The following is a 56,640-nucleotide window of genomic DNA, read 5'->3' as shown; positions in this document are numbered from 1 at the left end:
CGCGATACCGAACCGGGCAGCATGTCGCTGGCCCTGATTGACCGCCGGCAGCAGCCCGCCCAGGTGGTGTGGAGCAACAGCGACGGCCTCGACGTCGGCGCAGTGTCCACCTGGACCGCCCAGGCCAACATCAGTCTCGGTGACGGCCAGGAACTGCAGTTGGTCGGAGAGCCCACCCCGGCGCTGGTCGCCGCACAGGGCTCCTGGCGGCCGTGGCTGGCACTGGCCGCCGGGTTGATCGCCACACTGCTGCTGTGCACCGCTGTGTGGAAGTGGCTGGACGCACGCCGGATCCAGCGCACCGCCGACGACCTGCAGCAAGCCACCAACCGGCTGCGCTTCCTGGCCGAGCGCGACCCGCTCACCGGCCTGCCGCACCGGGACGGCCTGCGCAGCTGGATGGACGAGTGGGCGGTCCGCAACCCGCAGCGGTCGCTGGCCGTGCTGTTCATGGACCTCGACGGGTTCAAGGAGGTCAACACGACCTGGGGTCACCCCACCGGCGACCTGGTGCTGCGTCAGATCGGGCAGCGCCTGACGGTGCTGGCCGGCGACCCGGACTCCACCGTGGCCCGGCTCGGCGGCGACGAGTTCGTCGTCACCCGCGCGATGGACCGCGGATCGGTCGACGGGCTGAGCACGATGGTGCAGACACTTATCAGCGAGCCGATCCCCATCGGGGACCGCGACGTGCAGTTGACCAGCTCCATCGGGATCGCGATCTACCCGGAGGACGGCAGTACCCTCGACACGCTGTTGACCAACGCGGATATCGCCGTACGCAGCGCCAAGGAACGGCCGTCTGCGGCGGTGGTGCGATTCGACCCCGTCATGGCCGCCCAGGGGGCGGTACAGCGACAACGGGCCCGCGCCCTGCGCGTGGCCATCCGCCGCCCCGACGACAACTTCTTCCTGGAGTACCAGCCGCAGATCGACATGCGCACCGGATCGCTGGTCGCCGCTGAGGCCCTCGTGCGGTGGCGCGACGCCAGCGGCCGGCTGGTACCCCCTCACCGAAGCCGCAGCGATGGACGAGCACGCGCAGCGCGAACTCGACCGCATCCGGGCGTTGGGTGTCGACATCTCGATCGACGATTTCGGCACCGGCTTCTCGTCGCTGTCCCGGCTGGCCGACCTGCCCACCCACCAACTCAAGATCGACCGCGCGTTCGTTCACGGACTGGGGCAGTCCGCGGAGTCCCTGGAGATCGTTCGCACCATCGTGGCACTGGCACGAGCCCTGGACCTGGAGGTGCTCGCCGAGGGGGTGGAAACCCCGTTGCAGGCGTTGACGCTGCTCGACGAGGGTGTGCACATCGCGCAGGGCTTCCTGTTCGCACGGCCGCTCGCGCCCGACCTGTGCCTGCAGATGTGGCACACCGGCGTGGCCATGCCACAGGTGCTCGCCCGGCGGTGAACCTCAGGTCGCCGAGATGCAGTAGTTGATCGCCTTGCCCGGCTTGTACCCACCCGAGTACTTCATGAACGTGGTCCAGTTGACCCGCGACCAGGCTCTTGATCCGGCCGTTGACCCACGGCCGGGTCCAGGTTCCGTTCGGGTTGCCGAACTCGTCCCACTTCTGCACCGAGAACACGCCGCCACCGGCCGTGCCGCGCAGGCAGAAGTACTCGCTGTAGAAGGCCCCCCGAGCCCCTACGACCTGCGTGCCGCTCTTGCGCAGGATCACGAACTCCCCCACGTACATGCCGTCGCCGGTGGCCTGCACATGCTTGACCATGTAGATGTCCTTGACCGGTGCCGCCTGGACTGCAGGCGCGCCCAGTGCCAGCACCGCCGCAGCCCCCGCGACCGCCGCCATCATCCGCTTCATGACGACCTCCCCTCCACTCCCACCGTACGCCTGCGACAATCGGTTGTATCCCCCGATCTGAGGACTCCCCATGGCCCTGCGCAGCGACCTGCGAAACGTCGCGATCATCGCCCACGTCGATCACGGCAAGACCACGCTCGTCGACGCCATGCTGTGGCAGTCCGGAGCCTTCCGCGAGAACGCCGACATCGCTGATCGCGTGATGGACTCCATGGACCTGGAGCGTGAGAAAGGCATCACCATCCTCGCCAAGCAGACGGCGGTGACCCACGGGAACGTGACGATCAACATCATCGACACCCCAGGGCACGCCGACTTCGGCGGCGAGGTGGAACGTGGCCTGGAGATGGTCGACGGTGTGCTGCTGCTGGTCGACGCCTCCGAAGGCCCGTTGCCGCAGACCCGGTTCGTGCTGCGCAAGGCACTGACCAAGCAACTGCCGGTGGTGCTGGTGGTGAACAAGGTCGACCGGTCCGACGCCCGGATCGCCGAGGTGGTCGACGAGGTCTACGAACTGTTCTTCGACCTCGACGCCACGGAGGAGCAGATCGACTTCCCGATCCTCTACGCCAGCGCGAGGGCAGGCCGAGCCAGTACGCAGCGGCCCGCGGACGGCGCGATGCCGGACTCCGACGACCTCGAGCCGCTGTTCACCGCGCTGGTCGAGACCGTTCCCCCACCCCGGTACGACGCTGACGCCCCCCTGCAGGCCCACGTGACGAACCTCGACGCGTCGGCCTATCTGGGACGCCTGGCGATCTGCCGCATCCATGGCGGCACGATCCGCAAAGGGCAGCAGGTCGCCTGGTGCCGCGCGGACGGCAGCATGACCACGGCCAAGGTCAGCGAGTTGCTGATGACCGATGCCCTGGAGCGGGTGCCGGTGGAACAGGCCGGGCCCGGGGACATCATCGCGGTGGCGGGCATGCCGGACATCACGATCGGCGAAACGCTGGCCGACCCGGCCGACCCCCGGCCACTGCCGGTCATCACCGTCGACGAGCCCAGCATCTCGGTGACCATCGGTACGAACACCTCGCCCCTGGCCGGCAAGGACGGCGCGAAGATGACCGCGCGGCTGATCAAGAACCGCCTGGATGCGGAGTTGATCGGCAACGTATCGCTGCGCGTGGCCGAGACCGACCGCCCCGACGCCTGGGAGGTCCAGGGCCGTGGGGAACTGCAGCTGGCGGTGCTCGTGGAGATGATGCGGCGGGAGGGCTTCGAGCTGACCGTCGGCAAACCCCTGGTCGTCACCCGGGAGATCGACGGGACCCTGCACGAGCCGATGGAGAACCTCACCGTCGACATCCCCGAAGACTACGTCGGCGTGGTTTCGCAGTTGATGGGCCTGCGCCGGGGCCGCATGGACGACATGACCAATCACGGCACCGGGTGGGTGCGTATGGAGTTCACGGTGCCCGCTCGCGCGCTCATCGGGTTCCGCACCGAGTTCCTCACCGAGACCCGCGGCACGGGCCTGATGCACCACGTATTCGGCGGTTACGAGCCATGGCACGGCGACCTGCGCACCCGGCCCACCGGTTCGCTGGTGGCCGACCGCCGCGGCACCGTGACCAGCTTCGCGTGCTTCAACCTCCAGGAGCGGGGAACCCTGTTCGTGGAGCCCGGGGCCGAGGTCTACGAGGGCATGATCGTCGGCGAGAACGCCCGCGCCGACGACATGGACGTCAACCCCACGAAGGAGAAGAAGCTCACCAACATCCGCTCGTCGACCGGCGAGGAGTTGGAGCGTTTGATCCCGCCGCGGGTGCTGTCGCTGGAGCAGGCTCTGGAGTTCTGTCGCGAGGACGAGTGTGTCGAGGTCACCCCTCGGACCGTGCGACTGCGCAAGGTCGAACTTAACGCCGCGCTCCGGGCGAGGGCGACCGCGCGGCGCAAGGCCCGGGGGTAGGGTCCGGGGGCGGCGCTACCCGGGAGTGACCCAACCCCGCAGAACCCCTCCCCGATGCAGAAACCGCGCACAACGCCGGCCGCACCGGCGAACCCGGGAGTGAAACCGCTACCCGGGAGCGATCCAACCCCGCAGAACCTCTCCCCGACGACCGAACCACTCCCCGATGCAGAAACCGCGCACAACCCCGCCGCCCCGCGGGAACCCAGGAGGGACCCGACCGTACAGAACCTCCCCCCGGCGCACAAAGCGCGCCAACCCGTAAGCCTGCAGCCACGAACCACCCACGCGACCGCCTCCATCTAGCCTTGACCCATGAGCCATGACACGCCGCAGGCAGGCTGGTACCCCAACCCCGACGGAACCGGTGGCTTGCGCTGGTGGAGCGGGGTGGGTTGGACCGAGTACACCCGGCCCAACCCCGAAGGCGAGCACGCGGCCGAGCAGCCGACAGCGGTCCTGCCGGAACCCACGACCCCGTTGCCGCCGGAACCGACCGCACCCGTGCCGGCCGCAGCCTGGGGTCAGCCCGGCGGTGGGCAGCCCGCCCCCCCGCCACAGACCCCGTCGTACGCCGCGTACACCCCGCCGCCGGGCAGGCCCCTGACCGCCAGCGGGATGCGCCCGCTCGGCGGCATGTTCAGCGATATCGGCCGTATCACGCGCCGGGCATGGTGGCCGATCCTGGCGATCTCGGTGGCGATCTGGGTGGGGGTCTCCGCGGTTCTGGCGGTGATCACCTTCGCAGTGGTCGACACCGGCGCCCTGCGGGCGGGCCTGGACACGCTGGGGGCGGCCCTGGAAGCCAACCCCGAGGGCGACTTCAGCCAGGCCGAGGTCGATGCCATGACATCGGAGTTCTCCCGGGCCTTCTCGGCGCTGCCACTGGGCGGCTGGGTGGTCCTCGGTGCGCTGCTCAGCGTGCTGTTGCTGATCGCGTCCACGGTTCAGATCGGCGCTGTGAACCGGCTGGGAATGGACGCCGCTGCGACGAACCGCGTTTCCTGGGCAGCGGCCTGGCGCAGTGGTTTCGTCGCCGGGTTCCGGCTGTTCGGGTACTACGTGTTGCTGGTGATGGTGATGACCGCGGCGGTCGTGGCAGTCACGGTGGTCATCGTGCTCACTGCCCAGTTCGCCCCCGCCCTGGCCATCGGACTGGGCATCCTTGCGTTCTTCGGCTTCTTCGCCGTGTCGTTCTGGCTCACCGGACGGCTGATCCCGGCGGTGGCGCAAGCCGTGGTCGGACGGCGGGCGCTGAGTTGGTCCTGGCGCGCCACCCGCGGCAAGTTCTGGGGCGTCCTCGGCCGGTACCTGCTGTGGTCGCTGGCCGCCTCCGTGATCGTCAATGTGATCACGACGGTGGTGAGCATCCCGATCAGCTTGCTGTTCCTCGGGCAGGCGACCAGCACGGCCGACCCCTCGGCGTCGCTAGGGCTGGCCCTGACACTCAACCTCGTCCTGCTGCCGCTGTCCATGGCGCTGGCAGCGATCACCGTCATGGGCATCGTGCCGATCTGGCGCGATCTCACCGACGACCCGGTGTACCGGTCGATCGATGCCCAAGGGGTTCCGGTGACGCCCCCCGGCGACTAGGGTGCACGCATGCCGAGGCCCGTGCATCTCGAGATCCACGCCAGCGACCCCGCCGCCCTCATCGCGTTCTACCAGGCCGTCTTCGGCTGGTCGTTCGAGCAGTGGGGCGACGTCGAGTACTGGGTGATCACCACCGGGGACGAAGCCATGGGGATCAACGGCGGGCTGCTGCCCCGGCAAGGTTCCCGACCGGATCCCGGCGCCCCCGTCAGCGGCGCGGTGCCGGTGATCGGCGTGGGGGACTGCGCCGAGTACCACCGGAGGGCCCTGCAGGCAGGTGCGACGGAAACGATGCCCGTCTCGCAGATGCCAGGAGTCGGCACCCTCGCGTACTTCCAGGACCCCGACGGCAACCATTTCGGCATCATCGAGCCGACGATGCCGCCGGCCGGGAACTGACAGGACTCAGGTGGGCGGCAGCGAACCGGTGGTGACCGTCACCGTCACACTGTCACGCTCGATCTCGCGCTGCGCCAAGAGCGCTTCCACCTTCGCCACGTCGGCACCACGACCCACCACTGCGGCCAGGATCGGGCCGAGATCGGCACGGTAGTCGTGGCCGACGGACCGGAACACTCCCGACTGCTGCTGCGCGGCGAAGATGAGGTCGAAGATCACCTGCCACCACGTGAGCACCGGCAGCCACTGCATGTCGGCCGGCACGTTGCGCCCACGCGGCCCGCGCAGCCAGGCCGGGCGGCGCCACGCCAGCCGGCCATCCCAGCGGGTCACCGGGTCCGCGTCATGATCGATGAACCACAGTTGGGCGCGTTCGGCACCGGTCATCTGCTGCCAGCGGTCGAGGTGCACGACGTCGCCGCTGTGCAGGAGGTCGTTGCGCAATGACGGACCACCCGGGGTTCCGACGGACACCAGGGCATCCACACCCACGACGCGGCCGGTGGCGTCGACCCGCGACGGCGAGCGCTGTAGCGCCTCCTGAGCCACCCGGGCCCCCAGGCTCTCCCCGTACATGATCACGCGCGGCCGATGCGCCTGCCGCGCCACGCGGTCGTCGATGCGATCCAGCAACAGCCGCACAGTCAGCGATCCCAGGCCCACCCGAGGCAACGACAGCATCGACGGCAGCACCCCGTACTGGACGACAACACTCGCGCAGTCCCCGCGCGTGAAGCACTCGACGGCCTCGGCCGCGACGTAGTCGGCGTAGCCCGACCCGGCGGGACTCATGATCAGCACGGTGCCCCGGTCGAACGCGCCGAGCCGCTCGAGTTCCCGCATCGCAAGATCGACCCGCTGCTCAGGGGTGTTAGCCGACTCCAGACCCACGTACACGCGCACCGGCTCGCGGGCCCGACCGTCCACCGAGCCTATCTGCCCGGCGGGGGTGCGGAACCACACGAAGCGCCGGCCGTCGCGGGCGAGGGTGTCGTACGCGATCTGCGACCCGGGCCCACCGGTGACGTAGGGGCTGTCCGGCGGTTCCTGCAAGGCCGGGTCGGCACGGGTACCGACCTCTCGCAGGTTCTCCAGCGCCATGCGGGCGCCGACCGTTCCGGCGGCAGTGACGACCGCACCCGCCGCCGCGGCCACTCCCCCCGTCCACACCGCGGCGGACCCGCCGCGCCGGTGTGCGATCGCCGCACCCGCGGCACGAGCCAGCCCGGCAGCCACCCCCGGCGCACAGGCCACCGCGCAGCCGCCGAGCCCGCCGATGCCGACTGCGATGGCCGGGTTCTGGGGCCGCGGGTCCCAGTCGGGGTGTGATTCGCGCTGGGCGCGGACATGGTGCACGGCGCGCGCGGCGGCAGTCGCCAGCCCGCCGACGAGCACCGCGACGGGAATTCGCCGGGACGCCATCGGGGCCACCGCCAGACCTGCGGTCGCCGCGCAGGCCGCTGTCACCATGGCCTGGTGCTGGGTCTTGCGGGGAACCAAAGAGGGACGCAACGACTCGACGACCGCGAACGACATGGCGAGCATGCGCGCGGTGTCCATCGGGCCATTCTGGCGCGAGCCGGCGGTTGCGCGGACTTGCCACGCCCGCCCCCGGCAGGCCACGCTCGATCCCGTGAGCCGACCTTTGACGCCCGAGGAGATCCAGCGGCACCTGCGGGACCTGCCCGGTTGGGCCGGGGACACCACCGCGTTGCGCCGAACCGTCGAGTTCGGGGACTTCGCCACCGCTATCCGGGCCGTGACCGAGGTGGCGCAGGCCGCCGAGGACATGGACCACCACCCCGACATGGACATCCGATGGCGCACCATCGTGTTCGCCGTGTCCACACACTCCGCCGGCGGGGTGACCCAGCTCGATGTCGAATTGGCCCACCAGATCTCGGCCATCACGGCATCCTTGGACTCATGAGTCAGGCCAAGGCCTACCAGCGCCTCCTCGACCTGGCGCTGACGTTGACCTCCGCGGGCAGGGTCGGTGTGCGCAGCCCCGATCTCATGACCCGGCTCGGCTATGAGGATTCCGACGCCGGCAAGCGGGCTTTCATGCGCGACCTCGACGACCTGCGGGAAACCGGCCTGGAGATCGAGAACGCCTCGGCCCTCGGCGAGGAGGCCCGCTACGTGGTCCGGCCCGGGGACGTGCGCTGGCGGGTGGAGTTCACCCCGGCCCAGCGCACCGCCCTGCAAGCCGCCCTGGCCGCCGCTTCCGCCACGGGCATGGTGACCGTGCACCGCAGAGACCTGCCCGTGGACCTTGACCGGGTGCGCGAGGCCGTCCGCCGGCGTTGCGTCATGTACTTCGACTACAACGGCCGTTCCCGGGTGGTCGATCCCCAGAGCTGGGAATGGTCAGGCCACGATCTCGTGGTGACCGGGTGGGAGGCGGCCGCCCGGATGATCAAGAGTTTCGCCGTGGCCCGCATGGAGAACCTCGAGATCGGCGCGCCCGGCTCGGCCCAACCGCCCACTGACATCGTGCGGCCGGGGCTCGACCCGATCACCTGGCAGGTCGACCCGCCCGTCATCGCCGTGCTGTCCTGCCCAGGGTTCGCCGACGACGTGATCTCGCTGGTCGGCGGCACGCAGGTCGGCGACGAGGTCCACGTCGAGGTGACGAACCGGTTGATCTTCCTGGCCCGGGTCATAGAACTCGGCTCGCGCGCGCGACTGGTCGCACCGGAGGTCCTCCGCGACGCCCTGCGCGAGTTGCTGGAGGCGGCACTGTGAACGCGGCCAAGCAGACCAGAGCCAGCGAGTCCTTCGGTCGGCTGTCCACAGTCCTCAACCTGCTGCACGCACATCCCCGCGGCTTGAGTCTGGCCTACCTGGCCGACGAGGTGGGCATCCCGGAGGTGCGGCTACGCCAGGAGATCCTGGACTTCTACACCGCGGACACCCTCGGTGTGCGCCCCGACACGATCGTGTTCGTGTCGTCCGACGGTCAGGAGGAGGACCCGGCGCAGGCCGAGGTGGTGCGGGTCACGTGTGACCAGCCGAGCGCCGAACTCGGGGTGCAACTGCTCTCGCCCCAGCAGTGGTTCGAGGTCTACGAGAAGGCCAGCCGGCTGGCCCAGATGAACCCCGGCGACGCCGATCTCGCCAGTGCCGTCGAGGTCATCCGCGGACGCATCCTCGGCGAATTGCCGGCACGGCCCGAGAGCGACACGGGACGCACACTGTCCGAGGCGATCACCGGGCACCGGTGGGTGGCGCTGGAATACTCCCGGGCGTGGAAGCCCGGACTGGTCGAGGCCACCGTCGCGCCGCTGCGGCTGGTGGAGACCACACGGGGCTGGGAACTGGACGCCATGCGCTCCGACGGCGAACTGCGGACGTTCATCGTGGACCGGATCCGCAGCGCCGCGACGACCGGGGCGACGTTCGTGACACCGGTGGACATCCGCGCACGCCTGGCCGGGCAGCGTGAGGTGACCACGGTGGACCTCGTGGTGCCGCACGGGTTCCGCTGGGCCGTCGACCGCTACGCCGAGGGCACGAGGTCGTGACCAGTGACGAGGGCGACGTGTGCGTGCGCGCCGACTTCCTGCCACCGGTGGCCGAACGGGTGGGGCTGGTCCTGGTCACCGCACCGAACTCCTTCATCGTGGAGCCAGCGGAATTGCGCAGTGCCGGTCACCGGATGGCGCAGTTGCTCCTCGACCACCACGGGCTGCGGGCTGACCCCAATCGGGGAGGGTTCCAACCGGTCCCCCTTCCGCCTTCGGCACAACCTCGCGCCGACGCCCCTTGCCACCGTCCCCACGGCTGGCAGACTGTCCCCATGAACATCGCCAACGACGTCACAGCCCTGATCGGCAACACCCCGCTGGTCCGGATCAACCGGATCAACGACGGTGCCGACGCCACGATCGCGGCCAAACTCGAGTTCTACAACCCCGCCAACAGCGTGAAGGATCGGATCGGGGCGGCCATGGTCGACGCGGCGCAGGAGGCCGGCCTCATAGGCCCGGACACGGTCATCGTCGAACCGACCAGCGGCAACACCGGCATCGCCCTGGCCATGGTGTGTGCCGCGCGCGGGATCAAGTGCGTGCTCACCATGCCGGAGACCATGAGCAACGAGCGGCGCATGCTGCTGCGTGCCTTCGGGGCCGAGCTGATCCTCACGCCGGGCCCCGAGGGCATGGGTGGCGCCATCGCCAAGGCGGAGCAACTCGCCGCCGAGAACCCCAACTACTTCATCCCTCAGCAATTCGTCAATCCGGCGAACCCGGCGATCCACCGGACCACGACCGCCGAGGAGATCTGGAACGACACCGACGGCCAGGTCGACATTGTGGTGTCGGGCGTGGGGACCGGCGGCACGATCACCGGTGTCGGGCAGGTGCTCAAGCAGCGCAAGCCGGACGTGCGCATCGTCGCGGTCGAGCCGGCGGCATCCCCGGTCCTGTCCGGCGGGCAGAAGGGCCCGCACCCCATTCAGGGCATCGGCGCCGGCTTCGTCCCGCAGATCCTCGACACCTCCGTCTACGACGAGGTGGTGCAGGTTCACGCTGATGACGCGATGGCGATGGCCCGTCGCAGCGCACGCGAGGAGGGTCTGCTGGTGGGCATCTCGTCGGGGGCGGCCTTGTGGGCTGCCGTCGAGGTCGCCAAGCGCCCGGAGAACGCCGGCAAGCTCATCGTGGTGATCATCCCCAGCTTCGGGGAGCGCTACCTGAGCACCCCGCTGTTCGCCGACCTCAACACCTGACGGCGGGCGCGGCGCTAGATCCCGCCGCCGTCGGTGTAGTGCTCCACCTGGGTGCGGGCCTGCGTGACGAAACTGCCCGGCGGGAGGTCGTGCGTCACCCACACCCCGCCGCCGATCACCGAACCCCGTCCGATGGTGATCCGGCCCAGGACGGAGGCGCCAGAGTACAGGGTCACATCGTCCTCGACGATGGGGTGTCGCGGCATGCCTTTGGGCACGCCGTCGAGCTTCTTGGCACCCAGCGTCACGTGTTGGTACATGCGGACGTTGTCACCGATGATCGTCGTCTCGCCGATGACAACGCCCGTGCCGTGGTCGATGAAGAATCCGCCGCCGATGGACGCGGCCGGGTGGATGTCGATCCCCGTTTCAGCGCGGCCGAGTTCGGAGATCACCCGGGCGAGGAAGGGCACGCCGAGCCGGTGCAGGCTGTGCGCGATGCGGTGATGCATCATCGCGTGGATCCCCGGGTAGCAGACCAGCACCTCGGCGATACTGCGGGCCGCCGGATCCCCGCGGTAGGCCATCTGGATGTCGGAGTCCAGCAGGTCGCGGATCTCCGGCAGCCCCTCGGCGAAACGCGCCACGATGTCGTCGCACTCGGCCGCCACCTGCTGCCCCGCCTGCCGCTGGAACGCCAGTTCGGTGGACACCTCTCCGGTGAGGTTGCCCAACGCGGACTCCAGCATCCTGCGCACGTACCCGTTGATGTCCGGGCCGCACATCCCCAGTCGCTGCGGGAACAGCGCCTTGATGAGGTGGTCGGTCACATCCGACATCACCTCGCGCGACGGCAGTTCGCCGGTGTCCTCGGTGCGCAGTTCCGCCAGTGCGGTCAGCACCTTGTCGTCAGCCCTCATAGGTCGTACCCCGCAACCACGTCCTGGTCGCATGGACCGCGGGGGTCATCAACATCACGTAGCGCATCGGGGGCCTCCAGGTCTCCGTCCGCCAGCCTACCGTCGGCGAGCAGACCCCGGCAGTGCTCGCAACCACGGCGGCCACCGCGCCTGGTGCCCCGCCCGGACGCCAACATGGCCTTGTGCTGCACCTGCGGATCTACTCCCCGGCCGGTCTCACCGCACAGGCCTGCGCAATCCTCGAGGCCTCCAGCATGGTGTCCAGCCTCGCGGTGATGCCCGGAACCGGCGTGCGCCCCGCCGGCGACCTGATCATGGCCGACATCCCCCGCGAGGCGGCCAACGACGTCATCGACGACTTGCGCGGGCTCGGCCTGCAGGACGAAGGGGCCATCCAGATCATGGGGGTTCCTACATGGATCTCCCGCCACGCACTGAAAGCCGAGGTCGACGCACCCGGCACCGGATCCGATGCGGTGGTGTGGGCGGAGGTCACGCAGCGGGCCTACGAGGACAGCGAGTTGACCTGGTCCTACGTGTCCTTCATGATCATGGCCACCGTGATCGCCAGCATCGGCATCGTGCTCGACTCCCAGATCCTGCTGATCGGGGCCATGGTGCTCGGCCCGGAGTTCGGGGCGGTCGCGGGTCTGGGTCTGGCCCTTGTGCGGCGGCGGCCGGCACTGCTGCGCCGGGCGGCCCGCACCCTCGTGTTCGGGTTCACCATCGGGATCGTCGTCGTGGCGGCGGCGACACTACTGGCACGCCTGCTCGGCTGGGTCACGTACGCCCAGGTCGTCGGCCCACGCCCGCTCACGCAGTTCGTGTACACCCCGGACAAGTGGTCGCTCATCGTGGCCATCGTTGCCGGTGCCGCGGGGGTGCTGGCCCTGACCTCAGCCCGCGCCGGGGGCCTCACCGGGGTGTTCATCTCGGTCACGACCATTCCCGCAGCCGGCAACGTGGCGCTGGGCCTGGCCTTCGGGGCCTGGCATGAGGTGTTCGGCAGCAGCCTGCAACTGGTGGTCAACATCACCGGCATGGCCCTGGCAGGGTGGGCGACGCTGGTCGTGAAGCAGAGGCTGTGGAACCGGTCGCAGCGTGGCTGACCGGCTCTGCCCCCTCCCCGTCCACCCGGAGCGATACGGACACCCGGGAGCGATAAAGACCGGTTGGAACGCTCCCAAACGTCCGCACCTCTCCCGCCTACAGCCAGGGCGCCTACGAAACACCTCGCGGTGCAATCGCCACGAGCGCCCCGTCCACCCGGGAGCGATACGGACACCCGGGAGCGATAAAGACCGGTTGGAACGCTCCCAAACGTCCGCACCTCTCCCGCCTACAGCCAGCGGCCCGGCGCTACTCCGGCATGACGTACTCGTCGGCGAGCCCGAGCACCTCCTCGACGAACGCCTGCTCGGCACCGGCCTCGATCCGCGGCGCGCGCACCAGCCCGAGGGCGGCGGCACGCTGGGCGTCGGTGGCCGAGGCCTGCCCGTGCAGAGCGACCGCGATCTCACTGACGTCCTGCACGAACACCGCGAAGATCCGGTCGATGTGCGCGTCACCGAGACCCGGCATGTCGCTGATCGTGCCGGGCCGGGCAAGCCCCGCGGACTCGCAGACCAACTGGGCGTACACGACCTGGGTGAACAACTGTCCGAGGGTGAGCAGGAAGTCGAGGTCCTTCTGCTGCTCCTCACTCGGCGGCGCACTCATGACCATCTGCGTGAATGCGTCCACCTGCTCCAGGAACAGTGCCACGTTGGGCAGGTGCTGGTACGCCTCGAGCGCCGGCCGCCACGGGGCGAACGTGATGCGGCCGAGCCCGGATGCCCGGCCCTGCCGGAACAGGTACTCGTCGTCGGCCGCATCCTGGCGCACCGGGATCTCGGGGTACTCGCCAGTGGCCATCAGGTACTGAGGCAGGAACTTGAGCACCAGTGCGAGGTTGACGTGCACCGTGCCTTCGAGCTTCGGCAGGGCCCGGATGTGCTGGGCGGCCTGCTCGAAGTAGGTGTCCTTCTCGAAGCCGCGGGCGGCGATGACCTCCCAGAGCAGGTCGATGACCCGCTCACCCTCGCTGGTGACCTTCATCTTGGTGATGGGGTTGAACAGCAGGAAGCGGCGGTCGTCGTCGGAGGCCGAGCGCAGGTAGTCGGCGCTGCGGGCCGAGAAGAGCTTCATGGCCAGCAGTCGGGCGTAGGCATCGGCGAACATGCGCCGCACGTGCGGGAAGGTCGTGACCTTCGTGCCGTAGAGCACGCGGTGGTCGGCGTGGGTGACCGCCTCGTAGAAGGCATGCTCGCAGATACCAATGCTCGCCCACCCGAGGTTCACCTTGCCCACGTTGACGGTCGCCAGTGCGGCGTCCCAGGCAGCCTTGCCGGTGTGCAGGATGTCCGCCTGCGTGACGGGGTAGTCGTGCAGGGCGAAGGCCGACACGTACATCTGGTCGGCCACCACGTTCTTCTGCAGTTCGTACTGCGGGGCCTGGGTGTCGACGAGGAAGAACACGTACTCGTCGGTGTCAGCGAACTTCCCGAACACGCTCAGTCGCCCTGCGACGTTGCCGTTGCCGATGTAGTACTTGGGCCCACTTGCAAGCCAGCCGTCGTCGGTGGGCGTGAGGATCATGTCGGTGGAGTAGATGTCCGCGCCGTGGGACTGCTCGGACAGCCCGAACCCGAAGATCGCGCCCGACTCCAGCAGCTTGCCGACGAGTTGTTTGGCTTCCTCGTTCTCACTCATCCACACCGGGCCGAGTCCCAGCACCGTGACCTGCCACGCGTACCAGTACGACAGGGAGTAGAAACCGAGGATCTCGTTGAGGTCGTTGATCCGGGCGGTGTCCCAGCGGGCACCCTCACCGCCGACCGCCGCCGGCGTGCCGAAGGAGGCGAGGATGCCCTCTTTGGCGTTGAAGTCGAGGAAATCCTGGTACCAGGCGCGGGCGTGGAACTCGTCCTTCATCGCGCCCAGGCCCTTGTCCTCGAAGAACTGGATCAGTGCCTTGAGCTGGCGCTGCGTCTCGGGGTCGTACGCCGACGGGTCATAGGTGTGCGGGTTGAAGATCATGGGGTTACGGTAACCCGCCCGGCATGACAGCCTGGGGGGATGTGCCGGAACATCACCATCCTGCGGGGGCTGGAACCGCCTGCGACCGAGGCGGAGATCCGCGCCGCTGCCGAACAGTACGTGCGCAAGGTCAGCGGGGTGGGCAAGCCCAGCCCGGCGACGTCCGCCGCCTACGCCGAGGCTGTGGTTGCTGTGGCCGCCGCGACGGCCGTCCTTCTGGCTGAACTGCCACCCCGGCGACAGCCTCCGCAGTCCGAACCCCCGCTGCGGAGGCTTGGCCGGGCCTGAACCAGCAGCCGGGCCGGGGAGCCCGAATTCCGCCGCGGTCAGGCCTGCGGGCGCCACGTGCTGCGGAACAACGCCGACCACGCGGTCAGCAGCCAGGCGGCCACGAAACCGACGATCAGCCACGTCGAGAACGAGGCCACCCAGCCCCGCACGAAGAATGCGTTGAGCCCCGAGACCAGCCACACCAACAACAGCATGCCCAGCGTGATGAGGATCGTGACCAGCCAGCGGACGGGCCGCTGCCGGATGGCCGCGAAGTTCGCCGACAGCGGGTTGCGCGCGCCCGCTGCAGCCGCCACCGGCACGAACGGTGTGATCGCCAGCAGGACGATGCCGGGCCAGAAGTAGAACGCGAGGCCGATGCTCACCACCACGGTCCAGCCGACCACCCACGCCGCGAACCGCCCGAGTTGTGCACCCCGCAGATCCCCGATCCCGCTGCGCTCGCCTACGCTGCGGCCGGCGATGTGCGCCATAAACGCGAACGCGATCAGCAGTACCGCCGCCGAGATGCCCAGCGCCAACCAGAACGGGGACAGCCCCAGCAACGACGCCTGGACCACCGCGTTCACCCCGGCGACGATGATGAAGGGCAGGAAACCCCGCCACATCCTGGCCAGGCCGGTGGCGAGGACCGACCAGCCGTATTCCTTCTCGACCACACTCATGACGTGCGCTCCCCAGCCTGCTCGATGACGTCTTGCACAGGACCCGAGAAGATCTGCTCCCCACCGACGGTGATGGTCATCACCTGCTGCTCGTCGTCGGGAACCGTGACCGCGATCTCCTTGCGGTCCAGTGTGGTGCCCGAGCACGTGAACTCGCCGTCGCCCTCCACGCACGTGGGCGCCTCGAGCAGCGCGATCCCCTTGCTCAGCAGCACGTCGTCAGCCGCGATCTCCACCGTCGCCAACGGCACACCGCTGACCTGTTGCAGCGCGTCGATCTGCGAGCACCCGACCAGCAGGGGCGCCGCCAGAAGCCATGCCCAGCGCCTCATGACTGCACCTCCGCGGCCACCAGGCGGGCCTTCGCGGCCATCTCCGCCCTCTCCAGGTCCGCGTCGCTGATGGTCGCCAGGTCGAAGGGCGCGGGCAGGAGCAGTTCGCAGTTGCGGTCCAGCGGCGAGCCCATCCGCATCGGCGGGTTCTCGATCCAGTCGTTGGCGGCGAGTTGCCGGCTCAACCCCGCCAGCCCGTCCTGGCTGTAGTCCGACGGCGTCCAGTCCGCCGCCGCGGTGTGGTCCAGCGACGTCGTGAAGATCGACAGCGTGCCGTCGCGGTTGTCCACGATCTCGATCAGTTGCTGCTGCTGGGGAAGTCGATGCAGGAGGCCGTCGTGATCTCCCAGAAGCCGCCGCCGCCGGGTTTCGGGTGCGGGATGATCGTGTTGATGTGGGTGTGGCCGTTGATCCAGGCCACCGCGTTGGGGAACTCCTGCACCATCGCCACGAATTCCTCGGCGTGGATCAGTCTCTGGGTCGGTCCGATCACCGGCTGTGCCTCGTTCTCCAGCGTGGTGCTGTTGTGGTGGCTGAGGATCACGCACAACTTGCTCTGCTCCTGCGCCTGCGCCAGCCCCGCCTTGAGCCATTCGAACTGGTCTTCCGGGACCGCCCCGTCAGGTCCGGCGACCTGGTTGCAGGTGTCGAGGCCGAAGGCGCGCACGTGCGGGCTGAGGTCCGCGGTCCAGAACCGCTGGCCGGTCTTCAGGTTGTCCTGCGTGTACCCGTGTCCCACCGGTCCCGGCTTGGCCGGGGAATCCAGGTGCGCCTGGATGAAGTCGAGACCATCCAGCAGTCGCCGGTCCGGGTCGGAAGTCACGGACTTCATCCCGGACTGCATCCCCAAGCTGCTCCGGGCGTCGTGCAGGAACTGGGTCACCGGGCTCAACTCGTTGGCCCAGCCACCGAGGAAGCTCGCCGCGAACGGCTGCCACACCGCAGCTTTGCGGTCGCCCACGGCGAAGGCCCGCAGGGAGTCCGAAATGGCCAGCGTTCCGAGGAAGTCGGTGTCGTGGTTGCCGTACACCGCGAACCACGGAGTCGCCAGCCCCACCGACTCGACCGTCTGGCTCACCGCTGCCTGCAGCATCCCTGGAACTGTGGGGAACCCATAGGCACCGTAGGGGTCACCGGCAGGATCTTCCGGGTGGTAGGCGAAGGCCGACTCGGCCCACACCTGCACACCCTCGTAGACGCCGGGCTTGCCGGAGTTCGGTGTCACCGGAAGGCCGTCCAGCAGGTTGATGTACCACTCGAGTTCCAGCATGGAGATCATGTCCGCGCTGTCGCCGGTGTTGAACGCCGCGGTCATCGGCGCCCCGGTCAGCGGGCTGAACTGCGCGGCGCGCATCGCCTGCACCATGGCAGCGCCGACGTTGACCGTCAACGTGTCCTGCGGCCGGAAGGAGCCGGCCCACAACGACTCACTCTGGCCCACCATGATGTCCAGGCGGGCCGGGGACTGGGCGTCCATGATGTGGATGTCGCTGAGGTGTCCGAGGTAGGCGATGCTGCGCCGCCGACCGGTCCGACCCGGTGCGGCTTGTCGGCCCAGGACGTCGTAGCGGGGGACGTAGGACTCGCCGGGCCCGGCGGTCAAGTGCCGGTACTGGCGGTACTTGGGCGTGGTCAACCGGATCGTCTGTTCCAAGGTCGTGGGGACGTCGGCGGGCTTGGCCGGTTGCGCCAGGCGCGCGGCCAGCGCCTGCTCCGGGATCCCCAGAGACGCCGCCAGACCAGCGGTCGCAGCGAGAAAACCCCGCCGGGAAAGTCCTGCCATCGGCCACCTCCGTCGCACAGTGCTGGATGGCAGCCTGTCAGGAAGTAGCCCCCGAATGCCAGCGCGACCCGCTGCTGATGTTGGTGTTCATCGGGGTCGTCCCGGGCCGACGTCGCCGTGGCGGGTTTCGCGCGGGGCCGGCCCGAGCCCGGCCACGTTGCGGACCGCCCTCAGCTTGGGGGAACAGATTGCGCCTCTGCCAGAGAGGTCGCGGGTTCTCCCCACGGCACGTTGCGCGCCATCGCCGCGAGGTAGCCGATGAACTCCTCGTCGGTGATCGCCTCGACCATCGTCGTCATCTCAACCCCTACCCGTTAGGCACCACACTAAGCCGCAAACCCAAGCAGGCGGCATCCACCTCTGAGCCACTGCCCGCATTATGGACGCCATTCCGACGCGGGAGGTTCCCGCGCTGATCCTCGGTCAGGCGGTGCGGGGTGGTGCGCGGCTGGTGGTGGGGGTGATGTGGGGGATGCCCTGGTTCATGGTGATGGTGTAGTGGCCGAAGTGCAGGTCGTGGTGGCAGGTCTGGCACAGCAGGACCATGTTGGACAGGTCGGTTTTCCCGCCGTGGGCCCAGTGGTGGATGTGGTGGGCCTGGCAGTAGCGGGGTGCCCGCCCGCAGCGGATGCAGCCGCGGTCGCGGGCGATCAGGGCCCGCCATTGGGAGGTGCTGGCCCCGCGTTTGCCGCGGGCCAGGGCCAGCGGCACGAACACGTTGCGCCGGCGGGTGCCCAGGATCACCGACACGATCGCGGTGCAGGTGAGCAGGTCGGACATCCGGGTGCCCAGCACCGACTCGTCGTCGAGTTGGGTGTGGTCCCCGGCGGACAGGTCTTCCAGATCGACGAGCACGCTGACCTGGGACACCCCCAGCGGGTGCCGGTTCGCCGCCCCCGCGGCCACCAGGTCGCCCAACGCGTCGGCGCGGCGCTGTTTGGGGGTGCGGGGGTCGTCGCGGCCGGTGCGGGCCATCAACGGGGCCAACGCGTCGCGCAGGTTCGCCCCGGCGACCGGGTCGAGGTACCCGTCGAGGCGGAACATCCCGTCCGGGGTTTCCGACAGCGACAGGCTGCGTTTGGCGTGCAACCGTTGGGCCTGGTCGTCGCGGGCCTGCGGGCGGTACTGGTCGGCCAGCAGCCGCAGGAACCGGCGCAACTCGGCCGGTTCGACCTGTTCGGCGATCGTGACCACTCGGCCTCCAGGTCGGCGAAGGTGGGGATCCGGGGCTTTCCGCGGTGATCACCCCACATGCGCCGCGGAGATCCTGCCCGGCCCGGAACGCCGCATGCACCACCGGCAGGTGCTGCAGGGCATTCCGCGGGCCACCAGACCCGAACCGGTCTGCGGATTCGCGCCGGTGGCCACCGCGACCAGCATCCCGGTGCTGCCGGCGTGCAACACGCGGGCATCCGCGTGCTCATCAGCGGCGGCCGCGAGGTCGGCCAGGTAGGCGTCGAACCGGTCACGTAACCGGGCCGCCACCGCCATCGACCCCGCCCGCTGCTCCGCGCACAACCACTGCGGGTCCGGCAACCCATCCACCAACCCGCCGATCTCATCGAACACCGCAGGATGCTCGCAGGGCAGCTCCGCGGCCAGCGCCAACCGCCGGGCCACCTGCCGCGACACCTCCGAACACCACCACCACCCCACCGATTCGAACAGTACGAACCTACCCACGGGGTACGACAAACACCACAACCAGACGATGATCTGTGGACAAACCCAGGGCGATCAGGAGATCCGGCGTGACACTGCCGTGGGTTCGGGCTGCAGCACGATTTGGAAGGCCACGGTGCGCTCGGTGTACGGGTTGCGTCCGTACAGCACCACCCCGCCCGGCACGTTGCGCACCCGAAGGAGCACCTCGTGACCGCGGTTGGCCAGGCGCACCTGCTGGCGGGCCGCACTGCGCAGTCCTGGCAGCGTCTGCCGACCCTCGAGACTGCCAGACAGGTAACGCAGGTCCGTCACCAGAGCGGCGGAGTCGGTGGCCCGGATCCATCGCTTCTGGGACACCACACGACGCTGGGCGGGCACCCGGACCCGCTGGGGGGCGTAGGTCCACTGCGCGAAGTTGTCCAGATCGACCCCGGCCCCGCGCTGCCCGCGCAGGATCGCAGACCCCGAGACGATGAGGCCGTCGCGGACAACGACGGTCGATGCCACCCGCACCACCGAGATTCCGTCGTCGATCCGGTAGGACAGCGACCACGTGGTCATCCCGTCGGCCTGCGTGCTGTCGACGCGGGCTTTGGCCGACGCCGACAGCAGGTGAGATGCGCACCGTTGCGGCTGCGCCGGGACCATGGTGGAGTCCAGGTCGACGAATCGGTCCGGGGCCAGCAGGTCCATCCGCAGGAACTGCCGGAACGAGCGGCTGGCGATGACGCCGAACTGCCCGCGGGCCAGCACCCAGGGCCGCTTGCGCAAGCCGAGATAGCCTGCAGCCTCGGTGATCTGGGCCTTGCGCAGCCGGGCGTCCAGGACGAATCCGCTGCGGTCGTACGTGCCGAGGCCGCGAACGGTGACCGCCGGCCAGCCGCTGTCGCTGACCCGTCCGGCGCGGGCGTCGAGCCTCTGCACCTGGACCGGATCGCCCTCGGGCGCGGTGCGCAGACGCACGATCCCGCCGTCGAGGAAGGCTTCGCGAGGCCACCCAGTCGGCGTTGAGCTGCGCCACGGCTTGCGCCACCGGCACCGGTTCGGCGGCGGCAGGCGACGCCATGATCAGGAAGCCACCCGCGGCGACGACCCCCACCACCCGTTTCACACGGCCTCCTCATGACCCCCGGCGACACCACCAGTGTGCGTCACCGGGTCGCCACCGCCGGATGCGGGGACGCCCGCGTTCAGACTTCGGCCAGGAAACCGCCGGACTGGTGGATCCACAGCGCCGCGTACACACCACCGCGGGCCAGCAGTTCGCGGTGACTTCCCTGCTCGATGATCCGGCCGTCGTCCATCACGAGGATGCGGTCCATCGCCTGGATGGTGGCCAAGCGGTGCGCGATGACCAGCGTGGTGCGTCCAGCCATGGCCTGCGCCAGCGCCCGCTGGATGTGGACCTCGCTCTCGCTGTCCAGGGCACTGGTCGCCTCGTCGAGGACCAGGATGCGGGCGTCCTTGAGGATGGCCCGGGCGATCGCGATGCGCTGGCGCTGCCCGCCGGACAACTTCACCCCCCGCTCCCCCACCAGGGTGTCGAACCCGTCCGGCAACGATTCGATGAAGTCCAGCGCGTAAGCCCGGGTCGCGGCGTCGCGGACCTGATCCTCGGTCGCGCCCGGCAGTCCGTAGGCGATGTTCTCGCGCAACGACCGGTGGAACAGCAATGGCTCCTGCGGAACGTAGGAGATCTGGCGGCGCAGGCTGCGCTGGGTGACCTCCGCGATGTTCTGGCCGTCGATACAGATGCGCCCTTCCTGCAGGTCCGAGAAGCGCAGCAGCAGGCGGGTGAGCGTGGTCTTGCCGCTGCCGGACTGCCCGACCAGGCCGATCTTCTCCCCGGCCGCGATGTCGAGGTCGAAGTGCGCGAACAGGGGCTGGTCGTACTGGCCGTCGTGCCCGAACGTGACGTCCTGACGCTGATCGCCCCCTGCGTGACCACCAGTTCCGTGTGCTGACGGTCGCGCACGGTGGCCGGCTGATGCAGGATCTCCACCATCTCGTGAGCATCGCCGATCACCTTGTTGTAGTTGCGGATCACCTCGTTGATCGACCACAACTGCCCGGTCACGGTCAAGGTGTAGGTGACCGCGAGGTAGATCGCACCGATGTCGATGGTGGCGTTTCCTGCCGCCAGCACCGCGGCCGCCACGGCGCCGGTGTTGATGATGGTGATCACCGAGGAGTACCCGGCACTGAAGGTCAGGAAGGACCGCATCACGTCCAGGTCGCGGGCCGTGCGGATCTCGGCGACCTCGCCTGCGGTCTGTCGCTCGTCGGGCTCGGAGCCTTGCGCCTTGACCGCGGCGATGTTGGTCATGACGTCGGCCAGGAACCCCGTCATGCGGTTGGCGGCGTGGGCCTCGGCGACCGTGAGGTCGCGCATGCGCCGGGTCGCGAAGAACACCAGTGCGATGAAGGCCGCGGACATCACGAACAGGAACACCGCGTAGGGCCACATGACGAACGCCAGCACCACGGTGGCCACGAGGATGCCGGTGACGATGGGCACGAGTGCCCACACGATGGTGTCCCAGAACATCTCGAAGGCACCGAGCAACTTGTTGGTCTGCGAGACCAGCGCGCCGCTGAACCGGTTGGCGTGGAAGCCGATGCTCTGCTCGGTGAGGTGGTCGAACACGCGCTGGAACAGCAACGCCATACCGCGGACCTCCATGGTCCACGCGGCCCACAGCACCACCCGCCACCCGATGACGGTGCCCAGGATCTGGCTCAGCAGATACCCCACGACCAGTGGCCAGCTGCTCTCCCAGCTGACCGTCCCGCTCTGGATCCGGGTCAGCAGCAGCGAGATGACGAACGGCCCGAGGAACTGCCCGATGCCCACGGCGAACACCGGCCCGACGATGGACACCACCCGCCGGGCAGGCGTGACCCCCGCGGCGTCCCAGAAGAGGCGCAGCGTCGCAGTGGAGGTGGACACGGCCATCCTTCGATTGTCCGTTCTCAGGGTGGGCCGGCTCAAGCCGGTTACCGGGTAGCCTGGCTGCCATGGTGCTACGCGCGCTGACGGTCGGGCTACTGGCCGCTGCCCTGCTCACTCCGCCGGTGGCCTCGGCGCAGGCCCCCACCAAGGAACTGCAGGCGACCGCCACCGTGCAGGCCCGCGTGCAGTTGACGCGGATAACGAGCGACCGCGCCAGTGGCACGGTCCGGTTCACCGGCCGCCTGCGCGACGGCACCCCCGCTGTGGGGGAAAGGGCACCATCGTCATCCCGGGCACCCGGACAGCAGCCGGATTCCGCACCAGCGGTCGGGGCTCGGTCATCTTCGACGCCACCCTGCGCCGCGCCGATGCCGAGGGGCGCAGGACTGCTGTCCCACTGACCGACGCCGTCGGCATACTTCGGTTCGCCGGCGGCTCGACCGAGGGCACCGGCATCTTCATGGACAAGGGCACGCTCAGGTTCCTCGGCGGCGCGGCGGAGGGGACCGGGATCTGACCGGGCCGTGACACACTGGCTCGCGTGAGTGCTGACGAGTTCCTCGACCGGGTGATGCCACATCTCGAGAACCTGAACCCGCAACGGTTCAGTCATGCCTCCTGGCGCTTCGAGAACCGCCCCACGTCGGAGGCCGTCGGGCTGCTGCCGAGCCCGGACACCGACGTCGAGGCGATGGTCGCGCACATCCTCGACGTGGAGGGATACCCCGATAACGTGAAGTACGTGGAGGCGATCGACGTGGTCGAGCGGCGCTCGGCCACTGACGTCACCTACGTGCAGCACATGAACCTGCCGCTCATCGGGCGCATCCAGGTGCAGATCAACCTGTCGGACCACGGGGAGCGCGACGGGTATCGAATCGTGGCCTGGGACCAGGACGACGAGGCGACGACCGCGCTGGACAAGAAGCGGGGGGCACGCACCGCCTACAACCTCGGGGCCTGGCTGCTCACCGAGGACTCCGTCGGCTACGCGTTGTCCTCCGCCCCGCTCAAGAGTGACGTCGGAACGCTGAAGTACATGGCCATGACCAGGGTGCCGACGTCACGGCCAGCGAGGTCCTCAAGCTCAACATCGAGGGCATGATCGCCTGGGCGCTACCGGGGCTGAGGGCGCCCGCCCGCCCATTCGGACCGCCGTTGTGACGAAGGTGCGGGGCCACCCACCCGTTCTGCGACGAAGGTGCGCGGTCCGACGCCCCGGCACCGGCCACCTTCGTCACAAACCGCCGCCGCGGGCCGCACCAACGTCACAAAGACCCCCGGCAGACCCCCATTGTGACGAAGGTGCGGGGCCACCCACCCGCTCTGCGACGAAGGTGCGCGGTCCGACGCCCGGCACCGGCCACCTTCGTCACAAACCGCCGCCGCGGGCCGAACCAACGTCACAAAAGGTCGGCTACGAAGCGACGAGCCGGCCCAGCCTCTTCAGTTGGAACGCCCGGATCACGTCGGTGACGCCTTGCAACATCGCCCAGATCCCGGCGAAGACCAGCAGGATGTAGACCCGCTCGAAGAGGAACTGGCCGGCGACCCAGAAGGCCAGCACGAACATGATGATCCCGGAGACCAGGCCCAGCCACCACAGGTCGTTCTCCGCGCGGGTCGCGAACGCTTCGATCACCCAGAAGATCGCGACCAGCAGGAACAGGAAGCCCAGCGAGTCAGCCAGTGCGGCCGTGGTGGCGCCCGGGTTGAACAACGCCCACAGCCCGGCCAGCACGAACAGCACACCGAAGACGACCCACAACCACTTCCACCCCTCCACGACCGTGGAGATGGCGAACTGCTGGATCCCGGTGAACAGGAACATGGCCCCGACGATCACCCCGACCGTCGCGACCGATGCGCTGTCCATCTGCAGGATGACGATGGCGATGACGAACCACGCGATGCCGGTGACCAGGCTCAGCCACCACATGCGGCTCATGGCACCGGCGGCCTCTCGACATCCTCGGGCAGTTCGGTTCCGGACATGGTGCCTCCTTCAGGTCACCTGTTTCCTACCAGCCCGAAGCCGCCACCTTGATGCGACCCGCCGACGCGGCCTCCTGCATTGCCTTGTGATCCGCGGCGTTCTGGTCGGCGTAGGCCTCCGCGAAACCCGTCAGAGAGGTGTCCATCGTGTCGCTGGAGCCGAGGTAGCCGGCCAGCGCGACGCGGTCGCCGGAGCGACTGTGGGCGCGCGCCAGCGTCCAGCCACACATGTGTCCGTAGATCTCCAGGGCGGTGGCATCCATGCTCTGGATGTCGGCGGACTCCTTCCAGTCCCACATCTGCCGGACGTAGAAGTCGACCTCGTTGTCCTTGACCGTGAGTTGGGTCCACCCGAGCAGGATGTCGGTGGCGGCCTGCATGACCCGCTGCCCCTCGACGACCCGTTGCCCGTGGTGCCTGGCGCGACTGCGGCCCAAGTAGGGCTCCAGCACCGACGCCTCTGCCTGCTTCAGCTGCAGCATGAGGACATCACTGTCGTCCTGGTCGGCCATCAGCAGCATGACCCAGCAGCGGGTCCCGACACTGCCCACCCCGACGACCTTGCGGGCGAGGTCCACCACCCGGTAGCCGGAGAACAGCACCCGCCGGTCGGACAGCAGCGAGCGGCGGTAGGCCACCAGAGCCGCCTGCGTCGCGTGGCGGATCTGCTCCTTGTCCGCGCTGCCCACGACCTCGTCGAACGGCTCCATGAACGGCGGGTTGCTGTCGAAGGTGATCGAGCCGTCCGGGGCCGTGGTCGTCAGTTTCTGCAGAGACTTCTGGCTGGTCTTCGTCTCCGCCTTCGCGACGAGTTTCTCGAAGGACTTGCGGTACTGCTTGTCGACCTTGCCCGCCCAGCGGTTCTCGATGTCCTGCGCGGTCAGCCGCGAGTACCACACCTCGAGGCGTGGCATGTGGGAAAAGGTCTGCACGCTGTCCCGGTAGGTCCGCACGACACGACTGATGATGTGCGCTCGCGTGGCCTCGTCGAAACCGTTGGCGCGGCCCGCCACGGCGAAGCTCGCGACAAGTCGCTTGAGGTCCCACTCGAAAGGTCCCGGCAGCGTCTCGTCGAAGTCGTTGACGTCGAACACGAAGGCCCGGTCCGGTGAGGCGTAGCCGCCGAAGTTGGACAGATGGGCATCGCCGGCCAGTTGCACTGTCAGGTGGGTGTGCGGGCTGTACGACAGGTCGCTGGCCATGACCGCGGCGGCCCCGCGGTAGAACGCGAACTCCGATGACAGCATCCGCGCGTAACGGATCGGCACCAGGTCGGGGACGCGCGACGTCCCCTGGTCGATGAGGATCTGTACCGGATCGCGGCGGTCGGCCGGCGCCTGCCAGTGCCCGAGGCCCTCCCGCGGCACGCGCTTGCGGACTTCCCGCCCTGCCCTACGTCGTTCCTGCCTGCCTGCCGATTCGGTTGCCGCCACAGCCACGCCCCTTCTCTACCCGGCACAGCCTAGGACCTCAGCAGCACCGATGATCAGCCGTTGCTCGGATGCACCGCCAATCGGCGCAGTGCATCTGACGCGTCGAGCCCCTCCGGCAGGTTGTAGACCCCCCGCTTCAGGCGCCGCGGAAGTCCGGCGAGTTGCACCTGCGCTGCCTGCCGCCCCGCGTCGATGGCCGCCTGGGCGTCGCTGAAGTCCAGCAGCCGGCCCTCACTCGTGGACAGCACCACGACCGGGGTCCTGGCCGCGGCCTTCACCAGGACATTGACCGCCTGCCCGCGGATCTGGTGGGCGTAGGACAGGGCACCGACCTCCCACCAGCGGAATCCGGCCACGGTGTCCGGCGAGGTGGCCGAATGCCCGGTGTCCAGGACGACGATGGTGCCGGCGCTGTCCGGGACCGCCCGCAGCGGCATACCCGCCACCAGCCCGCCGTCGATGAAGTGCCCCCCGCCGATCTCCACCGGCGGGAAAAGGCCCGGTAACGCGCATGAGGCCATCACCGCTGTGGGCAGGTCACCGCTGTCCAGCACCACCTCGTTGCCGGTGGTCAATTCCGTGGCCACCACCCGCAGCGGGATCGGCAGGTCGGCGAAGTCCGGGGGCAGCATCTCGGCGATGCGGTTGCGCACGAGTTCCTCCTGGCGCCGGGCCTGGCGCACCGTGACTCCTCGGGCGATGGCCCGGATGGGGCTGGCGAACACCTCCTCCTGCAGCCACAGCCAGAAGTCGCGCATCTCATCGGGACTGCGGCCGGCGGCAAGAGCGGCGGCATTGATCGCTCCCAGGGAAGTGCCCACGACGAAGTCCGGACTCACCCTGCGTTGCGCGAGTTCCTCCAGCATGCCCACCTGGGCCGGGGTCCGTCCCAGGCCGAAGGTGGTCACGACGGTGACCGGCGCCTTCATCGCCGCACCTCGCGCAGCGACTCCAGCAGGTCCGCGCTGAGGCCGTGGTCGTCGGCGCGGGCATACAGCCCTGGGCGCAAGCGGCGGCGCTGCTGCAGTACGACATCGGCCAAGTAGCTGCGCGCCATGGCATAACCCGACACACCGGCCCCCATGGTCCCGGCGAACTCCAAAGAGCCACGGAGGTCGTTCGGCGTGAGCAGCAAAAACACCGGAACGTTGGCTGCGGCCTCGCGCAACTGCCGGCGGCGCTGACTGGCCGCCATGATCGCCGCGACCCGCCCCAGAACCCTGCCCGGCGTGATCCCGGCCTCCCCGGCAGTTCTGGCGCCGGTGTCCAGCACCACCATGCTGCCCGCGCCGCGCTGCAAAGACGGGATGGCGGGCAAGTTGGCCGAGGCGAGACCGTCGACGTAGTGACCATCCCCGATCTGCACTGGTGGCAGCACCCCCGGGATGGCCGAGGAGGCCAGCAGGGCAGGGATCAGCAGGCCGGTGTCGAAGACTTCCGGCATGCCGGTGGCGAGATCCGTGGCGACCGCTCCGAACGGCACCTCGAGGTCCTCGATGCGATCCGTGTGCAGGATCGACTTCAGTGTCGCTTCCTGGGTGGCGCTGGCCACCAGGCTGGGCGAGCGCACCTGGGCGATCCCGCGCGCCAACCACTTCTCACCGGTGAGGAAGGACATGTTGATCTGGCCCCAGACGTAGGCCAGGCGATGGACGCCGGAGGCGAGGTCCTCGGCGAGGATGGCGCCGGTCAATGCACCCGCCGAAGTCCCGATGACAGCGTCGGGGACGAGGTCCGTCTGGCTGAGGGCTTGCAGCGCCCCCCACTGCACTGCCCCGTGCGCACCCCCACCGGCCATGACGAAATGCACCGGCTTGGGTAGCAGCCGGGCCAAGGGGATGGGGTCACCCGCGCGGCGCTGCTCGGGCGTCCGCGGCCCCGGGACATCCATCTCCACCACGATTCAGGTGTACCGCACTGAGCCGGGCGCGTGGGTCCCCCGGGGGGTCAGCAGAACTGGCTGACGCGCGCCTTCCACGAGGCACGAGTCTGCTTCGCGGACTTCACGGCTGCCCTCCTGGCCGGCTTCTTCTTCTTGGGGGCCGCCTTCAGTCGCTGGCGCGCCGTCTTCACGTCGGCCTTGGCACGCGCCAGTCCCTGCTCGGCACGGTCACAGCGGGGGTCGGGGCGCTCACCCGGACCGGGGCGCTCTTTCGGGCTCGGCCGGTCCACAGTCACGGCAGTCTCCGTAGCCGCGGTGCTGACGGAGGCACCCCCCAGCAGCAAACCGGCGGCCAGGGCCGCACTCATCATCGTCCCGGTCAATGTCCGCCCGCATCTGTTCATAACCGCGAAGGTAGGCCCAGCCTTTGCGCGAGCGCATCCCCCGTTCGTCCCACATCGGCCACTGGCCAGGGGTCAACCCGCGAGGTCGGTCAGCTCCGCCAGTCCGCTCTCAATACCCCCGGCCAGCACCTGCACATCGGGCATGCGGTCGTAATCGGCGGTGATGCCACAACAGATCTGTCCGTTGTAGGACACGATCGCGACTGTGACGAGCTGGTTCATCCCCAGCGGCACGTACCCAAGCATCTGCAGCATGGGCCTGCCCAGCATGAAGAGCTGCTGCTGCGGCCCAGGCACATTCGTCGTGATCGTCGACACTGCCGGCTGCGGGGTCCGGGCTGCCAGCCGTGCTCCCGCGGCGTAGAGGGCCGGCGGCAGGAATACGGCGTTCTCGATCAGGGAGTCGATCCCCTCGACCGTGCCGCTGCGCTTGGCGTGCTGCATCTGCTCGCGGATGGCCCCGAAGCGGGCAATCGGATCAGCGAGCCCCACCGGCATGTCGGCGAACATCACCGCGACCTCGTTGCCACCCTTCGGGGCGCCTTGGGGCCGGGTCGATACCGGGACCATGGTCCGCACGAAAGCCGCTTCCGGCAGGTCCGGTTCGCGGCCGAGGAGGAACTCCCGGTAGCCGTTGGTGATGGCCGTCAGAATCACGTCGTTGACGGTGCCGCCGAGCCGGTTCTTGATCTGCTTGACCGCGCCCAGGTCACCGTTGGCCCATGCCCAGCGCCGGTGCGGGCCGGGCTGGCCGAGCAGGTGGTCCTCCGTGTGTGCCAGGGTCTCGCCGATGCGCAGGGTGCCGACCACCGCGGCAGCGGCCTTGTTCATGGCATCGCGCGGCGACGACAGATCGGCCGCCAGGTGTCCCAGCCGCCCCAGCCCGACACGGGCGGTGTCGACGACCGCACCGGCCAGCACGCTGGCGGTGGACGGCGGCGCGCTCGGCTGCCACTGCGACAGCGACGGTGCGGTCACCTCCGGGGACGGGTCGAGCAGCGTCTCCATGATGTCGGAGCCGGACAGGCCGTCCACCATCGCGTGGTGGATCTTGTTGAGGATGGCGAACTGCCCCTCCTGCAGGCCCTCGATCAGCCACATCTCCCACAGCGGCCGGTGCATGTCGAGGCGGTGGGATAGCTGTCGGCTGGCCAGCGCCCGCAGTTGTTCCCGATCACCCGGGTGCGGGAGGGCCGTGTGGCGCACGTGGTACTCGAGGTTGAAGTGGACGTCGTCCTGCCATGTCGGGATGCCGAGGTTGAGCGGCACCTCCCGGATCACCTGGCGGTAGCGGGGCAGTCGGTCCAGGCGCGCGGCGACGTGGGCCAACAGGTCCTCGTACGCCGGTGGCGGGCCGTCGAAGACCAGCAGCGAACCGATGTGCATGGGCAAGTTGTCGCGTTCGAGGACGACGAAGAGGTCATCGAGAATGCTCAGTCGGTCCACACCGCCACCCTAGGTCGGCGGGCGGGCTCTGCGCAGCGCTTCGACCCGGACCGCGGGCAGGGCGGGAGCAATCCTGCACGGTGGAACCCCTCCCCGGTCCGCCGGCGCGGCTCAGGACATCCGCGGGACCACCGTGCGCAGCACCACCGCGCTGTCCGGGAACAGCGTGGTCCGCCCCGGTCCCACCGCCACCTGGCCGGTCTGCGCGAGCACCTCGCCGGCATACCGCACGGCGGCCGGCTGTTGACCGAGGTTGGCCAGCACCAGCACCTCGTTGCGCCGGTATCCGAGCACGTCCGGCGGCAGGGCTTCCAGCATCGCCAGCGATCCCTCACGCAGGGCCGCGTTCTCCCGGCGCAGGTGCAGCAGTCGCCGGTACAGGTGCAGCATCGAGTCCGGCTGCGCCTGCTGAGTCGCCACATTGACCCGTGGGTAGTCCGGATTGACCGGCAACCACGGTTGCGCACCGACGTGACTGAAACCGGCGTTGGCACTGGCGTCCCACTGCATGGGCGTGCGCATCTCGTCACTGTTCAGCCGCTCGGACATCCGGTCGACCACGAACTGCGGGACACGCCGGAACACGCTGGACGCGATCGGGTCGAGGGCGTCCTTGAACCGCAGCGCGGTGTTGCTCATCCCGATCTCCTGGCCCATGTAGATCGTCGGCACCCCACGCACCGTGAGCAGGATGACGGCCAGCACGCGTGCCTTCGCCGGATCCCCGCCGACCCGGTCGATGGTGCGCGACCGGTCATGGTTCTCCAGGACGTACGTCGGCTGCTGCGGTTCGGCGAAGTTCCGCTCGAACTCCTCGATCGTGCGGCGGAACCACGCGGCGTCGTATTGGTAGGTGAGGAAGTCGAAGAGGAACACCAGTTGCAGGCCGTCGTCGTCACCGAGGAAGGACTTCAGCACCGCGGGCGGGCCGAAGACCTCGCCGAGCAGTACCCGGTCGCCCGGGTACTGCGCGCACACCGCCCGCAGTTCCTTGGCCAGTCGCACGTTGTCGGCGGTGTTCTCCGTGTGGACCCGCTCGGTGAGCCGCGGGAAGCCGTTGTACATGCGCGGACGCACCGGATTGTTGCGCAGTCCGGGGTCCTTCATGATCTGCCCGAAGATGTCCAGGCGGAAGCCATCCACCCCCTTGTCCAGCCAGAAGCGCACGGTGTCGAACATGGCCTGTTTGACCTCGGGGTGGCGCCAGTTGAGGTCGGGCTGGAACGGCAGGAACGAGCACAAGTACCACTGCCGGCGGATGGGCGAATACTGCCAGGCGGAGGTGAACTCCATCGCCGAGCGCCAGTTGTTCGGCGGGCGCCGTCCGTGTTTGCCGCGGCCGTCGGCCCAGATGTACCAGTCGGCCTTTCGGATTGGTGCGCGAGGCGCGGGAGCGCTGGAACCACGGGTGCTGGTCGGACGTGTGGTTGAGCACGAGGTCGAACATCACCCGCATGCCGCGCGCGTGGCACTCGTCGATGAGCCGCTGCGCGTCCTCCAGCGTGCCGTACTCCTCGGCCACCGCCTCGTAGTCGGTGACGTCGTACCCCACGTCGAGTTGCGGGCTGGCGAAGAACGGGGACACCCACACGGTCCCGACCCCGAGGTCCTGCAGGTAGTCGAGTTTGCCGATGATGCCCGGCAGGTCGCCGATCCCGTCGCCGTTCGAGTCCATGTAAGAGCGCGGGTAGACCTGGTAGATGGTGGTGGACTGCCACCACGGGGAGTCGGGCACGTCTTGATTCTGGCGCGACGCGGTTCAAGCCAGCCAGTTGGCCAGCATGAAGTACCCGACGGTCGAGGCCACCAGCGCGACCACCACCACCACGGGCATGAGCAGGAACGCCACGATCCGCACGCTGGCCGACTTGCTGGCCAGCGACCAGACGAGCAGGCCGAGCAGCCCGACCGCGCAGATGCCCGTGTAGACCACCCACACGGTCTCCCCCACGCCAACGCAGCCATCCCAGCCGGAGTCACACCCGAAGGCGGTCATCAGCAGCACGTACCAGAACCCCGCGAACGCGGCCAGCGCCATGAGCATGAACCAGCCGGCCAGCGCCCAACCCGGTAGGCCCTCGCCGGGTGGCTTCTCCGCCGCGAGCCGGTCCGTCCATGCCTGTCCGTCCCAGTAGCGGGTGCCGGGTCCGGCCGGGTCGGGGTACCAGCCGGGCGCGCTCATGTGCGCCAGTCTGCCGCGTCCGCTCAGCCGACGTGGACCGGCGCCTCGTCCTCCTCCGCGGCGGCATCAGCCCCGACTCGGATCATGAAGAAGACCACCACGGCAGCGGTGAGCAGCAGGGCCGCGCCGACGTAGAACCCCTGGGTGAAGCCCTCGGTCAGCGCCGCTGGCATGGCCATCTGACCCTGCGCGGCGTTGGCGGCCAGGTAGGCCGAGGTGGCGGTCACCGCGACGGTGTTCATCAGCGCGGTCCCCAACGACCCGCCTACTTGCTGGCTGGTGTTGATCATCGCGCTCGCCACTCCGGCATCGTGGTGGTCGACCGCGTGCAGCGCCACGGTGGCGGTCGGGATGAACACGAAGGACATGCCCAGGCTCATCACGACCATGGCCGGCAGCACGTGGGTGAGGTAGGCCGAGTCGGGCTGCAACTGCGCCAGCCACAGCATCCCGGCCGCCCCGGCGATCAGGCCGGGGAGCATCATCGGCCGCGGCCCGACCTGGGCAGCAGGTTCGACGCCACCCCGGCACCGAGGATGATCCCCACGCTGAACGGCAGGAAGGCCAGTCCGGCGCGCACCGGGGAGTACCCGAGGATCGTCTGCAGGAAGATCCCGAGGAACAAGAACATGGCGAACATCCCGGCGCCGACCATGAGCGTGGAGATGTACGCGCCGGCCCGGTTGGAGTCGCGGATGACCCGTAGCGGCAGCAGCGGGTGCGACGACCGGCTCTCGATGACGAAGAACGCTGTCAGCAGGACCACCGCCAGGCCGAACCACGCCAGCGTCGTCGGGTCGGTCCAGTGCGCGGAGTCCTCGTAGCCCGCGGGTGCCGCCTGCGTGAACGCGTAGACCAAGGCCAGCAGGCCACCGGTCACCGTGATCGCGCCGGGGATGTCGTAGGAAGTGTCGCCGTGCGCCTTCGACTCGCGCACGAACCGCACCGCGAGCAGCGCGGCGATGATCGCGATGGGTGTGTTGACCACCAGGCACCAGCGCCAGGACAGGTACTCGGTGAGCACCCCGCCGAGCAGTAGGCCGATCGCCGCCCCACCGCCGGAGATGGCACCGAACACCCCGAAGGCCTTCGCGCGCTCCTTCGGGTCGTGGAACGTCACCGTGATCAAGGCCAGGGCCGACGGCGCCAGCAGCGCGGCGAACGCTCCCTGCAACCCGCGCGCGGCGAACAACTGCCCCGAGTTCGTCGCCAGTCCGCCGAGCAGGCTGGCCAAGGCGAAACCGAGCAGGCCGATGGTGAAGGTGCGCTTTCGTCCGGTGAAGTCCGCGATACGCCCGCCGAGCAGCAAGAAGCCGCCGAAGGCCAGCGTGTACGCGGTGACCACCCACTGGATGTCCTGCGGTGCGATGCCCAGATCAGCCTGGGCGCTGGGGATGGCGAGGTTCACGATCGAGGCGTCGAGCACGATCATCAGTTGCGCGATGGCGATGACGAACAGCGCCTTGAATCGGTTGGGGTCCGACACCGGTGTGACTGTTTTCTCGGACACTTCCTCTGACATGGGGCTCCTGACGCTGGTTCAACCTCAGCGTCAACCGCACCGGCTGGCAATTGCTTCCCGCCGGGGAGAGCGGGATCCGGTGACCCGCGTCACATGGGTGCCGCACCGCCGCGCCCTCGCCACCGCCACCGCTACCCGGGAGCCATCCGGACACCCGGGAGCGATCCAACCGCGCAGAACCACTCCCACCCATCCGCATCACTCCCGCCTTGCGCTGGAGCCCGGCGCCGCCAGCAACGCCCCCCACCGGGGAGAGAAACCGCTACCCGGGAGCGAACCGGACACCCGGGAGCGATCCAACCGCGCAGAACCACTCCCACCCATCCGCATCACTCCCGCCTTGCGCTGGAGCCCGGCGCGTGGAGCCCGGCGCGTGGAGCCCGGCACTTGGCGCCCCGTCACAAACCGGTGCGACCATCGATGCGTTCGCGCAGCAGATCTGCGTGCCCGTTGTGCCGGGCGTACTCGGCGATCATGTGCAGGTAGATCCACCGGAGGGTGACTGTGCCGTGTGGCCCCCGGGCGGCCTCGTCGTCCAGCGACAAGGTCAGAACCGCGTCGCGCGCCGCGGCCACCTCACCGCGATAGACCTGCAGATCGTCGGCCCACCGCGCTGGGTCGATCTCCTCGAAGTCCCCATCCGGGTGCTCCCGCGAGACGAACAGTCCCGGCAGGGACATGTCGCACATGCAGATCCGGAACCACCAGCGCTCGATCCGGGCCAGGTGGCGCACGAGTCCGTGCAGCGACAACTGCGACGGTGCGGCCGATCGCAGGCCGAGTTGTTCCGGCGACAGGTCCATGCACTTCTCGAGCAAGGTCTCCCGGTGGAAGTCGAGGAAGTCGTCGAGCAGGTCGCGCTCGGGGCCACTGGGGGACGGATGTGTGCGCACCGGCCCAGGCTAGCGACCGCGAGTGGGTCCCGGCATCCTCATGCGCGGGCCCCGACGCGGCACGAGCACCCCGGCGAGTTCGATCAAGCGCACGGCGCGCTGCCGGTGCCCGACGTAGGGCGCCAGCAGGTCCAGCATGTCGGCATCGCTGCCGTCGGTGCGCCCGGTCAGCGCATAGGTCACATTGCGGCCGAGGTGGTAGTCCCCCACACTCACCGCATCGGCATCCCCGAACGCCCGCGCGCTGACCTCGGCGGCCGTCCAGGCACCGACCCCGGGGATGGCCGTGAGCAGGTCGCGTCCCTGCGCGGGAGGCAGCGTCTCGGCCCGGGCCAGCAGATGCGCCGACCGCGCCACCTCCCGCACCGCGGCCACCCGCTGCCGGTCCACGCCGTACCGCCGCCAGTCCCACGACGGCACACGGAGAACGGCTTCCGGCCCCGGGGGGACCCGCAGACCCTCGGGCGCCGGCCCCGGAGCGGGAGTCCCGTGCTCGGTGACCAGGGCCCGCCACGCCCCCCGCGCTTCCACCCCCGTCACTCGCTGTTCGAGCACCGCGGCCAGCATGGTCTGCCACGTGAGCAGACTGCGCGGAACGCGCAGTGTGGCCCGGTACCGGCGCCATTGCCGCACCAGCAGCGGATGCACCGGCTCGAAGCCGGATGCGTCGTCATGTCTGCCGAGCAGGTGGTCCACATGGTCGGCCGCCCATCGCGCGCCGGGTCCCGCGGCCCGCACCACAACCCCGCCTGGCACCGGCGCCAGCCGCCACGTCACCGGACCCTCGGCCCCCAGCCCCGCGATCCAGACCTCGTCGCGCAGTCGCTGAAAGGCCGGATCCCCGCCCCCGCGGTGCAGCACCCCGAGCATCGCGGACACGTCGCGGGGCTGGCCGAACTCCACCTCGATCACGAGAGTCCGCAGTCCCGCGCGTACAACCGGTACAACTGGGCACGCTGCACCGTGTCGACCCCGAATGTGAACGTCCCCGACCGGCCGTCGGCAAGGGTCACTTCCACCCCAAAGTACGTTCCCTGCTTGTCCTCCCCGAGGGCATGAGCGTCGCACCGGTTCGGGGCCAGCGCCACCTCGCGGACTCCGGCGTCCCCCGGTCGGGAGGCAAGAGCCAGGCGATCCACGGGCGCGAACAGAATCGTGGTGCCCAAGGCTCCGACCCGCGCGTCACCGGCATCAACGACCACGCTGATCCCCCGGCGCGTCACCGCGTCCACCCGGATCACAGCCGCCTGCGCCACGGCCTGCTCGAAGCAGCGCTGGCGCACGTAGGCACCCACCTGACCGAGCCGGTCCGGCGCGGCGAGGGTGACCGTACGGCCGTCCACAGTGAGCACGACGTCATCAGTGGCACCCGCATCGACGTCGCAGCGCGGCGCCGGCAGCGCGACCTTCAGATCGACCGCTGCCCCGGGAGCGACCTCGACGCCCTCCTCCCACGCAGCGCTGCCCGACAGCCGCGGCGACCGGAGTTCCGCCCGTTGCACGGTGATCTTCTCCGGCCCGGTGTTCGTGACCTGGATCTCGACCTTGTCCAGAGGAGTGTCGCTGCGGGTCTGGTACAGGCTGACCGACAACGGATCGGCGGTTGGGCCGGCGCAGGCGGCGAGCAGCACCGCGATCACACCGGCACGCCACACGCGCCGAACGTATCCCACCGGGCGGGTACCGTGAAGCCATGACTTCTGGACCGCACGTCACCGTCGACCTCCCGTTCGACGAAGCCCTGAGCGCCACCAAAGCCGCGCTGGCCGCCGAAGGCTTCGGCGTGCTCACCGAGATCGACATGCAAGCGACCATGAAGGCCAAACTGAACGAGGACTACCCGCCGCTGATGATCCTGGGCGCGTGTAACCCGACCTTCGCGCACACCGCCATGGGCATCAATCCGGTCATCGCGACCTTGGTCCCGTGCAACGTGGTCGTGCGCGGCGGTGACGACGGCGTCACTGTCGAGACCGTAGACCCGCAGGTGCTCGTCGAGGCCACCGGGGAACCCGAACTGGCACCACTGGCCGACGAGTTGCGCGCACGCCTCGAGCGCGCGCTGGCGGCCGTGTCGGGCTGATGCTGGCCGTCGGGACGGACCTCGTCCGCGTCTCCCGGTTCCACGATCGCGGGGAGGCTTTCCTGCATCGCTGCTTCACCCCTGCGGAGATCGAGTTGTGCGCCGGGCAGGCGCAGCGGTTGGCCGGGCGCTGGGCCGCCAAGGAGGCCGTGCTCAAGGCCCTCGGGGTCGGGATCGGCGAGGTGCCACTGACCGACATCGAGGTCACGCGTGCCGCCAGCGGAGCGCCGGTGCTGTCACTGTCCGGTGCCGCGCAAACCGCCGCGGGGGATCTCACGCGTTGGCATCTGTCCCTGTCGCACGACGGCGACTACGCGGTGGCCTTTGTCGTGGCCACGGATCAGCGCGACGCTACATAAGCGACAGCGGCGTTGACCGTGTCCAGCTTCGGGTAGTCGTCCTCCGGGATGTCCGCGTCGATCGCCTCGGACACGCCCGACACGTACGCCAGGAAATCCATGGAGTCGAGGTCGGCACCGTTGCGCAGACTCATGTCCGGGTCCAGCGTGTCGGTGTCGATCTCGGGGGCGACGTCGGTGAGCGCGGCGATCACCACGTCACGTGCTGCGGTCTCGTTCATAACTCCTCCGGGTGGGTCACGGCGTGTGCGAATTCGTCGAGGAAGCGGGCACCGGTGCGGCCGTCGGTGGCGCGGTGGTCGGCGGCCAGGGTGACGGTGGCCGTACTGCGCACAACTGCCTCACCATCGACGACCCAGGGACGCGGCGCCACGCTGCCGATGCCGAGCAGCGCCACCTGCGGCGGGTAGATGACGCCGTACAGCGCGTCCGGTCCCCCGTCGGCGAGGCTGCTCACGGTGATGCTGCCGGGCTGCAGTTCCGAGGCCTTCAAGCGCCCCGCTTTGGCCCGCTTCACGAGGTCGGACAACTGCCCCATCAGGGCAGTGAGGTCCAGGTCCTGAGCCCCGACGATCCGCGGGGTCACCAGACCTCCGGACCGCGTCGCCACGGCCACTCCGAGGTCCACCCCTGGCGCCGGGTGGAAGTGGTCGTCCCAGTGCCCGTTGAGGTCAGGCACCTTCGTCGCGGACACCACCGCAGCGCGCAGGAACAGGACCGCCGGCAACACCCGGTCGCGGGGCTTCACGGCGGCGTTGCGCTCGCGCAGCCAGTCCAGGGCACCGGTCATGTCGATGGTGCTGACCACGTAGTAGTGCGGGATCTCCCGCGCTGCCCTGGCCATGAGTTCCGCCGTGGCCGCTCGCATGGCGGCCGTCCGGTCGACCGGTGCGCGTTTCGGCGCGGACTCGACCGCCGCGCCGGTCACGATGTCGTTCGTCGCGGTAAGTGCCGCCACGTCGATCCCGCGCTGCCGTGCCAGGCGACGGGCCCGTGGGGTGACCCGGGGGCGGCTCGAGGGGGCGGGAGCCGGGGTGGCGGGCAGCGGCGTCTCGGGCACGATCGGCGCCGGTCCGCCCGCAGACGACTCCCCGGCCGCGGCCAGCACGTCCTTGCGCGTGATCTGCCCGTTCTTGCCCGTGCCATGAACGTCCGCGGGATCCAGGCCGTACTGGTGCAGCAGATGCCGGATGGGTGGGGCGAGTGCGGTGACGGGTTCGGCAGGCACATCCGCAACGACCGGCGGAACGACCGGCGCGGTCCCCCCCGCCGACTCGATACGTGCCATCGGTGTGCCCACCGGCACCACAGTTCCCGGCTCGACCAGCAACTGCGCCACCACGCCGTCCTCGAAGACCTCCACGTCGATCGCCGACTTGGCGGTGTCGACCACCGCGATGACGTCACCCTTGTGCACCGCGTCGCCGGGCTTCACCAGCCACTCCAGCAATGTGCCCTCGTCCATGTCCGCGCCGAGTGACGGCATCGTGAACTCGCCCATCGCGATCAGGCCTCCCCGCGCATCGCCGCCCGCGCCGCGGTGCAGATGTCCTCGACACCGGGGATCGCAGCCTGCTCCAGGTGCCGGGCGTAGGGGATGGGCACCTCCTCGCTGGCCACCCTGCCGACAGGCGCGTCGAGTTCGTAGAAGACCTGCTCCATGATGCGCGCGGACACCTCGGCGGAGATACTGCCGCTGCGCCACCCCTCGTCGACGACGACGGCGCGGTGGGTGCGGCTCACCGAGTCCAGGAACGTCTCGTCGTCCAACGGCCGCAGGGTGCGCAGATCGATGACCTCGGCCTGCACGCCGTCCTCCGCCAGCACCTCGGCCGCGGCCAAGGTCGTCGACAACGTCCCGCCGTAGGTGATCAGGCTGAGGTCAGTGCCGGTGCGCCGGACAGCGGCGCGGTCCAAGTCGACCGGGCCCGAATCGTCGGGCAACTCGCCGGAGGCGTTGTAGAGCCCGCCGTGCTCGAAGATGAGCACCGGGTCGGGATCGGCAAGTGCCGCCGGCATCATCCAGCGCGCGTCGGTCACTGTCGCCGGGGCAACCACCCGGATGCCCGGGATGTGCGCGTACCAGCCGTCGAAGGAGTGCGAGTGCTGGGCGGCCAGCTGCCGGCCGGCGCCGGTCGTCATACGAATGACCAGCGGGACGTTGAACTGCCCGCCGGACATGTGCAGCAGAGCCGCAGCCGTGTTCACGATCTGGTCGAGGGCGAGCAGGCTGAAGTTGACGGTCATGATCTCGACGATGGGCCGCATCCCGCCGAGCGCCGCCCCGATGCCGGCACCGACGAAGGCCGACTCGGACAGCGGCGTGTCCCGGACGCGATCGGGGCCGAACTCCTCGAGCAGGCCCATGGTGACGGCGTAACAGCCGCCGTACTCGCCGATGTCCTCACCCATGATGAACACCCGGTCGTCGTCGCGCAGCGCGCTCCGGATGCCCTCGCGCACGGCCTCGCGGTAGGTGATGGTGCTCATGACGGCCTCCCCGCAGCGGTGCTGGTGGGGCTGTAGACGAAGCGCAGCAGGTCGCCGATCTCCTCGTCGGGCGACTGTTCGGCGAACTGCACGGCGTCCTCGATCTCCGCGGCGATCTCGGCCTCCATCACCTGCAGCGTCGCGTCGTCCAGCACGCCCTCGTCGCGCAGGACGGCGGTGAACAGGTCGACCGGATCGCGCTCGCGCCACAACTTCACCTCGGCTTTGTCCCGGTAGCGCTCCGGGTCGAACATCGAATGTGCGCGGAAGCGGTAGGTCCGCGCCTCCAGGAAGTGCGGGCCGCCCCCGGCCCGGATCGAGTCCACGGCTCGCCGGGCGGTCTCGGCCACCGCGCGCACATCCATGCCGTCGACGCTCCATGCAGGCATCTCGTAGGACGCCGCCTTCATGGGCAGGTTGATCTCGGATTCCGAGCGCTTCAGCGCGGTGCCCATCGCGTAGAGGTTGTTCTCACACACGAACAGCACGGGCAGGTGCCACAACTCGGCGAGGTTCATGGACTCGTGGAACTCGCCCTCGGCCATCGCCCCCTCCCCGAAGAAGCACACGGTCACGGTGTCGCGCTTGCGCAGGTGATCGGCCAGGGCCAGGCCCACCGCCGTCGGCAGTCCGCCGCCAACGATGGCATTCCCGCCGTAGAACCGCAGGTCCTTGTCGAACAAGTGCATGGAACCCCCGCGACCGCGGCTGCACCCGGTGACCTTGCCGTACATCTCGGCCATCACCAGTCGTGCACTCATTCCGCGCAGCAGGGCGTGACCGTGCTCGCGGTACGTGGCGACCACCGCGTCTTCGGCGGTGAGGGCCGACATCACGCCGGTAGCTACGGCCTCCTCCCCGATGTACACATGCAGGAAGCCGCGGATCTTCGTGGCGCTGTACAACTCGACGCACCGCTCCTCGAAGCGGCGCACCCGCAGCATGTCCCTCAGCAGCGCCCGGTCGATGTCGCTCATCGCCCCCCTCCCTCCAGCGTGGACAGGTCGCCTTCCGGCAGGCCCAATTCGCGCGCCCGCAGCAGCCGGCGCATGATCTTGCCGCTGCGCGTGTGGGGCAGCGTGTCGGCGAACGCGATTTCGCGCGGCGCCACCGCGGGTCCGAGCCGGCGACGGGCGTGGGCGGTGAGTTCCCGGCGGATCACGGCGGGGTCCTGGGTGGTCCCCGGTTTCAGCGCGACGAAAGCCTTGATGCGCTCCCCCATCATCGGGTCCGGGACGCCGATGACGCCCGCTTCCGCCACCGCCGGATGCTCCATCAGCACGCTCTCCACCTCGAACGGTCCGATCAGGTGGCCGGCGGTCTTGATGACGTCGTCGGCCCGCCCCACGAACCAGAAGTACCCGTTGTCGTCGCGCTGGGCGAGGTCGCCGGTGAGGTACCAGCCGTCGAGGAAGCACTTGTGGTACCGGTGCTCCTCGTCGAGGTAACCGCGGAACATCGACGGCCAGCCGGTCCGCAACGCGAGTTCGCCGACCTCGCCCGCTGCGAGTTCGACCGCATGGCCATCCGGTCCGGGGGCCGCGCGCCCCTCCCCACCGCGCTGCAGGATCCCCGCCGTGATGCCGGGCATCGGCCTGCCCATGGAACCGGGATACACGTCGCAACTGGCGTAGTTGGCGATCATGATGCCGCCCGTCTCGGTCTGCCACCAGTTGTCGTGGATCGTCATGCCCAGCACCTCACGGCCCCAGACCACCGCCTCCGGGTTCAACGGCTCACCCACGCTGGCCACGAACCGCACCGACGACAAGTCGTACTCCCCGGCCACGTCAGGCCCCGCGCGCATCAGCATGCGGATCGCGGTGGGGGCGGTGTACCAGACGCTCACGTGCTGCTGACTCAACGTGGCGTACCAGCGGCGCGCGTCGAACTCACCCTCGTCGACGATCATCGTCAGGCCGTGGGTGAGGGGGGAGATGATCCCGTAGCTCGTGCCGGTCACCCACCCCGGGTCGGCGGTGCACCAGTAGATGTCCTCGGACTGCAGGTCGAGCGCGAAGTGCCCCGTCGCGTAGTGGCCGATCACCGCGGAGTGCACGTGCACGGCGGCCTTGGGCGTGCCGGTGGTGCCACTGGTGAAGTGCAGCAGTGCCATCTCCTCACGGCCGGTGGGCTCGATCGGGAACTGCTCGGACCGCCCGGCCATGAGATCGGCGAACCGGACCGCCCCGGGGATGTCGGCAGCATCGCCGTCGTCGAGCACGATGATGTGTCGCAGCGTCGGCATCTCGTCTCGCACCGGCGCGATCTTCTTGCGGTAGAGCGCCGTAGTGGTCACCATCGCCACGCCGCCCCCGATGACCACCCGCTGCTTCACCGGCTCCGGGCCGAAAGCGCTGAACAGCGGCGCGAAGACGCTGCGCGCCTTCCACGTGCCGATCACCGCCGTGTAGAGGGCCGGCACCCTGCCGACCAGACTGAACACCCGCTGCCCGGGTTCCACGCCCAACGACCGCAGCGCATTCGCGAACCGGTTGGTCTGCGCCTGCAACTGCTCATACGTCACGTCGGTGACGGTGCCCGCGGTGTCGAGGCAGCGCAGCGCGACATGCGCCCCCCGGCCAGCAGCGACATGCCGGTCCACGGCCTCATACGCGATGTTGAATCCGCCATCCGGCAGTCCGTCGAGCCACTCCTCCGCCGCCGCCCACGTGAACCCGGCTCGGGTTTTGTCGTAATCGGCGAGATTCGGTGCGACGGAGAGATCCGCTGGGTCCTTGCGGATGGCGGGGAGTTCAGAAAACCCACCCATATCTCAGGTATACACCTGCCGGAGCGGTGATGGGCCGGGCTTGGGGAGCTCACTGTCTGATGCCCACCGCAGGGTGCCCCCGCGCAACCGGCGCGGTTCAGCCCCCGTGGTCGCTTGCGCAACAACGCGACGCTCGCGGGCGTAGCCTGACTCGGGTGGTTGTCATCTGCAGTCCGGAAGGGACCAGATCGTGGCTGTGAACGGGGACCCTGGTGACCAGTTGGTGAGCGAGGTGGTCACCCAGATGGGTGCACTCACACCCGATGAGCAGGCCGCTGTCTACGGTGCCGGCTACGCGTACCCGGCGGACGTGCCCATGCCCCCCGGGAGCGCGGCGTGGATCGCCACCATGCTGCGGGACCTCCGTACCGGACCGTGCCGTTTCTGCCACCACGCACTGCTGGAACACTCCCTGGCCATCACCGAGGCCGGGCCGTCGCTGGTATGCGATGCCGACCGTGTGGCCCGCCCCGCCTGGGTGTGGCATGCCGGTCCGCAGCCCCAGCCGGGCTGGCGGATCCTGCTGGGCGCGGCCCTGTGGGTGGGCATCCCGCTGGCGACGGTCGGTCTGGCGGGCTGGGTCATGCCGCTGGTCAGCGCGTTCATGTACAGGCAGCGCCGCTGGGCACTCGGAGCGCTCGCGTGGGGAGCGCTGACCGTCCTGGTGGTTGTGCTCATCGAGACCGAATTCGTCAGTTCGATCATGGGTTTCCTGGCTCTGCTCATGTGGTTCGGATCGGCGATCTACGGCGGCTTCCAGGTCAAGCCGTGGCTCGCCCAGAAGAATTGAGGACTCGCCAGTGGAGATCCAGCACACCGTCATCGTGTTCGACGCAGCGGACATTGCCACCGAGAGTGCATTCTGGGCGGCCGTGCTCGGCGGCACCGTCGACCCGACGGACGACTGGCACAGCATCCGGGTCGACGGACAGACCCGGATGGCCGTGCAACTCGCACCGGGTCACATCCCGCCCGATTGGCCCGACGGTAACCCCCAACAGATCCACGTCGATCTGTGGGTCGCCGACATCGACCCCGCCGAAGCCGAGGTGTTACGGCTGGGTGCCCGGCTCCTGAAGGCAGTCGACGAGGAGGGGTTCCGCGTCTACGCCGATCCTGCGGGCCACCCCTTCTGCTTGTGCCGGCACTGACCGGCAGCCGGCGGGCCTGGGCGCGCGTCTCCCACGTCTGGCCACTTCCCGCCGGAAGCGACTCGAACCTTGTTACCGTCGGTGGGTGAGATTACGCACCCTTCCGATCCTCGCCGCTGGCGTCATGGTCGCCTCGACGGCCGCTCCCGTGATGGCGACCAGCCCCGCCAGCGGCCTGTCCGCCCGGGCCGCTGTGAAGAGCAAGGCCACGCCGCTGGTCTACATCTTCGTGCTTGACGGCCTCGACGGCGATCAGTACGACAGCGGGCGCCTGCCCTTCGCCAAGAGCCTGATCGACAAGCGTGGCACGTACTACCAGGAGTCCCGGTCGATCATGGTCGCGGAGACCAACCCCAACCACACTGCGATGATCACCGGCGCCTACGGCGACACCTCGGGCATCCCGGCCAACGACTTCGCGATGTACGGCAACGGCGCGTCCAAGGCCAGCGGCTGCCCGCTGGTCACCACCGGCAGCGGTCCGACCAAGACCGGCCTGGCTCCCGCGTGCGTCACGGCGCAGACCTTCTTCCAGTCGACCGCGCTCTCCGGTGTGCGCGACCGCATCACGTCCGCGGGGATCTTCGGCAAGCCCAAACTGGCCACGCTGTTCTCCGCGAAGCGCTCGAAGAAGAAGTACGCCGCGGACTACTTGTGGACCCCGTGCACCACCTCCAAGCCCGACTACTGCCGCAAGGTCCCCACCACCTCATTCGGGTACGCCACCGACGAGGACACCATGGATGCAGTGCTCGCGACGGTGCGCAAGGGCGTGAAGACCGAGAGCGGCAAGCGCAAGCGCCCCAACCTAACGTTCGTCAACCTGCCGACGATCGACTCCAGCGGCCACTCGTACGGCACCGGCAAGCGCTACCGCAAGGCGATCGCGGAGGCGGATGGCCAACTGAAGCGCTTCGTGCGGCAGCAGAAGAAGCTGGGGCTGTGGTCCCGGACCGTCATGCTGATCCTCTCCGACCACTCCATGGCCACCACGCCCCGGAAGACGTCACTGACCGAGCTGTTCGTGGCCGCCGGCATCCCGAAGGAGCGCTTCCTCGTCGTGCAGAACGGTGGCACCGATCTGGTGTACCTGACCGACCGCACGGCACCGGACCGCTTCGCGCTGCTCCAGCAGATGCGGGCAGCCGCCCTGTCCGGTGGAACGACGTCCGGCATCGACGAGGCGCTCTACCGCGAGCCGAACCCGCTCGACGGCGGAGACACCTACACCCTGGATGCGGTCCACCCCGACTGGCACCTCAACGGGGAGCGCACCGGCGATCTGGTCGTCACCCAGTTGCCCAACGGCGCGTTCAACGACCCGGTGAACCCCACCACCGGGGGCCACGGAAGCCCGTACACCACCGACACCTTCTTCGCATTCACCGGCGGCTGGAGCGGCCTGGCGAACAACGGCACGATCATCGGACAGCCGGGCCAACGCTTCGATGACACCGCTGCGAACCCGGGGCAGGCGGAGAACGTCGATGTCGCCCCCACCGTCCTGCGCGTGCTCGGTGCCGAGCCGCCCCGGGACAACCGCGGGCGGGTGCTCACCGAGGCGTTCGTCGGCTGGTAGCCGGGTGCCGGGCCGGAGGCGACTCGTCCGGCGGCGACGGACAGTCACCGAATCCTCCGAGCGACGTTCGCGCAGCCCACTCGACGTAGGCTGAAGTGACGGTGGTTGCCCGCGAGAGGTCTCAGCGGCCGCGTTCACGTTCGGGGTGCTGCACGTGAACGACGGGGTGAGCCGCCGACCATGCGGGATGCGGCTTCCTGGGTTCCCGACTCGCGACCCCAACGGTCGAGTTAGGCCTGCCTGAGCGGGGCCGCTGGAACACCCCGGCATAGTCTCTCAGTGGTACCCCATGGGGGTAAAGCTGCGGATAAGGGAGGATCCCAATGCCCACTCACAAGCGGTCCATAGCCGTCCTCGGTGTTTCTCTGCTGGCGCTCGGCGGGCTGACCGCCTGCTCGTCGGACGACACCGCCGGCGGCACCGCGAGCCCGGCCACCGAGTGCGCGCTGACCGTGACCGACCCCTGGGTGAAGGCGCAGGACGAGGACATGACCGCGGCGTTCGGCGTCATCGAGAACGCGACCGACGCGGAAATCACGATCACGTCCGCCTCCAGCCCCTCCGCGGGGAAGATGGAGGTCCACGAAGTCGTGGACCAGGATGGCGCGATGGTCATGCGGCCCAAGGAGGGCGGACTGGTCGTGCCGGCCGGCAGTTCGGCCGAGTTGAAGCCTGGCGCCGACCACCTGATGCTGATGGATCTGCCAGCACCGATCAAGGCCGGCGACGAGGTTGAGATCACCGCGGTCTGCGACAGCGGCGGCTCGGTGACCTGGATCAGCGTCGCGAAGCCGTTCGAGGGCGGCGCCGAACCTTACGTGCCGATGGAAGAGGGCTCGATGGAAGCCTCCCCTTCCGGAAGCTGACCAGCAGATGAGCACCGGCGCCGAGCAGCCCCGCGGGTTGAGCCGTCGGGGGCTGCTCGGCGGCCTGGCGCTCGGCGCGGGCGGCTTGGCGGTGGGCGCTGCGACGGGGTACGCGGTGGCGTCACCACCCCCTGCGGACACCGGTACAACACACCTGGGGTCAGCCGTCGAGGACTGCCACGGGCCCCATCAGGCGGGCGTCGCCACACCGCTGCAGGCCCATGCGACCTTCGTCGCCCTCGACGTCGGCGGCGACGTCGACCGGGCGGCCCTCATCCGCCTCATGAAACTGCTCACCGATGACATCATCCGGCTGACACAGGGGCGCCCCGCCCTGGCCGACCCGCAACCGGAACTGGCCCAGGTCCCGGCCCGGCTGACCATCACCGTTGGATTCGGCATGGGGTTGTTGCGAGCGGCGGGATCTGCCGACCAGGCGCCGGCCTGGTTGCGCAGGGGACTGCCGGACTTCTCCATCGACCGGCTTCAGCAGCGGTGGAGCGGCGGCGATCTGTTGCTGCACGTCGCCGCCGAGGACCCCGTGACGGTGTCGCACGCGGTGCGGGTGCTGCTGACCGACGCCCGTCCCTTCGCCGCCGCGCGCTGGTCGCAGGCGGGTTTCCACCGTCCTGCGAACACCGCGCCCGCCGGCATGACCGGACGCAACCTGATGGGCCAGGTCGACGGGACCATCAATCCGGAGGCCGGCACCGCCGATTTCGACACGGTGGTGTGGTTGCCCCCGGACGCCACACCCGACTGGCTGCGGGGTGGCACCGCTGCGGTCGTCCGGCGCATCCAGATGGATCTCACGACCTGGGGCGGGATGGACCAGATGGCCAAGGAGGAGGCGATCGGCCGGCGACTGGCGGATGGTGCGCCCCTGACCGGGGGTTCGGAGTTCACCGCCCCCGACTTCGAGGCCACTGACGCGCACGGATTCCCCGTCATCGGTGACACGGCGCACATCCGGCTCGCACACGCCCACCAGCCGCAGGAACGCATCCTGCGGCGGCCCTACAACTACGACGACGGGCCACAAGACGCCGGCCTGATCTTCACGGCGTATGCGGCCGACCCGCAGGCCCAGTTCGTGCCCATCCAACGCCGCCTGGCGCAACTCGACGTGCTGAACATCTGGACCACCCCCATCGGGTCAGCGATGTTCGCGGTGCCGCCGGGGTTCGCCCCGGGCGAGTACGTGGGGCAGACCCTGCTGGGATGACGGGGGCCGGGAGGTTGGACAACGCGCACTCCAGGCCGACAGCCCTCAGGCAGAGGTCCGGAAGCCCGCAAAGTCGCGCCGATAAGCCGACGGGGTGGTGCCCCGCAGCACCTTGAAGTGGTGACGCAGCATGGTCGCATCCCCGAGCCCGGTCAGGCGCGCCACCTCATCAAGCGGCAGGTCCGTGGTCTCCAGCAGGCCGGCCGAAGCAGCCACCCGCTGGTGCAGCAGCCACTTGTAGGGGGTGGTTCCGGTCTCCGCCGCGAACCTGCGGGCGAACGTGCGCGGGGACATCCACATCCGGTGGGCCATGTCCGCCACGGTGATCTCGTCGGCGAGGTTCGCCCGCAGCCAGTCCAGCAGCGGCGCCAGATTGGCCGGGGGTTCCGGCAGGGGATCCTCGATGTACTGCGCCTGCCCGCCGTCCCGGTGCGGAGGCACGACCATGCGCCGCGCGACAACACCGGCCACCGCATCGCCGAATTCCTGGCGCAGGATGTGCAACGACAGGTCGAGTCCGGCCGCGGCGCCGGCGCTGGTGAGCACCGGCCCGTCCTCGACGTAGAGCACCATCGGATCGACGCGGGCCGACGGGAAACGCTGTGCGAGTTCATCGGCGTGCAGCCAGTGGGTGGTGCAGTTGCGCCCGTCGAGCAGTCCCGCTTCCCCGAGCACGAACGCCCCGGAACACACCGACATGACCCGGGCGCCCTTGGCCACGGTCGACCGCAGCAACTCCAGCGCCGGTTCCGGGATGTTCTCGCACAGGCCGGGCGCCACGCAGACGAGGTCGGCGTCGGATGCGGCATCGAGCCCGTCAGCCACCCCGACCGGGAAGCCAAGGGTGGTCGGCACCAGGCCCGGTTGCGGGGTGACCAGCGTGAAGTTCAACCGGGGCACTCCCATGTCCGAACGGTCCCCGCCGAAGATGTCGCAGATCACCCCAAGTTCGAAAGGTGCGACTCCGGGCAGGACCAAGCACGCAACGTTCTTCACGGACCCATTGTGGCAGTATATTGCGGGAGCATGTCAATAATGCCACTCGAGGATCTTCGGCAGCAGCGCCACATTGGGGGCATGACATTCATCGCTCTCACCTTCCTCGGCCTCTACCTGCTGGTGCTCTTCCGCGTGCTCGCCGACGACCGGCCCCGTTCCGTGCCGCAGTCGCACTTCAGTCCGCCAGTCAACGCCCACGAGCAGTGGTCCCGGTTGAGCCAGGGAGCAGTCGGTCGCCAGTTTCGTTGACGGTGCGGCCCGGTCTGCCAGGCGTTGGAGAAACGGACAGATGTAAAAGCGATACGGAAGGTGCATTCCGCTAACCGGTATCCGAATCTCCACCGCCCTTGCCGCGAGCGTGAACACCGCATGCGGTCCACGACACGCCCATACTTGAAGCAGGGGTGCCCCCACCGGGGAGGTGGCTCTGATGCGACGAATCGTGGCAGCCGGCGCGGCAGGAGCGATAGCAACCATCGGCATGTACGCCCTGCCCTCCGCGGCGCAGTCGGCGGGCTACGACTTCGTTCTCTCATGGGGGTCCCTGGGCTCAGGGGAGGGCGAGTTCAACGCGATCCACGAGGTGGAGACCTCGAACAACGGCAGCGTCTACACGGTGGAGACCGGCAACCAGCGCGTCCAGAACTTCAGCCCGCAGGGCACCTTCCGCCTCATGTGGGGCAACCCGGGTCCCGGCGGCAGCAGCGAACCCGGTGAGTTCAACACTCCGCAGGACGTGGCGGTGGGATGGGATTCCCGGGTCTACGTCGCTGATGTGCGCAACCACCGCATCCAGTGGTTCACCCCCGAAGGCGTCCTGGGCGGGGCGTGGGGAACGGAGGGCACGGCGGACGGCCAATTCGAGTACGCCGCCGACATCGCCACGGCGCCGGACGGCACGGTCTACGTCGCCGACTTCAACAACGGCCGCATCCAGCGTTTCACCCGCGACGGCGGCTTCCTGTCGAGCTGGACCGGTCAGTTCGACTGGCTCACCGGGATCGCGGTCGCACCGGACAGCACGGTCTACGTCGTCGAGCAGGATGCCCACCGCGTTCAGCGTTTCACCCCCACCGGCCAACTCGTGACGTGGTGGGGCGAGCAGGGATCCGGTCCGGGTCAGTTCCTGTCACCCAGCGCGATCGCCGTGGGTCCGGACGGCACGGTGTTCGTGGCTGACACGGACCGTGACGACGTGCAGGTCTTCTCCGCGGGCGGGGACTACCGGACGAGTTTCGGCCAGGGTCGGCTGCAGGGGCCCACGGGTGTGGCCGTCGACCGCTTCGGCGAGGTGTACGTCGCCGACAACCTCGCCGAATCGGTCCTGCGGTTCGTGTCCGCCGACGCCACCGTCGACACTGACGGCGATGCCCTTCCCGACCGCTGGGAGGTCCTCGGATACGACCACCATGACGACGGTTCGATCGATGTGGACCTGCCGGCCATGGGCGCGAACCCGTACCGCAAGGACGTCTTCGTCGAGATCGACTGGATGACCAATCACCACCTGGACAATGCGGCCATCGCACAGGTCGTCGATGCGTTCGCGGCGGCACCGGTGCCCAATCCGAACCGGACCTCAGGCATCACCCTGCACGTCGACAACGGCAGTGACTCGCCGATGACGGGCACCCGTACGTGGGGCGCGCGATCAGGCTCCGACGAGTTGCGACATGCCAACAACCTGGCTGTCTGGCGCGGGGTGGACTCGGGCAAGTCGAGTCTGTTCGCAGCGGCCCGCAGGCCCATCTTCCACTGGGTGGTGTCGGCCCATTCGTACAACGGCACGACCTCCAGCGGCATCTCGCGCGGGATCCCCGCCAGCGATCTGGTCGTGTCGCTGGGCGCGTTCTGCACCCAGGGGCTCGACTGCTCCGGCACGACGGCCGAACAAGCAGGCACCTTCATGCACGAACTGGGCCACAACCTCGGACTGCACCACGGCGGTGGGGACGACACCAACCGCAAGCCCAACTACCTGTCCGTGATGAACTACGCCTTCCAACTGGCGGGACTGGTCCGCGACGGACAGGCCGGGGTGTTCGACTACTCCCTGTTCCCCGGCGGCTCCCAGACCCTGCCCAGCCTCGACGAGACGTCGCTGACTGAGGTCGCCGGGTTCGGCGGTGTCGGCTCGCTGCTCACCCGCTACACGACCACCTGGCGTTGCCCCTCCGACTGGACCACGGGATCGGTGTCGGGAGCCCTCGACCTCGACTGCGACGGAACAGCAGGCGAAACCGTGAGTGTGGACCTGAACAACGACGGCGCGAAGACCACGTTGTCCCCGTGGAACGACTGGGACCACATCGTCTTCGACGGCGGTCAGGTCGGCGATGCCGCCGGCGTGTCTCTCCCCGATGCCATCTGGCCGAAGGAGCCGACGGCCAAGGTGCTCCGCGCGACTCAGAAGGTGTTGCTGGGCGACACGAAGCGCCCACGCGTGAAGGTGCGTGTGCGTTCGAAGGGCAGGGTTCTCGTGACCGCCCGGGACGCCAAGGGGCTCGACCGGGTCGTCGTCAAAGTCGACAAGAAGACCCGGCAGTACCGCGCGAAGGGCGTCACGGTGAAGCGGGTGCGCCTCCAGGTCAGACGCGGCAACCACCGCGTCCGGGCCGCCGCGCTGGACCGGGCGGGCAACTCCTCGCGCCTGATCCGTCGCACCGTCCGGCGGTAGCGGTGCCCCAGCGCGACACCCACCACCCGACACGGTCGCGCCCGCAGGTATGGGAGGTCGTCTGCGGGCACGTGGGGTGCGCCAGCAACACCGAGGAGGACAGGGTGGATCTCGGTAAGGCAGGCAGCCCGTGGTCGCTGCCCGCGAACGTGTCAGCACCGCAGCAGCCCGAACTGCCGGGCCGGTGCGACGTCGTGGTCGCCGGCGCAGGAGTCTTCGGCGCGACGACTGCGCTCCTACTGGCGCGTCGCGGTCTGTCGGTGGTTCTCGTAGATGCCGGCGATCCTCTGCAGAAGTCGACCACGGTCCACTCCACCGCGAAGGTCACCGTCGGCCAGGGCACACTCCCGGCCCGGATCGCGGCCCGCCACAAGGACGAGACTGCGGTGCAGTACCTGCGCGCTACGCAGATGGCAATGGCCTTCGTCGCGACGACGAGCGCGAACGCGGTGACCCGCGCTGACCAGTTCGTCTACGGCGAGGACGCCGATTCGATCGCGGAGGTGCTCGAAACCGCCCGGCTACTGCGGGCCTCGGGCGTCACGCTGGCCGACGCACCCCCGGATCTGCCCTGGCCGGCGACCGGGTACTGCGTGCCGGACCAGATGAGCCTGCATCCCGGCGAGTACCTGCGGGATGTGATCTCGGCCGCCGAGCAGAACGGTGCGCTGTACCTGCCTCATCACCCGATGACGTCGTTCAGCTGGCGCGGGCCCGTCCGAGTCGTGGCGGGCGACTCCGAGGTCCGCGCTGGTCACCTGGTGCTGGCCACGCACTACCCCCCAACCCTGCGGGGAGGCTGGTTCGCCACGCTGTCCGCTGAGCGGCACTTCGCCCTGCTGGTCAGCAGCCCCCGGGCCACCAGCGCCATGACCCATCTGGTCGGGCCGACGTCGCGCTCGACGCGGCCTGTGGGGACCGACCAGATGGTCATCGTCGGCGAGGGCCATCCGACTGGCACGTCACCGAGGCAACCCTGGCTCACCCTCGAGCAGTGGGTGGTGGACCGGTTCGGGCCGGTTCGGGTCATCGCGCACTGGGCCGCCCAGGACACGTTCAACGTCGCGGACTCACTGCCCATCGCCGGACCCGTGACGCCTGGGTCGTCGGTGTTTGCCGCGGCGGGCTTCTCCGGCTGGGGACTGACGAACGGGACCATCGCAGCTCATCAGATCTCCGCGCGAGTACTGGGGGAACCGGACCCGTCGTGGGGGAACTGGGGCCCGCGCCTCCCCGGCCTGCAGGCAGCCGGCCGCCTCGTCAAGCACCAAGCCGCCGTCGCGGGACGGCTGCTCGGCGGCATCGTCAGTACGGACGCATCACCCATCGCCGACCTGGCACCGGGCGAATCGGCCATCGTGCGCGACGGGCTGAGCCAGGTGGCCGTGCACCGTGACGACAGCGGTGACCTGCACTCGGTGTCAGCGCGCTGCACCCATCTGGGATGCACGGTGCGCTGGAACCCCGGCGAGCGCAGTTGGGACTGCCCGTGCCATGGCTCGCGCTTCGATCCCACGGGCCGGGTACTGCAGGGACCTGCGGTTGAAGCACTCGCCCTCCACCCGTTGGACGACGCCGCCACGACCCGGAAGGAGCGCACCGAATGACCGACGCCACGAGTGCCTTCCCCGCGCAGCAGCAACAACCACCGGGACGCACGGACGAGATGACACCGGTCCCGGACCACGGCGAGACGTCGTACGTGGGCCACGAGCGACTGCTGGCCAAGCGGGCGCTGGTGACCGGCGGGGATTCCGGGATCGGTCGCGCCGTAGCCATGGCCTTCGCCCGCGAGGGTGCGGACGTTGCCTTCACGTACTTGCCGGCCGAATCCGAGGACGCTGCCACCACCGTCGAACTGATCGAGGACGCCGGGCGCACGGCGGTGGCCATCGAGGTCGACCTGCGCGACCGGCGGGCGTGCGAGTCCGCGGTGCGACGTGCCGTCGAGGGCCTGGGCGGCCTGGATGTGCTGGTGAACAACGCCGGCTTCCAGATGGCCCGCGGCGAGGGGATCGTCGATCTCACCGACGAACGCATGGACCGGATCTTCCGCACCAACCTCTACGCCCTTCTCTGGCTGACACAGGCCGCGCTCCACCATCTCGGCGACGGTGCCGCGATCATCAACAACAGTTCGGTGCAGGCCTACCACCCCTCGCCTGCCCTGGTGGACTACGCGGCCACGAAGGCGGCCATCAACAACATCACCGTGAACCTGGCTGCCGAGCTCGGACCCCGGGGGATCCGGGTCAACGCGGTCGCCCCCGGGCCGATCTGGACGCCGCTGCAGCCCGCGACCCAGCCGCCCGAGAAGGTCGAGGCTTTCGGTGCGGATACACCACTGGGACGCGCCGGGCAGCCTGCTGAGGTTGCACCCGCTTTCGTCTTCTTCGCCTCCGACGAGGCCAGCTACATCTCTGGCAGCGTCCTGGGCGTCACCGGCGGCAAACCGGTGTTCTGAGTCCTCGGGAGTGATCGTGGCCGACATCCCAGCACAGCATGAGGGGCTGCGGCGCCGACAGTCCGTGGCCAGGTGGCTGGCCCCGATCGGCGGCAGCGCCCTCGTCCCGCTGGTGATCCTGGTCGCTGTGACCGCGAGCGCCTGCGGCGGCGCCGGCCGATCGGATCCGGTCGGGACCGCGGCGGCCGCCGATCGCGCCGTGGCCCTCGGTGATTGGGCCGCATTGTGCGCACTGCTGTCGCCGGGTGTGCGTGCAGACGTCGCCGGCGAGCAGACGTGCACGGACGCGATGATCCAGGACAGCCCCGCCGCGAACGGCTCAGTCACGGCCGTCCGCACGATCGCCGACCAGGCCCAGGTCCGCCAGGATCAGCACGCGATGTTCCTGCAGTGGGCCGACGGCCGCTGGTGGGTGACTGCCCTGGACTGCACCCTCGCCTCCGGCGATCTCATGTACCGCTGCTCGGTGAAGGGGTGAGGCCGATGCGAGCCCTCTTCTGGATCGTGCTGGCCACCATCGTGGTCGGGTTGGCGGCCATGGCCGTCGTGGGGGTGACGCAGCGATGACCAGGTTCTGGCGCCGCAACTCACTCACCCTCGTCTTCTTCGCGCTGTCCCTGGTGGCACTGAGCTCCCAGCTGTTCGTAGGGCTGGCGGATCACAACCGCACCCTCACCGCTGAAGGCCTTGTTCCTGCCGGGGTCTGGGACTACCTGACGTCGAGCCAGTTCGCCGTCGACGTCGCAGAGAACTGGCAGTCGGAGTTCCTGCAGTTCGCGTTGTTCATCACCGCCACGGTGTGGCTCGTGCAGGCCGGGTCGCCCGAGTCCGACCCGCCGGGGGAGCAAGGACCTGGGACTGACGCCGAGGAGCGGGTGGGACCGCACGCGCCTCCCGACGCCCCGCCGGCAGCCCGGGCCGGGGGCTGGCGCGCAGCCGTCTACGGCCGGTCGCTGGGCATCCTCATGGCCGCGATCTTCGTGGCCTCCTGGGCGGTCCAGGCTGTCACCGGGTGGACGGCACACAACGCCGACCGGCTCCGGTCACTGCAGGACCCCCTTGACTTCGGCGCGTATCTGATGGCGCCGGACTTCTGGAACCGCACGCTGCAGAACTGGCAGTCGGAGTTCCTGGCGGTCACGTCCATGGTGATCTTCTCGGTGTACCTGCGGCAGTGGGGCTCGGCCCAGTCGAAGCGGGTGGGCGATCCGCACTCGGTGGTCGGCTGAGGTGCGCTGTCCGACGGTCCGGGATCCGGGCAGGCCCGCGGGGAGTTCGGTGCCCCCAGTAGGACTCGAACCTACAACCTACGGATTAAAAGTCCGCAGCTCTGCCAATTGAGCTATAGGGGCGGGGCACGGGGAGAATCGTGAAGAAAATCCCTGCGACCTTGCCGGTTCATCGTATCTGCGTGGGTGAGGGGTCAGGCCGTCAGGTTGAGATGGCGGAGATGGCCGTTTCGGGCCGCGTGTTGTCTCGCGGATGCTGTTTGCTTGCCGGATTCCGGGTTTCGGGTATGCCGATGTGGCCGGTCACTGGCTAGTGGCGGCCTGAGGTGGCGGGACGGGGTCACGGGTCGGGGTGCTTTGCCCGGTGCGCGGTGACGGCGTTGTTCCGGATGGCGTAGCCGAGGATGAACAGTTCTTGGGTTGGGGTGCCGTATCCGGGGAGTCGTGGCATATCGCGTTTCATCTCCGGGTCCAGGGATTCGGCGTCGTTGCAGCGGCTATAGAGGACACCGTACTGCCAGGTTCCGGGCGGGTAGTAGCGCAGGTACTCGCCGCGTTTGAACTGTGGGCCGGTCTCTGGCTGGTGGTGCAGCGGCACGCTGAAGGTGACGGGCTGGTTGTGGCAGCGCAGGGTGGTGTGGATGTAGTGCCGCCAGGTGCCGTCGTCGTTGGGTCGGCTGCTCACGCGGTCGTGGGTGAGGGGCACCCAGGTGGGTTTGCCGTCGGTGCCGGAGCGGACTTGTTCGTGCAACTGGCCTCCGATGGCCCAGATGTGGTGTTCGCAGGGCCGCCCGGTGGTGCGGGTGTGCCGGTGGACTGTGACCTTGTGTCGTTTCTCGACTCGTGAGGAGTTGCGGGTGCCTTTCTGCCTGCGGTTCTTGTTGGTCTTGGCGGCTGGCTGGTTGATGGTGTGGAGGTTGTCGGCTGACAGGTCAGCGATGTGGATGTCGCGGAGGACACCGTCGACGATGACGCCTCGCATACCGGGTGCTTGGGCGTGGATGCGTTTGGCGACGGTGACGATGGCTTTGCCCTCGTCGCCGATGCCGGTGATGTCGTTCGGGCCGAGGACGTGTGTGAAGTCCAGGATGATGCGTCCGTGGTAGTCCTCTGAGCGCAGTGACGCGAACACGATTTTCGATCCCCACACGCGGGTCTTTTCCTGGCCGTATTTGTTGTGCCAGCCGGAGGCACTGTCGTGGCGTTTGCCTTTGTCGGGCCGGTTGTTCGTCGGCCCGGGGTAGACGGTGCCGTCAAACGCGACCCATTGGCTGGGGCAAGGCCGTCAGTAGGAGTGGCCTCGCCTGGTCGGTAGGTGCCCCAGGTCGCCTGCGAGTTCCAGTGCGGCTTTCCGGAAGATTGCGGCGGCCTGTTGCCGGATGTGGTTCCCATTCGTCGCCGCGCCACAGTTCAAGGAAATAGGTGACGTGGTGTCGTTTCGGTGGTTGGCTGCTTGCAGGCCAGGTCGAAACCTGGTGGCAGATGTTTGTGGGCGAACTTGCGGTACATCCGCCACAGGTACTTGTCCGAGCACACGTGGGTGATTGCGGCGTTCTGGCTGCCGTACACGCTTGTCATCGCGACGAGGAACAGGTAGACCCACGCGGGGTAGTGCGCCGGTGCGCCACGTTTGCCGACCTGCCGAGTGTTGCCGGGCAGCGAGTAGGCGATCTCCCAGAATCCTGGGTAGGCGAGGATGTTCCGTCCTTGCTCGGTGTACGAGATTCGTTCGCTTTCCTCCCGTGTGCGGGGTCGTTTGGTGCCGTACGTTCCGTCGGGGCGTTTGGTCACGATGCTGCGCTGGGCGCCGCGTTGCACGACCCGACGGGTCTCCTCGCCGTCGCAGGTCAATGTGACGGTCTGTTCGGGCAGCAGAGTTGTGCTGGTCACGACCGCCCCCTGGGGTCAGGGTTGAACGCGGCCCGCCAGTCGTATCCGACGAGATGCGCGGCCACGTCCAGCCGGGCCAGGCCGAGGCGTGCGGCGACCGCCTCAACCCTGCCGGTTTCGGCGAACACACGGGAGGCGACGTACTCGTTGATGCTCGCCACTCGCGTCTTGCCGGGTGTGTGCACTCCCGCGAGCCGGATGAGTTTCGTCAGGCTCATACTCGTTGCTGCCGAACGGGCTTTGAAATCGTCGGTTGGCGTGGTGCGTTCGTTCGGTAGGTAGGCGAGCAGCGCACCACCATCCCCGGGGTAGCGGCGGTGCAGGTACGCGAGCCGGTCAAGGATGACCTGCCACGCCCAGTCGTCATCAATCGGCACCCAGCGCTGCTGGTAGCGGCTGCCGCCGCCGTGGAGGAACACCGCTTTGCCCATCTGGTCGATGTCCCGTACCCGGATGGCGCCAACCTCGCCGGACTGGGCACCCACCAGCGTCAACGCCAGGCACACGGGTGTCCTGGCATACCCGACGACGTAGTCCGAGCCGTCCGTTTCTCCGTCGGCGGCGTCTTTGAGGTCTGGATCTGCTCGGCGGTGAACGCGGACACGACACGTTGCACACCGGGCAGGCTGGGCAGGCTCGCACCCAAGTTCCGTTCAGTGATCCCGAGCCGGAACCACGTGCGGTACACGGCGACGGCGACAGCGCGGCGCAGACGGCGAATGTTCTCCGACGGATACTGCGCTGCACGGATGCCGGTCGCTGGGGAGTTCACCCACTGCCACAGCACCTCACTGGACACGTCACACACCAAGTCGCAGCGGCACGCGGTCGCGTACGCCACGAGAGTGCGAACTACCGCGGTATGGTGTCGAGGGTCTCCGGTGCGATGCGTTCCGCGGCGACCTGTTCCTCCCAGTCGGCAAGCATCCGGGCGACAGCCTCCCCAATTCCGAGAGCACCGTCCATCGGAACGTCAGGGGCCAGGTAGAACGAGTCG

At 69.0% G+C, this 56,640-nt stretch carries 55 protein-coding genes, 1 tRNA gene and 6 pseudogenes (1 of these 62 only partly in view); 27 read left to right on the top strand and 35 right to left on the bottom strand.

Annotated elements, in window-relative coordinates; all coding sequences use genetic code 11:
* The 6 genes and pseudogenes from IPG68_13865 to IPG68_13840 all read left to right on the top strand — a co-directional run.
* Window positions 1-807 (top strand): annotated as a pseudogene (locus IPG68_13865) (GGDEF domain-containing protein) (it extends 48 nt beyond the left edge of the window).
* Between the two features lie 24 nt (window positions 808-831).
* Window positions 832-1,017 (top strand): annotated as a pseudogene (locus IPG68_13860) (EAL domain-containing protein).
* Between the two features lie 10 nt (window positions 1,018-1,027).
* Entirely contained in the window at window positions 1,028-1,417 is a 390-nt protein-coding gene (locus IPG68_13855; GenBank protein MBK6764283.1) for an EAL domain-containing protein, read from the top strand.
* 485 nt (window positions 1,418-1,902) lie between these two features.
* Window positions 1,903-3,747, top strand: coding sequence for a translational GTPase TypA (gene typA, locus IPG68_13850; protein ID MBK6764282.1), 1,845 nt, complete (start codon window positions 1,903-1,905; stop codon window positions 3,745-3,747).
* A 315-nt stretch (window positions 3,748-4,062) separates the two neighbouring features.
* Window positions 4,063-5,340 (top strand): DUF2510 domain-containing protein, encoded by a 1,278-nt coding sequence (locus tag IPG68_13845; GenBank protein MBK6764281.1) that lies wholly within the window; start codon window positions 4,063-4,065, stop codon window positions 5,338-5,340.
* A gap of 9 nt (window positions 5,341-5,349) precedes the next feature.
* Window positions 5,350-5,739, top strand: a complete 390-nt coding sequence (locus tag IPG68_13840) for a VOC family protein (GenBank protein MBK6764280.1) — start codon at window positions 5,350-5,352, stop codon at window positions 5,737-5,739.
* 6 nt (window positions 5,740-5,745) lie between these two features.
* On the opposite strand, the gene IPG68_13835 is transcribed toward IPG68_13840, so the two are convergent.
* The gene (locus IPG68_13835) at window positions 5,746-7,299 is read right to left on the bottom strand and encodes an alpha/beta-hydrolase family protein (GenBank protein MBK6764279.1); all 1,554 of its coding nucleotides are present in this window, start codon (window positions 7,297-7,299) and stop codon (window positions 5,746-5,748) included.
* A 73-nt stretch (window positions 7,300-7,372) separates the two neighbouring features.
* Between IPG68_13835 and IPG68_13830 the strand changes: the two genes are divergently transcribed.
* The 4 genes from IPG68_13830 to cysK all read left to right on the top strand — a co-directional run bounded on the left by IPG68_13830 (window position 7,373) and on the right by cysK (window position 10,474).
* On the top strand, window positions 7,373-7,669 hold the full coding sequence (locus tag IPG68_13830) for a 4a-hydroxytetrahydrobiopterin dehydratase (protein ID MBK6764278.1): 297 nt from the start codon (window positions 7,373-7,375) through the stop codon (window positions 7,667-7,669).
* Window positions 7,666-8,487, top strand: coding sequence for a WYL domain-containing protein (locus IPG68_13825; GenBank protein ID MBK6764277.1), 822 nt, complete (start codon window positions 7,666-7,668; stop codon window positions 8,485-8,487). The genes IPG68_13830 and IPG68_13825 overlap by 4 nt, the downstream gene beginning before the upstream one ends.
* Window positions 8,484-9,266, top strand: a complete 783-nt coding sequence (locus tag IPG68_13820; protein MBK6764276.1) for a WYL domain-containing protein — start codon at window positions 8,484-8,486, stop codon at window positions 9,264-9,266. Before IPG68_13825 ends, IPG68_13820 begins: the two co-directional genes overlap by 4 nt.
* A 275-nt stretch (window positions 9,267-9,541) precedes the next feature.
* The gene (gene cysK / locus IPG68_13815; protein ID MBK6764275.1) at window positions 9,542-10,474 is read left to right on the top strand and encodes a cysteine synthase A; all 933 of its coding nucleotides are present in this window, start codon (window positions 9,542-9,544) and stop codon (window positions 10,472-10,474) included.
* Window positions 10,475-10,488: 14 nt separating this feature from the next.
* Here cysK and IPG68_13810 read toward each other — a convergent pair whose 3' ends face one another.
* Window positions 10,489-11,367: a serine acetyltransferase gene (locus IPG68_13810; GenBank protein ID MBK6764274.1), complete on the bottom strand. Its 879-nt coding sequence runs from the start codon at window positions 11,365-11,367 to the stop codon at window positions 10,489-10,491.
* 221 nt (window positions 11,368-11,588) lie between these two features.
* On the opposite strand from IPG68_13810, the gene IPG68_13805 reads away from it, so the two are divergent.
* A complete protein-coding gene (locus tag IPG68_13805) occupies window positions 11,589-12,443 on the top strand; it encodes a DUF389 domain-containing protein (protein MBK6764273.1) in 855 nt (284 codons plus the stop codon).
* A gap of 250 nt (window positions 12,444-12,693) precedes the next feature.
* Here the strand turns inward: IPG68_13805 and IPG68_13800 are convergent, their stop codons facing one another.
* The gene (locus IPG68_13800) at window positions 12,694-14,412 is read right to left on the bottom strand and encodes an acyl-CoA dehydrogenase (protein MBK6764272.1); all 1,719 of its coding nucleotides are present in this window, start codon (window positions 14,410-14,412) and stop codon (window positions 12,694-12,696) included.
* Window positions 14,413-14,451: 39 nt separating this feature from the next.
* Here IPG68_13800 and IPG68_13795 point away from each other — a divergent pair, with 39 nt between their 5' ends.
* Complete coding sequence (locus IPG68_13795; protein ID MBK6764271.1) at window positions 14,452-14,700, top strand: DUF2277 domain-containing protein; 249 nt, start codon at window positions 14,452-14,454, stop codon at window positions 14,698-14,700.
* A 38-nt stretch (window positions 14,701-14,738) separates the two neighbouring features.
* Here IPG68_13795 and IPG68_13790 read toward each other — a convergent pair whose 3' ends face one another.
* The 8 genes and pseudogenes from IPG68_13790 to IPG68_13755 all read right to left on the bottom strand — a co-directional run bounded on the left by IPG68_13790 (window position 14,739) and on the right by IPG68_13755 (window position 22,104).
* The gene (locus IPG68_13790; protein MBK6764270.1) at window positions 14,739-15,368 is read right to left on the bottom strand and encodes a hypothetical protein; all 630 of its coding nucleotides are present in this window, start codon (window positions 15,366-15,368) and stop codon (window positions 14,739-14,741) included.
* Window positions 15,365-15,700 carry a hypothetical protein gene (locus tag IPG68_13785; protein MBK6764269.1) on the bottom strand — a complete coding sequence of 112 codons (336 nt, stop codon included), beginning with the start codon at window positions 15,698-15,700 and terminating at the stop codon, window positions 15,365-15,367. The genes IPG68_13790 and IPG68_13785 overlap by 4 nt, the downstream gene beginning before the upstream one ends.
* Window positions 15,697-17,483 (bottom strand): annotated as a pseudogene (locus IPG68_13780) (TIGR03767 family metallophosphoesterase). Before IPG68_13780 ends, IPG68_13785 begins: the two are co-directional and overlap by 4 nt.
* 423 nt (window positions 17,484-17,906) lie before the next feature.
* Window positions 17,907-18,677: a DUF222 domain-containing protein gene (locus tag IPG68_13775; protein MBK6764268.1), complete on the bottom strand. Its 771-nt coding sequence runs from the start codon at window positions 18,675-18,677 to the stop codon at window positions 17,907-17,909.
* 48 nt (window positions 18,678-18,725) lie between these two features.
* The gene (locus tag IPG68_13770; GenBank protein ID MBK6764267.1) at window positions 18,726-19,166 is read right to left on the bottom strand and encodes a hypothetical protein; all 441 of its coding nucleotides are present in this window, start codon (window positions 19,164-19,166) and stop codon (window positions 18,726-18,728) included.
* A 54-nt stretch (window positions 19,167-19,220) separates the two neighbouring features.
* On the bottom strand, window positions 19,221-20,111 hold the full coding sequence (locus IPG68_13765) for a hypothetical protein (GenBank protein ID MBK6764266.1): 891 nt from the start codon (window positions 20,109-20,111) through the stop codon (window positions 19,221-19,223).
* A gap of 227 nt (window positions 20,112-20,338) precedes the next feature.
* Window positions 20,339-20,668 (bottom strand): ATP-binding cassette domain-containing protein, encoded by a 330-nt coding sequence (locus IPG68_13760; GenBank protein MBK6764265.1) that lies wholly within the window; start codon window positions 20,666-20,668, stop codon window positions 20,339-20,341.
* Window positions 20,665-22,104, bottom strand: a complete 1,440-nt coding sequence (locus IPG68_13755) for a hypothetical protein (GenBank protein ID MBK6764264.1) — start codon at window positions 22,102-22,104, stop codon at window positions 20,665-20,667. Before IPG68_13755 ends, IPG68_13760 begins: the two co-directional genes overlap by 4 nt.
* 62 nt (window positions 22,105-22,166) lie before the next feature.
* On the opposite strand from IPG68_13755, the gene IPG68_13750 reads away from it, so the two are divergent.
* Window positions 22,167-22,502, top strand: a complete 336-nt coding sequence (locus tag IPG68_13750; protein MBK6764263.1) for a hypothetical protein — start codon at window positions 22,167-22,169, stop codon at window positions 22,500-22,502.
* A gap of 140 nt (window positions 22,503-22,642) precedes the next feature.
* Entirely contained in the window at window positions 22,643-23,206 is a 564-nt protein-coding gene (locus IPG68_13745; protein ID MBK6764262.1) for a hypothetical protein, read from the top strand.
* Window positions 23,207-23,518: 312 nt separating this feature from the next.
* Here IPG68_13745 and IPG68_13740 read toward each other — a convergent pair whose 3' ends face one another.
* From IPG68_13740 to IPG68_13680, 13 genes and pseudogenes are all read right to left on the bottom strand, one after another.
* Window positions 23,519-24,049 (bottom strand): DUF308 domain-containing protein, encoded by a 531-nt coding sequence (locus tag IPG68_13740; protein MBK6764261.1) that lies wholly within the window; start codon window positions 24,047-24,049, stop codon window positions 23,519-23,521.
* Window positions 24,050-24,122: 73 nt separating this feature from the next.
* The gene (locus tag IPG68_13735; GenBank protein MBK6764260.1) at window positions 24,123-25,529 is read right to left on the bottom strand and encodes a DUF2252 domain-containing protein; all 1,407 of its coding nucleotides are present in this window, start codon (window positions 25,527-25,529) and stop codon (window positions 24,123-24,125) included.
* Window positions 25,530-25,582: 53 nt separating this feature from the next.
* The gene (locus IPG68_13730) at window positions 25,583-26,458 is read right to left on the bottom strand and encodes a patatin-like phospholipase family protein (protein MBK6764259.1); all 876 of its coding nucleotides are present in this window, start codon (window positions 26,456-26,458) and stop codon (window positions 25,583-25,585) included.
* The gene (locus IPG68_13725) at window positions 26,455-27,429 is read right to left on the bottom strand and encodes a patatin-like phospholipase family protein (protein MBK6764258.1); all 975 of its coding nucleotides are present in this window, start codon (window positions 27,427-27,429) and stop codon (window positions 26,455-26,457) included. Before IPG68_13725 ends, IPG68_13730 begins: the two co-directional genes overlap by 4 nt.
* 47 nt (window positions 27,430-27,476) lie before the next feature.
* Window positions 27,477-27,815: a hypothetical protein gene (locus tag IPG68_13720; protein MBK6764257.1), complete on the bottom strand. Its 339-nt coding sequence runs from the start codon at window positions 27,813-27,815 to the stop codon at window positions 27,477-27,479.
* A 72-nt stretch (window positions 27,816-27,887) separates the two neighbouring features.
* On the bottom strand, window positions 27,888-29,261 hold the full coding sequence (locus IPG68_13715) for a wax ester/triacylglycerol synthase family O-acyltransferase (GenBank protein ID MBK6764256.1): 1,374 nt from the start codon (window positions 29,259-29,261) through the stop codon (window positions 27,888-27,890).
* A 111-nt stretch (window positions 29,262-29,372) separates the two neighbouring features.
* Window positions 29,373-29,918: a DUF3459 domain-containing protein gene (locus tag IPG68_13710; protein ID MBK6764255.1), complete on the bottom strand. Its 546-nt coding sequence runs from the start codon at window positions 29,916-29,918 to the stop codon at window positions 29,373-29,375.
* A 237-nt stretch (window positions 29,919-30,155) separates the two neighbouring features.
* Window positions 30,156-30,936: pseudogene (locus IPG68_13705) on the bottom strand (hypothetical protein).
* A 435-nt stretch (window positions 30,937-31,371) separates the two neighbouring features.
* Window positions 31,372-31,443 (bottom strand): annotated as a pseudogene (locus tag IPG68_13700) (DUF2510 domain-containing protein).
* 23 nt (window positions 31,444-31,466) lie between these two features.
* Window positions 31,467-32,965: pseudogene (locus IPG68_13695) on the bottom strand (MFS transporter).
* Window positions 32,966-33,363: 398 nt separating this feature from the next.
* The gene (locus tag IPG68_13690) at window positions 33,364-33,858 is read right to left on the bottom strand and encodes a DinB family protein (GenBank protein MBK6764254.1); all 495 of its coding nucleotides are present in this window, start codon (window positions 33,856-33,858) and stop codon (window positions 33,364-33,366) included.
* Between the two features lie 9 nt (window positions 33,859-33,867).
* Window positions 33,868-34,782 (bottom strand): DNA-3-methyladenine glycosylase 2 family protein, encoded by a 915-nt coding sequence (locus tag IPG68_13685; GenBank protein ID MBK6764253.1) that lies wholly within the window; start codon window positions 34,780-34,782, stop codon window positions 33,868-33,870.
* On the bottom strand, window positions 34,767-35,513 hold the full coding sequence (locus tag IPG68_13680) for a hypothetical protein (protein ID MBK6764252.1): 747 nt from the start codon (window positions 35,511-35,513) through the stop codon (window positions 34,767-34,769). Before IPG68_13680 ends, IPG68_13685 begins: the two co-directional genes overlap by 16 nt.
* A gap of 38 nt (window positions 35,514-35,551) precedes the next feature.
* On the opposite strand from IPG68_13680, the gene IPG68_13675 reads away from it, so the two are divergent.
* Window positions 35,552-35,941, top strand: coding sequence for a DUF302 domain-containing protein (locus IPG68_13675; GenBank protein MBK6764251.1), 390 nt, complete (start codon window positions 35,552-35,554; stop codon window positions 35,939-35,941).
* Window positions 35,941-36,300: a holo-ACP synthase gene (gene acpS / locus IPG68_13670; GenBank protein MBK6764250.1), complete on the top strand. Its 360-nt coding sequence runs from the start codon at window positions 35,941-35,943 to the stop codon at window positions 36,298-36,300. Before IPG68_13675 ends, acpS begins: the two co-directional genes overlap by 1 nt.
* Here the strand turns inward: acpS and IPG68_13665 are convergent.
* From IPG68_13665 to acsA, 5 genes are read right to left on the bottom strand one after another with little or no spacing between them, the layout of a single operon-like run.
* On the bottom strand, window positions 36,282-36,521 hold the full coding sequence (locus tag IPG68_13665) for an acyl carrier protein (protein ID MBK6764249.1): 240 nt from the start codon (window positions 36,519-36,521) through the stop codon (window positions 36,282-36,284). The genes acpS and IPG68_13665 overlap by 19 nt on opposite strands.
* A complete protein-coding gene (locus IPG68_13660; GenBank protein MBK6764248.1) occupies window positions 36,518-37,801 on the bottom strand; it encodes a 2-oxo acid dehydrogenase subunit E2 in 1,284 nt (427 codons plus the stop codon). The genes IPG68_13665 and IPG68_13660 overlap by 4 nt, the downstream gene beginning before the upstream one ends.
* Window positions 37,802-37,806: 5 nt before the next feature.
* The gene (locus IPG68_13655) at window positions 37,807-38,790 is read right to left on the bottom strand and encodes an alpha-ketoacid dehydrogenase subunit beta (protein ID MBK6764247.1); all 984 of its coding nucleotides are present in this window, start codon (window positions 38,788-38,790) and stop codon (window positions 37,807-37,809) included.
* Window positions 38,787-39,767 carry a pyruvate dehydrogenase (acetyl-transferring) E1 component subunit alpha gene (pdhA, locus tag IPG68_13650; protein ID MBK6764246.1) on the bottom strand — a complete coding sequence of 327 codons (981 nt, stop codon included), beginning with the start codon at window positions 39,765-39,767 and terminating at the stop codon, window positions 38,787-38,789. Before pdhA ends, IPG68_13655 begins: the two co-directional genes overlap by 4 nt.
* The gene (acsA, locus tag IPG68_13645; protein ID MBK6764245.1) at window positions 39,764-41,563 is read right to left on the bottom strand and encodes an acetate--CoA ligase; all 1,800 of its coding nucleotides are present in this window, start codon (window positions 41,561-41,563) and stop codon (window positions 39,764-39,766) included. Before acsA ends, pdhA begins: the two co-directional genes overlap by 4 nt.
* Window positions 41,564-41,753: 190 nt before the next feature.
* Here acsA and IPG68_13640 point away from each other — a divergent pair, with 190 nt between their 5' ends.
* The 5 genes from IPG68_13640 to IPG68_13620 all read left to right on the top strand — a co-directional run bounded on the left by IPG68_13640 (window position 41,754) and on the right by IPG68_13620 (window position 46,384).
* Window positions 41,754-42,353 (top strand): hypothetical protein, encoded by a 600-nt coding sequence (locus IPG68_13640; GenBank protein ID MBK6764244.1) that lies wholly within the window; start codon window positions 41,754-41,756, stop codon window positions 42,351-42,353.
* A gap of 10 nt (window positions 42,354-42,363) precedes the next feature.
* Window positions 42,364-42,714 carry a VOC family protein gene (locus IPG68_13635; GenBank protein MBK6764243.1) on the top strand — a complete coding sequence of 117 codons (351 nt, stop codon included), beginning with the start codon at window positions 42,364-42,366 and terminating at the stop codon, window positions 42,712-42,714.
* 85 nt (window positions 42,715-42,799) lie between these two features.
* Window positions 42,800-44,293 carry an alkaline phosphatase family protein gene (locus IPG68_13630; protein ID MBK6764242.1) on the top strand — a complete coding sequence of 498 codons (1,494 nt, stop codon included), beginning with the start codon at window positions 42,800-42,802 and terminating at the stop codon, window positions 44,291-44,293.
* A 323-nt stretch (window positions 44,294-44,616) separates the two neighbouring features.
* A complete protein-coding gene (locus IPG68_13625; protein ID MBK6764241.1) occupies window positions 44,617-45,159 on the top strand; it encodes a copper chaperone PCu(A)C in 543 nt (180 codons plus the stop codon).
* A gap of 7 nt (window positions 45,160-45,166) precedes the next feature.
* Window positions 45,167-46,384 (top strand): Dyp-type peroxidase, encoded by a 1,218-nt coding sequence (locus IPG68_13620; protein MBK6764240.1) that lies wholly within the window; start codon window positions 45,167-45,169, stop codon window positions 46,382-46,384.
* 45 nt (window positions 46,385-46,429) lie between these two features.
* On the opposite strand, the gene IPG68_13615 is transcribed toward IPG68_13620, so the two are convergent.
* Window positions 46,430-47,380 (bottom strand): helix-turn-helix domain-containing protein, encoded by a 951-nt coding sequence (locus IPG68_13615; protein ID MBK6764239.1) that lies wholly within the window; start codon window positions 47,378-47,380, stop codon window positions 46,430-46,432.
* An 81-nt stretch (window positions 47,381-47,461) separates the two neighbouring features.
* Between IPG68_13615 and IPG68_13610 the strand changes: the two genes are divergently transcribed.
* From IPG68_13610 to IPG68_13585, 6 genes are all read left to right on the top strand, one after another.
* Window positions 47,462-47,632 (top strand): hypothetical protein, encoded by a 171-nt coding sequence (locus IPG68_13610; GenBank protein ID MBK6764238.1) that lies wholly within the window; start codon window positions 47,462-47,464, stop codon window positions 47,630-47,632.
* A gap of 181 nt (window positions 47,633-47,813) precedes the next feature.
* Window positions 47,814-50,060 (top strand): hypothetical protein, encoded by a 2,247-nt coding sequence (locus IPG68_13605; protein MBK6764237.1) that lies wholly within the window; start codon window positions 47,814-47,816, stop codon window positions 50,058-50,060.
* Window positions 50,061-50,164: 104 nt separating this feature from the next.
* The gene (locus IPG68_13600; protein MBK6764236.1) at window positions 50,165-51,667 is read left to right on the top strand and encodes an FAD-dependent oxidoreductase; all 1,503 of its coding nucleotides are present in this window, start codon (window positions 50,165-50,167) and stop codon (window positions 51,665-51,667) included.
* Window positions 51,664-52,524: a glucose 1-dehydrogenase gene (locus IPG68_13595; protein ID MBK6764235.1), complete on the top strand. Its 861-nt coding sequence runs from the start codon at window positions 51,664-51,666 to the stop codon at window positions 52,522-52,524. The genes IPG68_13600 and IPG68_13595 overlap by 4 nt, the downstream gene beginning before the upstream one ends.
* A 16-nt stretch (window positions 52,525-52,540) precedes the next feature.
* A complete protein-coding gene (locus IPG68_13590) occupies window positions 52,541-53,002 on the top strand; it encodes a hypothetical protein (GenBank protein ID MBK6764234.1) in 462 nt (153 codons plus the stop codon).
* An 85-nt stretch (window positions 53,003-53,087) separates the two neighbouring features.
* Entirely contained in the window at window positions 53,088-53,753 is a 666-nt protein-coding gene (locus IPG68_13585) for a hypothetical protein (protein ID MBK6764233.1), read from the top strand.
* Window positions 53,754-53,803: 50 nt separating this feature from the next.
* On the opposite strand, the gene IPG68_13580 is transcribed toward IPG68_13585, so the two are convergent.
* The 5 genes from IPG68_13580 to IPG68_13560 all read right to left on the bottom strand — a co-directional run bounded on the left by IPG68_13580 (window position 53,804) and on the right by IPG68_13560 (window position 56,442).
* Window positions 53,804-53,876 (bottom strand) — tRNA-Lys (locus IPG68_13580).
* Window positions 53,877-54,093: 217 nt separating this feature from the next.
* Window positions 54,094-54,903, bottom strand: a complete 810-nt coding sequence (locus IPG68_13575) for a hypothetical protein (protein ID MBK6764232.1) — start codon at window positions 54,901-54,903, stop codon at window positions 54,094-54,096.
* Window positions 54,904-55,163: 260 nt separating this feature from the next.
* Entirely contained in the window at window positions 55,164-55,643 is a 480-nt protein-coding gene (locus IPG68_13570; GenBank protein ID MBK6764231.1) for a hypothetical protein, read from the bottom strand.
* Window positions 55,640-56,149 (bottom strand): site-specific integrase, encoded by a 510-nt coding sequence (locus IPG68_13565; GenBank protein ID MBK6764230.1) that lies wholly within the window; start codon window positions 56,147-56,149, stop codon window positions 55,640-55,642. The genes IPG68_13570 and IPG68_13565 overlap by 4 nt, the downstream gene beginning before the upstream one ends.
* Complete coding sequence (locus IPG68_13560) at window positions 56,134-56,442, bottom strand: hypothetical protein (GenBank protein ID MBK6764229.1); 309 nt, start codon at window positions 56,440-56,442, stop codon at window positions 56,134-56,136. Before IPG68_13560 ends, IPG68_13565 begins: the two co-directional genes overlap by 16 nt.
* Window positions 56,443-56,640 lie beyond the last annotated feature (198 nt).

It is taken from the genome of Micrococcales bacterium (assembly GCA_016703125.1).
Taxonomy (GTDB): domain Bacteria; phylum Actinomycetota; class Actinomycetes; order S36-B12; family UBA10799; genus JADKAV01.
This window is presented reverse-complemented; position numbering and strand designations above follow the sequence as displayed.

What these genes read in the sequence shown, in the direction of transcription:
- IPG68_13605 (MBK6764237.1), top strand. Translation starts at nt 47,814, where the DNA reads ATGCGACGAATCGTGGCAGCCGGCGCGGCAGGAGCGATAGCAACCATC.
- IPG68_13655 (MBK6764247.1), bottom strand. Translation starts at nt 38,790, where the DNA reads ATGAGCACCATCACCTACCGCGAGGCCGTGCGCGAGGGCATCCGGAGC.
- IPG68_13710 (MBK6764255.1), bottom strand. Translation starts at nt 29,918, where the DNA reads ATGGGCCAGGAGATCGGGATGAGCAACACCGCGCTGCGGTTCAAGGAC.
- IPG68_13665 (MBK6764249.1), bottom strand. Translation starts at nt 36,521, where the DNA reads ATGAACGAGACCGCAGCACGTGACGTGGTGATCGCCGCGCTCACCGAC.
- IPG68_13660 (MBK6764248.1), bottom strand. Translation starts at nt 37,801, where the DNA reads ATGGGCGAGTTCACGATGCCGTCACTCGGCGCGGACATGGACGAGGGC.
- cysK (MBK6764275.1), top strand. Translation starts at nt 9,542, where the DNA reads ATGAACATCGCCAACGACGTCACAGCCCTGATCGGCAACACCCCGCTG.
- IPG68_13620 (MBK6764240.1), top strand. Translation starts at nt 45,167, where the DNA reads ATGAGCACCGGCGCCGAGCAGCCCCGCGGGTTGAGCCGTCGGGGGCTG.
- IPG68_13795 (MBK6764271.1), top strand. Translation starts at nt 14,452, where the DNA reads ATGTGCCGGAACATCACCATCCTGCGGGGGCTGGAACCGCCTGCGACC.
- typA (MBK6764282.1), top strand. Translation starts at nt 1,903, where the DNA reads ATGGCCCTGCGCAGCGACCTGCGAAACGTCGCGATCATCGCCCACGTC.
- IPG68_13790 (MBK6764270.1), bottom strand. Translation starts at nt 15,368, where the DNA reads ATGAGTGTGGTCGAGAAGGAATACGGCTGGTCGGTCCTCGCCACCGGC.
- IPG68_13785 (MBK6764269.1), bottom strand. Translation starts at nt 15,700, where the DNA reads ATGAGGCGCTGGGCATGGCTTCTGGCGGCGCCCCTGCTGGTCGGGTGC.
- acpS (MBK6764250.1), top strand. Translation starts at nt 35,941, where the DNA reads ATGCTGGCCGTCGGGACGGACCTCGTCCGCGTCTCCCGGTTCCACGAT.
- IPG68_13840 (MBK6764280.1), top strand. Translation starts at nt 5,350, where the DNA reads ATGCCGAGGCCCGTGCATCTCGAGATCCACGCCAGCGACCCCGCCGCC.
- IPG68_13835 (MBK6764279.1), bottom strand. Translation starts at nt 7,299, where the DNA reads ATGGACACCGCGCGCATGCTCGCCATGTCGTTCGCGGTCGTCGAGTCG.
- IPG68_13825 (MBK6764277.1), top strand. Translation starts at nt 7,666, where the DNA reads ATGAGTCAGGCCAAGGCCTACCAGCGCCTCCTCGACCTGGCGCTGACG.
- IPG68_13805 (MBK6764273.1), top strand. Translation starts at nt 11,589, where the DNA reads ATGGTGTCCAGCCTCGCGGTGATGCCCGGAACCGGCGTGCGCCCCGCC.
- IPG68_13585 (MBK6764233.1), top strand. Translation starts at nt 53,088, where the DNA reads ATGACCAGGTTCTGGCGCCGCAACTCACTCACCCTCGTCTTCTTCGCG.
- IPG68_13730 (MBK6764259.1), bottom strand. Translation starts at nt 26,458, where the DNA reads ATGAAGGCGCCGGTCACCGTCGTGACCACCTTCGGCCTGGGACGGACC.
- IPG68_13610 (MBK6764238.1), top strand. Translation starts at nt 47,462, where the DNA reads ATGACATTCATCGCTCTCACCTTCCTCGGCCTCTACCTGCTGGTGCTC.
- IPG68_13810 (MBK6764274.1), bottom strand. Translation starts at nt 11,367, where the DNA reads ATGCGACCAGGACGTGGTTGCGGGGTACGACCTATGAGGGCTGACGAC.
- IPG68_13740 (MBK6764261.1), bottom strand. Translation starts at nt 24,049, where the DNA reads ATGAGCCGCATGTGGTGGCTGAGCCTGGTCACCGGCATCGCGTGGTTC.
- pdhA (MBK6764246.1), bottom strand. Translation starts at nt 39,767, where the DNA reads ATGAGCGACATCGACCGGGCGCTGCTGAGGGACATGCTGCGGGTGCGC.
- IPG68_13845 (MBK6764281.1), top strand. Translation starts at nt 4,063, where the DNA reads ATGAGCCATGACACGCCGCAGGCAGGCTGGTACCCCAACCCCGACGGA.
- IPG68_13625 (MBK6764241.1), top strand. Translation starts at nt 44,617, where the DNA reads ATGCCCACTCACAAGCGGTCCATAGCCGTCCTCGGTGTTTCTCTGCTG.
- IPG68_13755 (MBK6764264.1), bottom strand. Translation starts at nt 22,104, where the DNA reads ATGGCCGTGTCCACCTCCACTGCGACGCTGCGCCTCTTCTGGGACGCC.
- IPG68_13595 (MBK6764235.1), top strand. Translation starts at nt 51,664, where the DNA reads ATGACCGACGCCACGAGTGCCTTCCCCGCGCAGCAGCAACAACCACCG.
- IPG68_13800 (MBK6764272.1), bottom strand. Translation starts at nt 14,412, where the DNA reads ATGATCTTCAACCCGCACACCTATGACCCGTCGGCGTACGACCCCGAG.
- IPG68_13675 (MBK6764251.1), top strand. Translation starts at nt 35,552, where the DNA reads ATGACTTCTGGACCGCACGTCACCGTCGACCTCCCGTTCGACGAAGCC.
- IPG68_13750 (MBK6764263.1), top strand. Translation starts at nt 22,167, where the DNA reads ATGGTGCTACGCGCGCTGACGGTCGGGCTACTGGCCGCTGCCCTGCTC.
- IPG68_13855 (MBK6764283.1), top strand. Translation starts at nt 1,028, where the DNA reads ATGGACGAGCACGCGCAGCGCGAACTCGACCGCATCCGGGCGTTGGGT.
- IPG68_13720 (MBK6764257.1), bottom strand. Translation starts at nt 27,815, where the DNA reads ATGAACAGATGCGGGCGGACATTGACCGGGACGATGATGAGTGCGGCC.
- acsA (MBK6764245.1), bottom strand. Translation starts at nt 41,563, where the DNA reads ATGGGTGGGTTTTCTGAACTCCCCGCCATCCGCAAGGACCCAGCGGAT.